Genomic DNA, 55,349 nt, shown 5'->3' with positions numbered 1-55,349 from the left:
CCCGGCGCGGGCCGCCCCCACCCAGGCCGCGACCACCGCGCCCCGGCTCGCCTCCGGTGCGTAGCCGGCGACGACATCCTGGACGGTCGGGATGGACATCCCTTCGCCGAACCCGTACAGCACCGCACCGGCGAAGACCAGTCCCAGGACGGGTGCGGCCCCGATGACCACGAAGCCGACCGTGAAGAGCATCGAGGCCACGAGGATCAGGGTCCGCCGCCCGAACCGTGCCCGCAGCCGGCCCAGCGAGAGCGCGGCCACGGTGGCCCCCGTCGCGGGAACCGCAAGCACGAAGCCCCGCCGGCCGGCGGCCAGCCCGAAGCGCTGCTCGAGGAGCAGCGGGAGCACGGTGAGGAACAGCCCGAAGACCAACACGAACAGGACGAAGCCGAACGAGACCGCGCCCAGCACAGCCGGCCGGCGCAACACCGCCAGCGCGTCGTGGACTTGGCGACGCATCGGGATCGTCACCGGGGTTGGACGCGGGGGGACGCCCCACCACACGGCCAGCGCGGTCACCAGCGCGAACCCGTACGGCGCGAACGACCATCGCCATCCGCCCGCCTCCGCCAGCAACCCACCCACGGCAGGGAAGATCGCCACCGACACCGTCAGCACTGCCGCGTTGTAACCGATCAACCGGGCCCGCTCGGTACCCTCCCAGTAGTCCCCCAGCAGCACCACGGCGAGGTTGATCAGCCCGGCCGATCCCACCCCTTGGACCAGCCGCAACCCGAGCAGAGCCCCGAACGACGGGGCGAACGCTGCGCCGACACCTCCCAGACCGAACACCACCAGGCAGGGCACGAGCACCTGTCGCCGCCCGAAGCGATCGGCCAGCAAGCCGATGGCGGGCGCGATGACGATGCCGGGCAAGGTGGCGGCCGCCACCAACGGTCCCGCTCCGGTCTCCGGGACCCCGAAGTCGTCGAGGATGTCCGGGAGGGGCGCGTTCACCAGCGTGTTGGCGAGGATGCCGGTCACGGTGATCGCGAACACCAACGCCAGCGCAGGTCGTTCACGCCGGCGGGCGGAGGGCCCGAGGAGCTTCACACCAGTGACCGTCTTCCCCGATCGGCGCCGGTGGGGGGGTGCTCCCCGGGCCCGCCGACCACCCTAGTCGGGGTGGTGATGAACAACAAGAAAAAGGAGGGAAAATGATTGATACTCATCGAAATCGTGAGGCGAAGCCGATCCGCAGCGCGGGACGGAAGCACTGCTCGACATACGAGTAGACCGAGCCCAGGATCCGATCGAGCTCCCCCTCGTCCACCGCGTGGATGGGGAGCTGGCCCACGAGGAACACCGCGTCCTCCTCACCGATGACGAACGCCATGCCGTTGAAGCCCGCGTTGCGACGCAGGAGGTGCTCGTAGAACCGGGCGTGGTTCTCCTCCGGCGCAGGCATGACGTAGGTCTCGTAGTGCAGGCTCCGCTGCCGCAGCGCGTACCGGACCGTGTAGACGTCCTTCTCCTCCCCGTGGATCCGCACGGACCAGCGACGATCGCCGACGAGTGGATCGACGTGCTTCTCGACGGCCACCACCACCGGGTTGCCGGCGAGTTGGTCCGCGAGCCATCGGTCGATGAGTCCCTCGACCCGGTCCCGCGCCTCCCGGGTCGCGATCTCGTCAGCCATGTGAACCTCCGACCCGTCGGGGCCGACCTCCCCCGGGCACCCGCGCCTCGTTCACGAGCAGGTCACGAGCGATCGGGCGGCGAGATCCGCGTAGAGACGGCGCAGCCGGGCAGCGGTCGTCGACCACGTGTACCGGCTGGCCCTCACGGCGGCCGACCTCGCCAACCCTTCGGCCAGCTCGTGGTCGGCGATGATCTCGCTCACGTACCCGGCGAAGGCCTCCGGGTCGCGCTCGTCGACGAGAAACCCGGTGCGGCCGTGCTGGACCAGCGTGGTGAGCCCGCCGACGCTGGCGGCCACGACCGGGGTGCCGCACGCGGCAGCCTCCAAGGCCACCAGCCCGAAGGACTCCGATCGGCTCGGTACGACGCACACGTCAGCGCTGCGGTAGTAGGTGGACAGCAGGTGATGGGGCTGTGGGGGCACGAACCGCACCCGGTCACCCAACCCGAGCTCGCTCACCAGTGCCCGCGCCCGGCGTTGCTCGGCCTCACCGTCTATCCCGCTCGGCCCGCCGACCACGACCAGCACCGCTCGGGGGTCGATCAGCGCCAGGCAGCGGATGGCGATGGTGAGCCCCTTGAGCGGTTGGATCCGGCCCACGAAGAGCAGCACTGGGTGGTCCCCCAGTCCGAGCGCCTGCCTCGCGCCGCGGCGATCACCCGGCGAGAAGAAGGCGTGGTCGACACCGGGTGGCACGATCTCCACCCGCTCCCGCGGCGCGCCGTACAGCTCGACGAGCTGTTCCAGCTCCGTCTCGCACGACGCGAGCAGTGCATCGGAGCAGGACACGACCTCGGTCTCGGCCTCGACACGCCTGGCCGGCTCCGGGTCGCCCGTCTCCGCCTTCACTCTGGCGAGCGTGTGGAAGGTCGAGACCAGTGGGAGCGAGAGCTCGTGCTTGAGCCGGTGGCCCGCCACCCCCGACAGCCAGTAGTTGGCGTGGATGGCGTCGGTGTCACCACCCCGGCGAAGGTGTCGCCCCACGGCCTCGGCGAACTCATCGGTCACCTCCGGAAGCTGTTCCTTGCTCAGGTCGTACGGTCCGGCCTCGACGTGGACCACCCGGAAACCCGCCTCCACCTCGATGGTCTCGGGGAGGTCGTGGCGCCAGCGACGCACGTAGACCGTCGAGTGGACGCCAGCTTGCGCCAGCGCGCCCACGAGCTCGCGGACGTAGACGTTCATGCCCCCGCTGTCGCCGATGCCGGGCTGTACGAGCGGGGAGGTGTGGAGGGAGAGGACAGCTAGGTTGCGCATGCGGATCAGCTGGCAACGCGGTCGCCGGGTTCGGATTCGGCCCGGAAGGTCTCGTAGATGTGGACGAGGGTCTTCTTCTGGGTCTCGGTCAGGCCCGGGTCACGGCGGATCTCCCCCACCACGTCGACCGAACCGTCGCGCTGATCGAGGATGCCGGCTCGCACGTAGAGGGTCTCCGCGGAGATCTCGAGGGCATGAGCGATCTGTTGCAGGATCTCAGCGGACGGCTTGCGAAGCCCGCGCTCGATCTGGCTGAGGTAGGGGTTCGACACCCCAGCGAGCTGCGAGAGCTTCCGCAGCGAGAGCTGGCCCACCCGGCGCTGCTCACGGATGAACGCACCGAGGTCGCTCCATCGCTGCTCCAGCTCGTTCACGTCCCCAAAGGTTAGGGCCGGGTCACTCCAGCAGCGACTCCACCGACGCCTCACCCGTCCGGTATCGGCGGGTCAGCTCCGCTTGCAGGGCGTCGATGCGTTCGTGGAAGGCTCGCCGGCGGTCGGACACCCGCCGCTCGATGTCGGCCAGCGCGCCCTCGAGGGCACGCAGCTCGTCGTCGGGCATCGAGGTCACCGCGGCGAGCCGGCCGTCGCCCAGCAGGGCGGCCAGCTCCGCTGCGAGCTGCGGATCGACGGTGGTGGGCTCCAAGGTTTGTGGCAACCGGCCGACGCCCTGCGCCCGGGTACCGTCCGCGAGCAGATCGGGCAGCTCCTTCACCAGCGCCGACAGGTCCGCGGGCTCAGGCTGGCCCGCATCACGCCGGGCGCGCTCGCGACTCACGATGTCGAGCGGTCCTTGCACCAGGCGCCGCAGGTAGGACAGGCCCGTCTCGACCTCGATGCACGCGGCCCGGCTGGCCCGGACCCGGTCTATCGGTTGGTGCTCGAGATCTGCGAGCACATCGGGGGCCAGCAGGTCCTCGGCATCGGGCGTCACGGCCAGAGCGTACCCCGGCCACCTCGACCAGGTCCCCGCCGGCGGGCTCCGACACCCGGACGTTCAGAGCAGGTACTGCCAGAGCATCCAGGCCCAGATCGGCGTCACGAGGAGGTAGGAATCGAGCCGGCGCAACGCGGGAACCCGGGCGTCGGCGGACGGCGCCAGCACCGGCGCGAGGAACCGCCCGAGTGGGGCGAGCACCGCGACGAACCCCCCGAAAACCCAAGCCGAGCCGCTCTCGAAAGGCGGCAGCTCGAAGACCGCCACCGTGAAGGTGAGCACCAAGACGGCGGCAATACCGGCGACCGGCCCCTCCACCGGGCTCGCGGCGCCGGTGCCGACGAGGTAGTCACCGGTCTCGAAGGCCGACACCAGCACCACCAGCGTGACGAGCGCCGCCGCGTCCGTACGGGCGAGGAACACCGCCGACGCGGCCGCCAGGGCGACGAAGAAGCCGCATCGCAGCGTGTACCCCGCGGCGGCGACCGGGTGCAAGCGGCGGCGGGGCTGCACGGCGGCGACAAGCGCGGCCGCCGCGGCGAACGCCAGCGCGGCCACGCCGGCCAGCCCGATGCCCAGCGTCGCCGCCACCGGCATCGCCAGCGCACCGGTGCCGGCCACCAGCCGGCTCGGCCGCCGACGGGTCCGTCGCCAGGCGGCGGCGGTCTGCAGCGCGGCGGCGAACGCCACGATCCCGAAGAGCAGGGCCACCGCGACCGAGCCCGCGACGGCGGCCGCCACCGCCAGCACGAACCAGAGGATCCCCATCCGCACCCGTGGGCCCTCGAGGTCGTAGCCACTGACCAGGCGGTCCACCCAGGCGAACGAGGCGAAGTCGTCCGCGGAGCCGGCCCCGGTCGGTCGTGCCGGTCGCATCACCTCACGCCGACCGCGCCACCGGACACGGGAGGCAGCACCGCGATCTCGTCGCCCTCGCCGACCGCGGCATCCCGAGTGATCGGCTCGCCGTTGCACCACACCCGGCAGCCCGCCAGGACCTCGGCGAACACGCGCCCGTACCGGGCTTCGGCCGCATCGAGCACCTCGCCGACGGTAGCCCCCGGAACGGTGTCGCGCGCCGTACCGGCTGCCTCTCTCGCCGAGGCGAACAGGCGGAGCGTCGCCATGGACCCGAAGCGTAGTGCCGGCTCGCTCCTCGCCCGCCCGCCCGGGTGCGGGCGGCCGAAACGTGGGCGGTCAGCCACTACGGTTGCCCGCCGTATGACCCGGATGCTGCTCGTCCGCCACGGCCAATCGGAATGGAACGCCCAAGGCCGGTGGCAGGGCCGGGCCGATCCCCCCCTGTCCGGGCTGGGACGCCGCCAGGCACGCCACGCCGCCGCTCGCCTGGGGCGCGTCGATGCCATCGTCGCCTCGCCACTACGGCGTGCATTCGACACGGCCGGCATCATGGCCGAGCAGCTCGGTGTGGGCCCGGTGATCCCTGACGCCGACCTGGTCGAGCGGGACGCGGGTGAGTGGTCCGGACTGACCCGAGCCGAGATCGAAGCCCGGTGGCCGGGCTGGATCGAGGCCGGTCGGCGCCCGAAGGGCTACGAGAACGACGATTCGGTGATCGAACGGGTGACGCGGGCGCTGGAGCGCATCGAGCGTCGGCACCGGGGGGCCGAGGTGGTGATCGTGTGCCACGGCGGGATCATCTACGCGCTCGAGGGCTACCACGGCGACCCTGCCGGACGGATCCCGAATCTCGGGGCCCGGTGGGTGACGCACCACGGTGGGCACCTCGAACTCGGTGACCGGCTGCTACTGGCCAGTGAGGACGAGCTCACCGTCCCGTCAGTGTTGTGACCAGCGGCGCTGCCCCACCGCGTCAGCCGTACCAGCCGGCCACGTCCGCGATCACCTGCACCGAGCCCCGGTTGTTGAACACGCTCACCTTGCCGGTGCCGAGCTTGGCGGTGACCGCGTTGGGAATGGTCCAGCCCGGCCTCCAGTTCGAGCTCGACACCGTCGGGCGGGGCTGGCCCTTCGGCCACACCGACAGGAACGAGCTGTCGGTGGTCTCGGTGACCGTCACGTTCATGAGGACCGCGGTGGCCAGCGACGGAACTGCGGCCGTCCCGCCGGTCACGGTCACGTCGCGCGTGGTCCCGGCGCTCCAAGGCGATGAATACGGCCCCACCTGTGAGGTCGGTCGCGAGTCCAGGATGCGGCCGGGGTCGACGGGGTAGAAGGTCCATCCTGTCCCCCGGCGGAAGTAGCCCACGACGTCGACGATCACGTGCACGCTGCCGCGGTTGTTGAACATGCTCACCATCCCGCCGGCACCCACCTTCACCGTCACCGCGTTCGGGACGGTCCAGCCCGCCTGCCAGTTCAGGCTCGACACCGTCGGGCGGGCCTGGCCCTTCGGCCACACCGACAGGAACGAGCTGTCGGAGGTCTCGGTGACCGTAACGTTCAATACCACCGCCTCGGCATCGCCCGGCACACCACCTATGCCGGCCACCTGCACGTCACGCGTCATCCCGGCGCCCCACGGCGAGGAGTAGGGCCCCACCTTGGAACCCGCACGGGAATCGAGGATCCGTGCCGGATCCAGCGGGGTGAACCCCGCACCACCGGTCGGGTCGTAGAAACCGACCACGTCGACGATCACGTGCACGCTGCCGCGGTTGTTGAACATGCTCACCATCCCGCCGACACCCACCTTCACCGTCACCGCGTTCGGGACGGTCCAGCCCGCCTGCCAGTTCAGGCTCGACACCGTCGGGCGGGCCTGGCCCTTCGGCCACACCGACAGGAACGAGCTGTCGGAGGTCTCGGTGACCGTAACGTTCAACACGACCGCGGTCGCGGTCGACGGGACACCACCCACACCCGTCACCTGCACGTCACGGGTGGTCCCCGCGCCCCACGGCGAGGAGTAGGGCCCCACCTTGGAACCCGCACGGGAATCGAGGATCCGGACGGGATCGAGCGAGGTGAACCGGGATGCACCCTCGGGAGCGAGACCGAGATCACGGATGTAGGTGGCCGTGTCGTCTCCCGTGGTGCCCCCGCGTAGCTTGCTCGAGTAGGACTCGAACGCGATGTACCGGCCGTCGGCGGAGATGCGGGGACCGTCGTCGTAGAACGGGTCCTCGGAATCGCCGTCCGTCTCACCGCCGTTCGCCAGCAGCGACGCCCGCTCGGTCGATGCGAACACCCGGTCCCGGACGAACACGTCGAGCGATTCGTTGTTGTCGTCGGGAACGATGTCGTCGGCATCGCTGGTGTAAGTGATGAACCGGCCGTTCGCTGAGATGGCGGGCAGATACGAGTCCCCGCCGGGGACGGTGTCGTCGGTGGTGACCGACACCAGCTCGGTGCGGCCGAGCTGCCGATCGCGCACGAACACGTCGTTGTTGACACCCACGTCTCGGGGATCGAGGTTGGTCGAGTCCGAGTCGAACACCACGAACCGACCGTCACCGGAGATCGCCGCGTTCTGCGCGTCGCCGTTGGCACTCACCCCGGCCGTGTTGACCGACACCAGGGTCGTGCTGCCCAGGAGGCGATCCCGGACGTAGATGCCGCTGGTGTTGAACGGCGAGTCACCACCCAGGTTGTTCGCCGTGGACTCGAAGGCCACGAGCCGGCCGTCCGCGGAGATCGACGGGTTGTCCGAAGGGCCGTCGCCTGGCACACCGCTCGGGGCCGCCGAGATGCGATCCAGCGAGCCGGTCTGACGATCGAGGACGTAGACCTGCTTGCGGGTCGTCCCGCCGGGCCAGAGGTTCGTTGCGTCGGAGGCGAAGGCCACGAACCGCCCGTCGGCTGACAGGCTGCCCACCAAGGAGTTGCCGTCGGCCTGCTCCCCGTTCGCCCCGACCGAGACCCGCTCGACCGTGCCGGTGGCGCGGGTGAACACGAACAAGTCCCAGCGGAGGTTGGTGTCACCGGCGACCAGGTTGGTGGCGTAGGAGCGGAACAGCACGACCCCTCCGTCGGCGCTGATCGACACCGGGATCGACGCGGCGTTCCCCGGTAGACCGCCCAGCCCGCGAGACACGTGCACGATGGGCGTGGCGGCCGATCCGAGGCCGGGCCCGCGCAGGTAGACCTGGGTCGGCACGCCGGGCACCCCGGCCAGCACGCTCGGCGAGGTGGAGGAGAACGCCAGGTACTGCCCGTCCCCCGAGAGCTGCCCGGCCCACCCGCTCACGATGGTCCCGCTGGTGTTGGCCGAGCCCCGCAGGGTGGTCGCGCCCGGGTTGAGCGCTCGCACCGGGCGAGCGATCACGGCCGGGAGCGCCGCGGCCAGCAGCGCGAGCAGGATCAGCGGGGCGGAGCAGCGGGCGGCTCGAGTCGTCATGGACGCAAGGTGAGGGCAGGTGTTCGGACGGCGGTCACCGTACCAGTGAGCGTCCTGGTGAACTGTTCAGGAAGCCGAGGCTCACGACCGCCATCTCATGAACAGTTCGGGGAGGGGACGGGGTCCGGGGGCGGGATCCGGGGGCGGCGGCCGGTGAGCAGCACATGGGGGTGCAGGTAGCCCCGGTCCAGACGTTCGACCTCTACCTCCAAGCCGGCCGCCCGCAGCACCTCACCGAGCTCGGTCGAGCTGGCGAAGTCGAGTGCTGACCCGGCGGTGATGCGCAGGACCTTCGTCGCCAGCACCTCCTGGAACGCCGCCAGCCGGTGCTTCCACCTCGGTCGGGTGTCGGTCTCCTTCACCAGCAGCAGCCCGCCGGGGGCCAGCGCCGCCGCGCACCGGCGCAGGAGCTCCGCCCTCGCCTCCGGACCGAGCAGGTAGAGCACGTCGGTGATGACGATTGCGTCCCACTCACCGGTCGGTAGCGAGCCGTCCGGCGAGACCGCGAAGACGGCCGACGTGGCCGGGGACGCAGCCGCCGCTCGGCGCGCCAGCTCGATCTTGTGCTCGTCGATGTCGACACCCGTGACCTCCCGGCCGGGGGCGCACGCTGCCAGGTAGAGGCTCACCAAGCCGTGACCACACCCCAGGTCGAGGATCCGGCCGGCCCGTGGCACCCGCCGCTCCAACTCGTCGATGGGGCAGGTGAGCCAGCGGACCTGCACGTGGAAGCGGTCGCCGGCAGGCGCATGGCGATAGCGGGCCAGCGTCGTTCGGGCGATGGTCGAGCGCGGCCGCTTCACGGTCCGATCACCTCACGGTCGGCTCGGGGTCGAGCTCGGCGAAGGTGCCCAGCCGGAAGCCGGCTTCGTCGATCGCGGTGCGCACGGTCCGCGAGCAGAGGGCCTCGAGCTCGTCACTCCACCGGTAGCCCCACCGGTACCGTCGCAGATCAGGGTCGCCCCGCTCGCCCGGATGGGTGGCGAGCTCGGCCGATTCGGCCCCACCGCTGGCCAGGCGGTCCACCGCGGCGACCATGCCACCGAGGTCGAGGGCCCCCGCCTCGTCGAGTCCCGTCGATGCCCGCGGGTAGAGCCATCCCCGCTCGTCGCAGCACGCCTCGAGGTCCCGAGCCAGGCGCCTCACCGTCCAGCCGATCACACCTCGAGCCGAGGAGCGGGTGACGCGCACCGCGCGCACCCCGAAGCGCTCACCCAGCTCGAAGAGCACGTCCCGAACGGCTGGCCAGAGGTGCACGTTCTGATGGGTGTCGAGGTGATCGACCGCTCGCCCCGCACCGAGGATGCGCTCGAGCTGGGCGGTGAACTCCCGGCGGATGTCCGCCGGGTCGACTCGCCGGGCCGCGAGCAGCGGGAGGAGCTGCCTCCACGACGGCCGCAGGCGACCCCGCGTGTCGACGAGCGTCGGGATCTCGCGGGCCTCCAGCAGCGGCGGATCCTCTCCCACCGCCGCGAGGTGTGCGCCCGTGCCGAGCTGAGGCGCGTCATCGAGCCACCGCACCGTCCGCTCGAAGGCCGGCCCGAGGGCCAGCACCGACGTCGAGGTGACAACCCCGTCCCGGTGCGATCGGAGGATGGCCCGGGACACGCCTTCGGTCAGCCCGAAATCGTCAGCGTTCACGATGAGCAACCGGCTCATGGTTCGGTCGACGGGCTGCGGTGCTCCAGCAGGCTGGCAGGGAGGGGTTCGAGGGATCTCAGGTCGCTGCGCAACTCCCACATCTCGCGCAGGATCTGGAGGATGACGGCGTTCGATGACAGCGTCGAGATGCCTCTGGTGCGGGGGAAGTAGTCGACCCCGAACTGGACGATGTGAAAACCGAGCCGGTGGGCGCGAGCGAGCAGTTCGACGTCGATGAAGGACCCTTCGCTCTTGAGCTCGATGTGATCGAACACCCGGCGACGGAGCAGCTTGAACGCGAAGTTCATGTCACGCAGGCGCAGCCCGAACGCCAGTTGCACCAGGTGGTTGTAGACGTAGGAGTACACGAGCCGGCGGGGGCCTTCTCCGGTGCGGTCGAACCGGTACGCGCTCACGATGTCGGCCTCGTAGATGCGCAACAGCCGGACCGCCTTCGTCGTCTCCGCCAGATCGAAAGGCAGATCGGCGTCGGTGTAGAGGACCAGCTCGCCGGTGGCGTTCGCGAAGCCGGTCTTCAGGGAGCCGCCGAGCTTGCGGTTCCGTTCGTGATGGATGACACGCAACTGCTCGTGCTCGGCCGCCAGCTTGTCCGCGATCACCGGGGTGTTGTCCGTGGACGCGTCGTCGATCACCAGGATGTCGAAGGTGCCGATCTCGCCGGTGGCGACGAGTCGATCGCCAGCGTCGAACGCTGCTGCCACGGCGCGCTCGATCGTGGCCTCCTCGTTCCACATCGGGAAGAAGATCGTCAGGCTCTCGAAGTGCGGTCGGCGCGCGGACGAGGCCATCTCAGGCAACGTAGTACCCGCGCGCATAGGCAGACGCCAACAACGTGAGCAGCATCGCGCTCACGATGAGCGTGGCCAGCCGCAGCCTCGGGCGAGGATCGAGGAGGGTGGCCAGCACGGCGAAGCACGGGAACGCCGCCAGCAGGTACCGGCCGACACCTTGGAAGTCCTTGGTGCCGGCGAGGGGCACCGCGAGCAGGGTGATCGCATAGACCCCGTACCCCCAACCGAGCCGCTTCCAGACGAGGACGGTGAGTGCCAGGAACCCGAGCAGCAAGGTGGCCTGCAGGATGAGCCCGAGGGTGTAGGCGGACTCGGTCCAGGGCGCGGGATGGTGGGTGGTGGAGCCGGTCACGGAGTCACTCAACCAGAACGGCAGGTGCTTGAGACGCTGGAAGAAGGTGACCTTGAACCACGTGCGAGGACCCGATCCCTGGTCCCAGCCTGCGGCGCGCTGGATCTTCACCCAGAGCAGCGGGTCGCCGAAGCGGCTCCACAGGTAGCCCGACCAGGCGACCAGTCCGGTGAGCGAGAGCAGCACCCCCGCGTCGGCCGGTCTCAAGCCCCGGACCTTCCGCCAACCCCCCCGCCGTTCGACGAGCACGGCGACCAGACCGAGCACGACCGCCAGGGCCACCGGTCGGGCCGCGGTGGCGACCGCTCCGGCGAGCCCGGCCAGGACCGGATGGTCCCGCTCCAGTAGCACGAACGCCGCCAGCACCGCCACCAGGAACAGCGCGTCGGCGTACACCGCGCCGAACAGGTACCACCCGTAGGGGAACAGCACGAGCAGGAGCACGGTGGTGCGCGCTGCGGAGGACCCGAGCCGCTCGAGGGTCCACCGGTAGAGCAGCACGGTCGCGACCAGGCCGCACACGAACGTGATCAGGACGCCGGCCAGGATCTCGTCGCCGAGCACCCATCCCACGGCCCGCATCGACAGCGGGTACGCGGGGAAGAACGCCACCGGTGACTGCTGATCGGGACCGAGCGAGTAGTAGCCGGTGCGAGCGATGAGGTCGTACCAGCCCCCGTCGAAGCGGAACCAACCCCCGAGTAGCCATGACCCCCTGAACGGCACAGGTGCCACCGGGTAGCCGGGATGACGCTCCAACCAGTGGTCGGAGACCCACACCACCAGCACCAGCCAGCAGGCGACGGCGAGGAAGGCGACGACCGGGTAACGAAGGCGTTGCCAGGTCCCGCTCTGACCCTCCATGCGGCCGCCCAGGCTACGGCTGCCGGTCAGGCCTGGAACGGACCCGCACTGGTCTCCGCGGGGGCGGCGGTCCTCGACGGCTGCCGGTCAGGCCTGGAACGGACCCTTGCCCATCTGCTCGCGCACGGTGACGACGGGCGGGTTGGTGAGCGTGCGCCGTTGCCAGTTGGCCCCGTCAACCACGAGCGTGTGACCGGAGATGAACCGTGCGTACGGCGAGGCGAGGAAGGTTGCGGCCCAGCCGAGCTCGCGCACCCGACCGACGCGCATCGCCGGCTGGCAGGCATCCTTCTCGCTGGTGCGGTCGAGGTTGCCCTTGATGTCCGCGGTCATGTCGTCATGGGGGAAGAGCCCGGGCACGAGGCCGTTGACCTGGATGCCGTAGGGACCCCACTCGACGGCGAGGGTCTCGACCATGTTCTTCACCCCTGCCTTCGCCGCGGCCGAGTGCGCGAAGCCCGGCCCGCCGGTCCACGCGTACGAGGCACCCACGTTGATGATCGATCCCGGGATCCCCTCCGCGAGATGGCGCCTCGCGAACTCGCGAGCGCAGAAGAACGTGCCGTTCAGGGTGATGTCGACGACCGTGCGCCAGGCGTTGGGGCTCATGTCCTCGGCCGGCACCGGGAAGTTCGCCGCGGCGTTGTTCACCAGCACGTGCGGCAGGCCCAGCACGCGCTCGATGTCGTCGAACGCCGCCGCGATCGCCTCGGGGTCACGGATGTCACAGGCCACGGCATGAACCGGACCGCCCAGCGCCGCGATGGCCTCGACCCCGGCATCGAGATGCTCGGGCTTGCGGCTGGCGATGGCGACGGCCGCGCCGAGCCGGGCGAACTCCGTGGCGATCGCCTTGCCCAGACCGGTACCACCACCCGTGACGAGCACGACGTGGCCGTCGAAGGTGCCAGGTGGCAGCGCCGAGGCACCCAGCGGCGGCGGTTCGGGTAGACCCATGTCGTCTCCTTGCGGTTCGGCGACCGGTGCGCGGCTCAGCCGCGGACGTAACGGGGCTCGCGACCTTCGGCCTTCGATGCCTTGAACTCGGCGAAGTCGGCGGAGGTCGCGATCACGGTCTGGGCGAGCAGCTCCTCTTCCATCGAGGCGAGCACCTCGGGGTCGGCGAGGTTGGCGATGACCCGGCGGGCCAGCTTGACCGTGAGAGGCGGAGCGGCCGCGATGGCGCCCGCCATCTCGCGCACCACCTCATCGAGGGTGTCGAGCGGGACGACACGGCTGACCACGCCGTGGTGGAGGGCCTCCTCCGCGGTCAGCACCCGCCCGGTGAACACCATGTCGCTCACCAGCCCGTGACCGGCCATCTGGTACAGGCGAGCCACCCCACCGGTGTCCGGTATCACGCCGTGGGTGACCTCCGGCAACCTGAAGCGACTACCTTCGGCCGCGACCCGGATGTCGCAGAGCAACGCCCGTTGGAACGATCCTCCGATCGTCCAACCCTTGCAGGCCACGATGACCGGCACATCGAGCGCGAGGACGGTCTGGATGCCGCGGTGACCCCGCTGCATGAGCTGGTGGTGGGTGAGCTGGGTGCGGTTCGTGCCGATCGCGCCCACGTCACGGCCTGACGAGAAGCTCTGACCCTCTCCGCGCCAGATCACCGCGCGCACCTCGGGGCGGTTCCTCACCTCCTCGAACGCGGCGAACAGCTGCACGTCCATCTCGTCGTCGAAGGCGTTGTGCTTGTCCGGGTTGTCGTTGGTGATCACGGCAACGTGGCCGTCGATCTCGAGGTGCACACGCCCACTCATCGGCCCTCCCGCGCGCTCGAAGGACGACTCACCCTAGCCAACGGGGGTTCGGCTGGTCAGGGTGCCGGGGGGCGCTGGTGGATCGACACCGCGTAGTCCCCGCCGTCGGCGAAGGGCTCCCGGTCCCAGGTCGCGTACCGCTCGACGAGCACCAGCCCGGCCGTGCCGCAGTACCGGTCGTGGTCGGCCAGGGTGTATCCCCGCCCGAGCTGGAAGCCAGCAACCATCTGGCCGCCGGTGCGGACGTGGCGGGCACAGCCTGCCACCAGCGCGGCTTCGGTTCCCGGAGGGGTGAACAGCGGCACGTTGCCGGCCAGCACGACCACGTCGAAGGCCCGGCCCAGGTCCAGCGACGCCAGATCCGCCAGGACCCACTCGATCTCCGGGGCTCGCTCCCGGGCGACGGCGAGCATCGACGGGTCGCGATCGGCACCCACCACCTCGATCCCCCGGCGGTGCAACTCGATCGCCACCCGGCCCGTACCGCACCCGGCGTCGAGCACGGTCCGCGGCCGGTACGAGGCGACGAGGTTCGCCTCGCCGTGGATGTCGACCCCCTGCGCCTGGAGCTGATCGAAGCGCTCCTGGTAGCGGGCACCGTCGAACCCGCGGCCGAGGGTCAGCGGGGATCGAGGCCCGCGGCTCGGCGATGCGGATCCCGGCTCGGCAGGCACGCCGAACACGATAGGTCCCGGTCCGGTCAGCCGGATCGGCGCATCCCGGCCCCCGCGTCGACAGGTTCCGGGAGCTCGTGGCGGGCGGTCTCCTCCCACACCGACCATTCCGGCTCGGCGAGTCGCAGGTCATCGGGCCACGCCTCGATCACGGTGGTAGCCCAGTCCGCCCACGCTGCCACCATGTCGACGAAGTCGACCATGAAGCGGCCCATCAGGGTGAGGACCGCGGCCCGCTCGGGGAACGGACCCTGACCCGCGAGGTAGCTGCGTGCCACCGCCACGTTCTCGGCGTTCCGCCGCTCGGCCCAGGCGCGGATGCTCCGGACGGCCGCCAGGGCGGTCTGCTTGCTGCCGTGATCCGCGAAGAAGACCTTGAGTCCCTGCTCGAACTCCATCACCGGGCCCTCGCCAGGCGTGCCGAGCCATCGCCGGAGCGCTCGACGCGGGCTACCGCCAGCCGTTCCTGGAAGCGGCGGGCATCGGCGCCGCCGACCGCGTCCTCGACGTGGGCTGCGGATCTGGGGAGACCACACTCGACGCCGCCCGCCTGGCTGAGGGTGAGGCAGCGCTCGGCGTGGACCTCTCCTCGGCGATGCTCGAGGTGGCTCGCACCGCTCGCGGGCAACGAGTGGACCCGGGAGCTCTCCGGTGCGCTCGCTGCGGGACGCGACATGCCTCCGCCGCCCCCGGATGCTCCCGGCCCCTTCGCGCTCTCCGATCCACAGCGAATGGAGGGCATCCTCGTCGCCGCCGGTTGCGAGGAGATCCGGCTCGACCCGGTCGAGGCGCCGATGTGGTTCGGCGACACCGCCGACGACGCGTGCGAGTTTGTGCTCGACGTCTCGGAGTGGATGCTCGAGGGGCTGGACGACGACGGCCGGTCCCGGGCGCTCGGCGCGCTCCGATCGAGCATCGAGGCCCACGCGGGATCGGCCGGGGTGCTCTACGCGTCAGCCGCCTGGCTGATCCGAGCTCGCAAGGGCTGAGCCCAAACGCCGCTCTGGGGCGTCCACACCGAACCTGCCGCCCCGGGGATCCGGCATACCGATCGCCACGGCGGCGGTTCTGCGCCTCATGGCTCGATCCCGACTCGGATCCCGTGCTCGCCCCGAGGGATATCTTGCTGTATGGGCCGCTAGCTCATCGGGTAGAGCAGGGGACTTTTAATCCCAAGGTGCTGGGTTCGAGACCCAGGCGGCCCACCGCCACGCTGCTGCTCGGGAAGATCACCCGGCGTGAAGGTGAACATCTCGTGACCGGGGCCCACGAATGGTCTAGTGCGTCCTGTCCGGGGGTGACCGGAACGGCCGGACCGAACGCCCATACCCACGAGGGGCTCTGCACGTTGAGACGGGCACTCCACCGTCCTGGCGTGCCGACGGGGACGTACACGTAGGTGGACAGCTCCGTGCCCGAGGTGCGGAGATCGATCGGTGAGAAGACCGGGCTGTTCAGCCGCAGGGTGTTCCAGCTCCGGGTCACGGAGCGGGTGCCCGCCAGCGCGCCAGCGCCTTCGTACTTCGTCGTCGTGTCGACGGATGCCTGGCTGTTCTCGCCGACCCAGCCTTGCAGGCCGCCGTTCCAGCCGTACCGGATGGGCGCCGTCGCTGCGTCCACCGTCGTCAACGGCAGGAGTCCGAGCAGCGTCGCCGTGACGACCAGCAAGGCGCCGAGCCCCAGGCGGTTTCGCTTCAGGCGCGTGGGACCGTCTGATCGGGAGAGGTTGAGGGGATTGACCACGTGACCTTCCTTTCGCATCGGGAGCGGTCACGGAGGGGCATCGGAAGATCTCGCGGTCGTTCCTGAGAGGGATTTCGACTACGCGACAAATTTCTCACCGGCCGCGTCGGACGAGCGCCCAAGATGGGTCGGCTCGGGCCACGAGTCGCGCGCACCGCCGCCGGGTCACGATCGCGGCTCCCCCTCCATATCCGTCCCCCCCTCCCTCTCCCCGAACTGTTCATGAAATAACGGCCTGAGACCGCGCTCCGATGAACAGTTCGATGGGCGACGGGTCGGGCTGCGCGCGGGTCAGCGGCCGGCGGCGCGAACCACGGTCACCGGGCAGGGGGCGTAGTGCACGACCTGCTGGCTGACCGAACCGAGGAGCGCACCCTTGAACCCGCCGTAGCCACGTGAGCCGACGACGATGAGATCGTCTGCGCCGGCCTGGTCGAGCAGCGCACGCACCGGGGTGCCCTCGACGACATGGGCCTCGACTCGGTCGGCTCCGTCCTCCCCGAGCTCCTCGACCAGCGTCTCGCGGAGTCGCTGCGCGACGGCCTGGCTCAGCTCCTCGATCTCCGTCGGGGCGTTGGTGGCCACGATCAGCGGCGAGAACTCCCACGCCCACACGGCGACGAGCGGTGCCCCCCAGCGCTCGGCCTCGGAGGCCGCCCACCGCAACGCGGCCCGGGAACCGTCCGATCCGTCGACACCCACGATGACCCGGTTCATCTCGCCTCCTCGATCACCCGACCGGACGCAGTCGGGGTCGGCCCTGCTCGTGCGCCTTCATCGCAGCGTCAGACCACCGTCGACGACCACCACCTGCCCGGTGAGGTATCGCGCCGCGGCCACGTCGAGCACCACCTGCGCCACGTCTTCGGGTTCTCCGGAACGACCGAGCGGCGCGCGCTCGGCCATGGCCTCGTGCAGCGGCCCCCACCCGGCCGTCCAAGGTGTGCGGATCAAGCCCGGCGCCACCGCGTTGACCCGCACCGCAGGGCCCACCACGTTCGCGACCAATGCGGTCAGGTGGTTGAGCGCGGCCTTCGATGCGGCGTAGGGGATCGAACTACCGGTTGGACGGACGCCGGCAACCGAGGTGATGTTGACCACCGCGCCGTCGCCCGACGACCGCAGCGCAGGCATGGCGAGCCTGGTCAGGTTCCACGTGCCCAGCACGTTCACGTCGAGGATCCGCCGGAACACCGCGTCGGTGACCGCATCGAGGTCGTGGTGCGGGATCACCTCGGTCACCCCAGCGTTGTTGACGAGCACGTCGAGGCGTCCGGCCTGCCGCACCACCGTGTCGACCAGCCTCTGGCAGTCGTCCTCACGGGAGATGTCGGCCTGGACGTAGAAGGCGCCGGGCAATGACGACGCGACGGCCTGCCCCGCTTCGGTCGATGACGACGAGTTCACCACCACCCTCGCGCCCTCGCCGGCGAACGCGCGGGCGCACGCCGCGCCGATGCCGCTGGAAGAGCCCGTCACGAGCACGACCTTGCCCGTGAACCGCTCCGTCGGGCCGGTGGAGCTCATGGCCCCAGCAACGTAGCGCGCCTCACCCGCCGACCCGCGAGGCCGGCCCCACCTCGCCAGTCGACGTGCTCGAACCCGTTCGGGCCGCCTCGAGCAGCGCCTCCCACTGCGAGGTCGACAGCTCGCCGCTGGCACGCCCGACCACCCTGCCGTCGGGCCCGATGACCACGAAGTACGGGAACGACGACAACCCGTAGGCGCTGGCGGCGGCCTGGTCCTGATCATCGAGCATGGTCGGTACGGGCCACGCCTCCCGCCGGAGCCAGGCACCCGGTGGGTAGTTGCCACGATCGGGGGCCACGGCCGTGCTCACCGCGAAGAGGTCGACGTCGGTCGGCATGCCGTTCGCCTCCAACCAATCGGTGAGGCGCGGGACCTCCTTCTGGCAGTGGGGGCACCAGTGCGCCAGGAACGCCACGATCTTGGGCCGGCCGTCGCCGGGATCGATGCGCACCGCCTCCCCGTCGAAGGACTCCCCCACGAGACCCGGCGCAGGCTGCCCGACCGCGGTATCCGGGGTGGCCTGCGAGAACGCTGGCAGCGCGGAACCGGTGACCTGCACCGGCCCAGTGCTCCGATCGCCACTCGGCACCACCGTCCCGCCCGACGGTGACGCGCCACCACCGGCCACGTCATCACCCGACGAGCGGGTGGCGAGCAGGGCGATGCCCGCGGCGAGCAGGACGACCAGCACCGCGCCGCCGATGATCCAGCCGGTGCGGGTTCGCGCCTCGGAGGCCGCCCGGGCCTGGCGGGCCCGTTCAGAGCGAGACGAGCTCGTGGTCGGTCGATTCGACAACGGAGACCTCCTGGGGCGCGGGCCGAGCCAGCACCATCATCGTGATCACGAACGAGAAACCGCACAGCGCCATGAACGGCAGCGACACGAAACCAAACTCCCACACATGACGGGTGGTGCAGGGAGCCTCGGCCGTGCAGAACGACGTGCCGCTGTCGGGTGGGAAGGCCTGGATCCAGCTGTGGTAGACGCTGAAACCGGCCCCGGTCACGGCGAGGGGCAGGGCGTACCAGCGCACCTCCCGGTCACGACGCACCGCGGCGACGATGAGAACGACCGCGAGGGAGTACATGAAGATGCGCTGATACCAACACAGGGTGCACGGCGTGAACCCGGCGACCTGCGAGTAGTAGAGGCTCCCCATGGTGGCCACCACCGCGACGAGCGCTGCGAGCGCCACCGACGCGGCACCTACGTCACGGCGCAACGCCGCCAGCACCGGTGAGGGAACGACCCGCTGGACCACACTCGCGATCAGCGTCGCCGCCACCCCGCCGAGGCAGCACAACGCGAGCACGGCGAAGAAGAACGAGGCCGTCGGCACACCCATGAGCGACCGCTAGTGTACGGGCGAAGCGAGGGCCGCTGGGATCACCAGCGGCCCCCGTACTCACTGGACTGGAGGCCTGGCGTGATGCTCGCGCCAGTCCGGACTCAGTGCTCGATGGTGACGTCGATCACCCTCGGGTGAGCGTCGAGGGCCCGGACCGCGCCGACGGCCCGCACGGAGGCCATCTCGGCCACCGCCGGCTCCACCGGCACGTTCGGGCGCAGCATGACCCGCAGGTCGTCGCCCACCCGGCGCACGTGCGCCTCGGCCATCGAGCCGTCCAACCCGTGGCGGCTCAGCACCTCCCGGAGCGAGCGGGTCGCGGCGTCGGCGTGGCGGCGCAGCGGAGCACTGGCCGCCTCGGTGACGGCCAGGTCCAGCTCGTCCGTGCCCTCGTGCACCACGGTGGCCCAGTCTGTGTACGGGGAGCGGGAGACGTCACCGGCAACAACGAGCGGAACGAACCTCCGGAGCGCGCAACGGACACCGTCCTCACCGGGAGCTGGCCCGTTACCAGGCTGGCCTCGGACTACCACCGCCACGTCGATGTGCTCCCGCTCGAGCGGGCAGGTCCCGGGCTCGGTCAGGCCTCGGCACGGGAAGGCGGGAGTCCCCGCCTCGTGGCACCGGGACACCTCATGTCCCGCCTCGGCCAACTCGGCGGCTGCATCCGCCGCGGCTCCCGGATCCCCTTCGAGAAGCAACACGCGCATCGGGCTACACCTCCTGGCCGCTACGGCGGACCCCCTGATCGGCGATACGACACCCGATGGTCGGGGGTCGGCGTGGCCCTGGCACAGGGCACGGCGTCCTGGCGCGATGGGACCTAAGTCCTTTCATCGCCCGACCGCCTGCCCTGCCCGACGGCTCCCCAGGCGAGTCAGACTGCCGGCACGGGTCTTCGGGCCCGATCCCCCCGAACCACCCTCCCGCAAGGAAGGACCACATGGCCCCCAACGACGACCGGAGCATGTTTTCGCTGTTCGCCTCGCTGCTCTCCGTGGCCGCGTTCCTGCTAGCCGCGATCGGCATCGTGGTGGTGGTCAACAAGGACGAAGGTGGTGCTGCCACCACGAAGGCCCCACCGGTATCGGTCACCATCTCCGAGTTCAAGATCGCGCCGGCCAGCATCTCGGTCGGCACCGGCGGGTCGCTGCTGGTCACCAACGGGGGGTCTCAGGTGCACAACCTCGAGATCGTGGGCGGCCCCAAGACCCGCGACCTCGCTCCTGGCGCCAGCCAGGAGCTCGACGTCTCGAGCCTCGCGCCCGGCACCTACGACGTGCTCTGCAACATCCCCGGTCACGCGGACGCCGGCATGAAGGGCACCCTCACCGTGTCGGCCGGGGCGGCTGCGGCCACCACGGACACCGCCGCCGCGGGTGGCCACAGCGGCCACAGCGCGGCGGACTGGGCGAAGCTCGACCAGCAGATGATCGACAGCGCGAACGGCTACGTGAACGCCATCCTGGAGTCGGCCGCTGCGGGCGGCGGGATGACCACCAACGGCGTGCCGGGCCTACGAGCCGTCCCGACCGAGGGTGTCGGCAACCAGAAGCTGGAGCCGGAGATCCTCCCGGACGGGACCAAGCGGTTCAATCTCACGGCGGCGATCACCCAGTGGCAGGTGGAGCCCGAGCGCACCGTCGAGGCCTGGACCTACAACGGGATGGTGCCCTCACCGTGGATCCGGGTCGAGCCGGGTGACCGGGTGCAGGTCGTCCTCAAGAACGACCTACCGGTGAACACCGACATCCACTTCCACGGGATCACCACGCCGTTCCCCTCCGATGGCGTGTCGCCCATCACCCAGCCACCGATCAAGCCGGGTGAGACCTACACCTACACCTTCACCGCACCGGACCGACCCGAGCTCGGGATGTACCACCCCCACAATCACGGCCAGGTGGCGGTGGTGAACGGGATGTTCGGCATGTTCCAAGTCGGTGACCTCCCGCTGCCACGGGGGCGGACGATCAACGGCGTCACCGTCCCGGCGAACCTCCAGGTCGCCCAGGAGATCCCGATGGTGCTGAACGACGCGGGCGTGATCGGCCTGACCTTGAACGGCAAGGGCTTCCCGGCCACCGATCCCATCGTGAGCAAGGTCGGCGACTGGCACCTCGTCCACTACCAGAACGAGGGTCTGCAGATCCACCCCATGCACCTGCACCACATGCCGCAGCTGGTGGTGGCGAAGGACGGCTTCCCCCTCGAGCAGCCCTACTGGGTCGACACCCTGAACGTGGCCCCGGGCGAGCGCTACAGCGTGCTGGTGCAGAGCCGCCCCGAGGACCTCAACGTCGAGTACCAGCCCGGACAGCCGGCCGCCGCCCAGTACGGCATCTGGGCCTACCACTGCCACATCCTCACCCATGCGGAGAGCGATGCCGGCCTCCACGGCATGGTGACCGCCTGGATCGTCACCCCCTGAGCGCTCTCAGATCCGGGGATGCTCGGGAAGCCCGACCTCAGACCGTGACCTCGGACGTCGTGTGGGTGGCCGCCACCGGAAGATGCGGCGGCCACCCACTCGTCCGGGCACCCTCGTCAGCCCCGGAAGGCCTCGGGTGGCATCGGCTGGCTCACTCGACGGCCGGTGATCTCACCGATGGGCACCCGCACCCAGTTCGACTTCTCGTGTGACGACCAGGGACGCAACGGGAGCTTCGCCAGCCGGTCACGCTCGGCGGCGTCGACCACCAGCTCAGACCGACCGGTGACAAGGACGCTCCAGCCGGTCTGGGTCCGCCCGTCGGTCTGGTCCACCTCGAAGGCCACGGCGGCGGAGCGGACCGCTGCATCGAACTTCGTGCCCTCGGCCGTGCGGAACACGACGTCCTCTCCATCCATCACGTAGTTCACCGGCAGGATCACGGGCTGCCCGGCGACCACGACGGCCACCCGGCCCACCTGCTGGCCGGCCAGCAGCTCCAGGCACGTCTTGCGATCGAGCACCTCGATCCCGGTCTTGCTATCGACCAGTCGCATCGCGACACCTCCTGCTCACCCCCGAGGTTCCCTCCTGCCCGGTGAGCACGTCCAGAGGAGAAGGTCGTTCGTCACCGGCTCCAGGCATCTCGCCACCGGCCCCCTCGCCCTGCGGTGGACCGCACCGGTGAGGCCCAAGGGCCTCCGATCCGCCAGGCCTTTTCGCCCTTGCCCCGTCGGCGGGGCCAGGGCACCCTGGGAGCGAGCAACCAGTCGCTGAGGGAAGGAGCCACGATGTCGCACGAACAGCCCTCGGATGAGTGGACCTTCCTGCGACCGGACGAGTTCGTCGATGACGACGCGGTCGAACGGGCCGATCAGGCTGCAGAACGCCAGCCCGAGGAACAAGCGATGCACGTGTCGCCGATCGACCGTCTCCCGGCCAACGATCCCGGGCGAGCAGACGTGGACACCGGCACCCCCTCCGGCGACGACGCTGACGAGCGCTCGATGGTGAGCTACTTCGACGACGAGGAGCCGGAGTGGGCGAGTGAGGACGAACGGCCGCCCACGGTCGAGCATGAACCCGATCTGGAGGAGATCCTGGAGAGCCAGCACTACACGTTCCCGCCCACCGAGCGCTGAACCGCTCGCCGTACCGTCCCGAACCGAGGAGGTTCTGCCCACGTGGAAGTCGAGGAGCTCGAGGTCCAGGTGACGACCCGAGGTGACGTGCCCGAGGCCGCCAAGCAGTATGCGGTCGAGAAGGTGACCCATCTCGCCCGTCTTACGAAGCGACCGATCCTGTTCGTGCAGGTGAAGCTCTCGCTCGAAGGCAACCCGTCACGGGAGCGGCCGGCGCTGGCAGAGGCGTCCTTCGACGTGAACGGTCGACACCTGCGGGCTCATGTGGCCGCGCACGACCTGACCGAGGCCGTCGATCTACTCACCGACCGCCTGCGCCGCCGGCTGGAGCGCAGCACCCACCGGATGGATCCGCAACACCGCCCACCGCCGGGAAACGGGCGCTGGCGGCACGGCGACCTGCCCACCCAACGCCCGGAGTACTTCGATCGGCCGGTCGATGAGCGGGAGATCGTCCGTCACAAGACCTTCGCCCTGGCCCCGATGACCTGCGAGGAGGCCGCCTTCGATCTCGACATGCTCGGTCACGACTTCTACCTCTTCACCGACATCGAGACCGGCGCCGACAGCGTGCTGTTCCATCCCGAAGGATCCGACCATCTCGAGCTGATGCAGGCCGCCGACGAGAACCGGGTACCGGAGTCGTGCTCAGCTCCAGTCGTCGCCAGCACGCAACGACCGGCCACGATGGCGGTCAGCGAGGCAGAGGAGCGGCTCGACGTCTCGAAGGAGCCGTTCGTGTTCTTCGTCAACGTCGAGACGGGGAGGGGGAACGTCATCTACCGCCGCTACGACGGCCACTACGGTCTGATCACCCCGGCATGAACATCGAGACGACCCCCAGGTGATCACCATGACGACCGAGACCACCGACGCCCCGGCCGGCGCGCCAGCACAAACCACCAAGCCGCGCGTCGTGGTGGGTGTCGACGGTTCCGAGGGATCCCGGGCCGCACTCGCCTTCGCCGCTCAGGAGGCTCGGCTGCGCGGTGCCCGGCTGGAGGTCGTCGTCGCCTGGCAGTACCCGGTCCTCACGACCATGCCGGCGTTCGGCGTGCTGCCGCCGGTCGACGAGATGGCCAGCGAGGCCCGCCAGGGCTTGGAGCAGCTCATCCGTGACGAGGGCCTGGCCGCGGACCCCGAGCTCGAGGTGGTCCCGGTGGTCGCACAAGGCCCGGCCGCAGCCGCATTGCTCGACGCTTCGAAGGACGCCGACCTGCTGGTGGTGGGCTCACGTGGCCACGGCGGGTTCACCGGGCTCTTGCTCGGTTCGGTCAGCCAGGCGTGCGTCACCCACGCGATCTGTCCGGTCGTGGTCGTGCCGAGGCCGCCGGGAGGGCCGGGCGACTGACGTCGCGACCGGCGCCCACCCGACGGCTCCGGCCACCGGCGGGACCTGCGATAGACAAGAGCGGTGGAGGTCATGGCCGAGCCCGAGCGGACCGCCGGGCTCACCACCGCCGACGTCGAGCAGCGCCGCGCCGAGGGGCTCACGAACGACGTTCCGGACCCCACGAGCCGCACCGTCGGCCAAATCATCCGGGCGAACGTTTTCACGCCCTTCAACTTCCTGCTCGGCAGCCTGCTCCTCGTGATCCTCGCGGTACGCGAGTACCGCGATGCTCTGTTCGGCATCGTCCTCGTCGCCAACGCTCTCATCGGCATCATCCAGGAGACCCGTTCCAAGCGGGCGCTCGACCGGCTCGCGCTGCTCAACCAGCCCCGGGTGACCGTGCTTCGCGACGGCGCCCCGGTGGAGGTCTCGACCCGCGAGCTGGTCCTCGACGACGTGATCGTGCTGAGTCTCGGCGACCAGATCACCGTGGACGGCACGGTCATCGACACCGCGGGCCTGGAGGTCGACGAGTCCCTGCTCACTGGCGAAGCGGACCCGGTGGACAAAGCACCCGGCGACCGCGTGCTCTCCGGCAGCTTCGTGGTCGCCGGTGGCGGCCGCATCAGGGCGACCGGCGTCGGATCCGACGCCTACGCCTTCCGGCTGAGCAGCGAAGCCCGCCGCTTCTCCCTCGTGCGCTCGGAGCTGCGCGAGGGCATCAACCGGATCATCTCCTTCGTCGGCTGGCTCATGGCGCCCACGGCGGTGTTGCTGGTGACCGCGCAGATCCGTGCCGACGAGGGCTTCATCTCCGCGGTGCAGGGCTCGGTCGCCGGTCTGGTGGCCATGGTGCCCGAGGGCCTCGTGTTGCTGACCAGCATCGCGTTCGCGGTCGGCGCCACCCGGCTGGCCCGCCAGCAGGTGCTGACCCAGGAACTGGCCGCCATCGAAGGGCTGGCACGGGTCGACGTCATCTGTCTCGACAAGACCGGCACCCTCACCGAAGGCGAGCTGGTGCTCGCCACCGTCGAGCACCTCGACGGTGGCGACCCCGACGCCGCAGCCGCCCTGGCAGCGCTCGCGGCAGCAGACGAGCACCCGAACCCCAGCCTGCTCGCGATCCGGTCGCAGTACGCCACCCCTCCCGGCTGGACGCTCAGCAGCTCGGTGCCGTTCTCCTCCGCCCGCAAGTGGAGCGCCGCGGACTTCGAGGGCCACGGCGGCTGGTTCCTCGGAGCCCCCGACATCCTGCTCACCAACGCCGCGCCGTCGGGTGACGCCTCCGAGCGGCTCCGCTCCTACACCGAGCGAGGACGCCGGGTGCTCATGCTCGCCCGCTCGCCCGCCGGCCTGCGCGGCGAGGAGCTCCCTGACGGGCTGGTGCCGGTGGCGCTCGTCGTGCTGGAAGAGAAGCTCCGGGACGCCGCGCCCGGCATGATCCGCTACTTCGAGGCCCAGCAGGTCACGGTGAAGGTGATCTCCGGGGACAACCCGGTCACCGTCGCCGCGGTCGCCCAGCGGGCGGGCGTGGCCGGCGCGGCTCACGCCTTCGACGCCCGCCAGCTCCCCGAGGACCCCACCGAGCTCGCTCGGGTGATGGAGGACCACGCGGTCTTCGGCCGGGTCACCCCGCAACAGAAGCGCTCGATGGTCCACGCGCTGCAGTCGACGGGGCACACCGTGGCGATGACCGGCGATGGTGTCAACGACACCCTGGCACTGAAGGACGCCGACATCGGTGTCGCGATGGGCACCGGCAGCCAGGCTGCTCGTGCCGTCGCCAGGTTCGTGCTGCTCGGCAACGACTTCGCCTTGTTCCCCTCGGTCGTGGCCGAGGGACGCCGGGTGATCGCCAACGTGGAGCGGGTGGCCAACCTCTTCCTCACCAAGACCTTCTACGCCATGCTGCTCGCGCTCGCGGTCGGCGTCGCGGGACTGCCGTTCCCGTTCATCCCCAGGCACTTCACGATCATCTCCAGCCTCACCATCGGCATCCCGGGTTTCTTCCTCGCGCTGGCACCGAATGCCCGGCGGGCCCGGCCGAACTTCCTCGCCCGAGTACTGCGCTTCGCCGCCCCCGCCGGGTTGGTCGCCGCGACCGCCACGCTCACCGCCTACCAGATCGCTCGCGAGGTCGAGGACCTCGACGTCGAGGTCGCTCGCACCGTCGCGGTCATCGTGCTGTTCATGGTGGCCATCTGGGTGCTCGCCATCCTGGCCAGGCCCTTCAACGGCTGGCGCGCCGCGCTGGTGGGATCGATGGCAGGAGCGTTCTTCCTCACCCTCGCGCTACCCCGGCTACGGGCCTACTTCGAGTTGCCGCTCCCGCCGGCCGATGCGTTGCTGGTCGCGGTCGCGGTGGGGGCAGCAGCCTGCGGGTTGCTGGAACTGGGCTGGCGACTGGCTGGCTGGGTCGATCGGAACACGTCCATCAACCTCGAGATGGCCGCTCGCTGACCCGCTCATCCAGCAGGCGCACCCGATCGCCGGTCAGCGCCGCGCGGATCCCTTGCGCTGCCGTTCCGCCAGGCGAGCCGCGTAGACCGCGGCTTCGGTCCGCCGCTGCATGCCCATCTTCGACAACAGGTTCGACACGTAGTTCTTGACCGTCTTCTCCGCGAGGTACATCCGATCGGCGATCTCGCGGTTGGTGAGTCCCTCGGCGAGCAGATCGAGGATGCGTCGCTCCTGGTCGGTCAGCGCCTCGACCCGCTCGTCACCCACGGAGCCGTTGCGCAGCCGGTCGAGCACCCTCGCCGTCACCGAGGGATCGAGCAACGACTGGCCCGAAGCCACCGCTCGCACAGCGTCGACGAGCTCAGAGGCGCGGATCTGCTTGAGGACGTAACCGGCCGCGCCGGCCATGATCGCGTCGAACAACGCCTCGTCGTCCGCGTAAGAGGTCAGCATCAGGCAGTGGAGCTGCGGCATCTTGGACCGCACCTCGCGGCAGACCTCCACCCCATCGCCGTCCGGCAGCCGCACGTCGAGCACGGCCACGTCCGGGTTCGTGGCGGGAATGCGCCGCAGTGCCTCCTCCGCGGTGCTCGCCTCGCCGATCACCTCCATGTCGCCGGCGCCTTCGAGCAGCTCTCGAAGCCCGCGGCGCACCACCTCGTGGTCATCGAGCAGGAACACCCGGATCGGCACCCCGACATTGTGCCCGATGCCGACTCCGATCGTGGGCGAGCTCCCGATCGGGGAGCGGGTCAGCCACTCCCGTCGGGACCCAGGTGGTGGCGCTCGAGCGCCCCTTCGCCGTACCACCCGCCGATGCGGCGGCCGGTGACCAGGTCGGTGCTGATCGCCACCCAGTGGTCGGTCTGCTCGTTCGCCCACGGCCGAAGGGGGAGCCGGCGGAGCCGCTCGAGGTCGTGTGGGTCGGTGACCAGCGACGACTGGCCCCGCACCAGGACCGACCAGCCCGTGTGGCTCACCGGATCGATCTGGTCGGTCTCGAACGCCACGATGGCCCCCAGGAGCGCGGCCCGCAGCTTGCCCCCCTCCGAGGTGCGGATGATGATGCGCTCGCGCTCGGCGTCGTATGCGAAGTTCACCGGCAGCACGACCGGCAACGCGTTGATCGACAGACCGACCCGACCCACCGGCACGGTGCGCAGCAGCCCGAGGCAGTGCCCGCGGTCGAGGATCTCCATGCCGTTTCGGTCTTCTTCCACCATCGACGATGGTGCGCGGCCCACCTCAGCATCGGGTAGGGCCGAACGTCCCGCACGGCAGGGCGGGTCCACCCGCGCGCTGCGCCCACTACGCTCAGGATGCATGTACCGGACGGTGGTGGTGCCTCTCGACGGATCCGAGCTCGCCGAGCGGGCCCTCCGCCCCGCATCCGCCGTCGCCCGGGCCGCGGGCGCCGAGCTGCAGCTGATGCGCGTCGTCGGAGCTGGCGGGACCGAGGAAGCCCATCGCTACCTCGAAGGGTGGGCGGCGCGTCTGGACGTGCCCTGCCGCCCGCCCTACGTGATCGAATCCGATTGGGTGGCGGAGTGCATCGCCAACGCGGCCGAGGAGCCCGGCGCGCTCATCTGCCTGACCAGCCACGGGAGCAGCGGGGTGCGCCGGGTCCTGCTCGGCTCGGTCGCCGAGGACGTCTTGCGTCTCGGCTCCGGACCGGTGCTGGTGGTGGGCCCGGAACTGGCCACGGGCAGCTCGACGCTCCGAGGCGGGCGCCTCCTGGTGTGCACGGACGGGTCCGCCTTCTCGGAGTCCATCCTGCCCGTCGCGGCGGAATGGGCGAGCCGCTTCGGGCTCGAACCCTGGGTGACCAGCGTGGTCGACCCGGACGCCGCGGCGAGAGCCGCTGGCCGCGAGCCCGTACCGGACACCGTCGACAGCGCCCACGTGGAGCGGCTGGCCCGGGGGCTGGGCGTGAACGGGACCGTCGGGGGGTGGGAGGTCCTCTACGACCGCGATCCAGCGGCGGCGATCGTCGACTTCGCAGCCCGGCTCCCTGCCGCGATCGTGGCCATGGCCACGCACGGCACGACGGGGCTGGCGCGGGTGGCGATCGGCAGCGTCGCCGCCGACGTGGTGCGCCACGCACCCTGCCCGGTGCTGGTCCTCCGCCCCGACGGCCTCCACGACGAGGGGCCGGCCGAGCCGCCCGCCAGCTGAGCGGGCTTCCCGGTCGGCTCCACGGTCATCCGCGAGGAACCCGTCCTTCCACGGCGTCGTCGCCGAACAGCGCCCGGGTCACGGGCTCGTAGTTCGGGCCGCGGCGGAGGTGGTGGCCGCCGTCCACGTTGATGGTGGCGCCGGTGATCCAACTCGACTCCGGCCCGAGCAGGAAGCGCACCAGCGCCGCCACGTCGTCGACGGTGCCGGTTCGGCGCACCGGCATCTGGTCGAGGTAGTCGCCTCGGATCTGCTCGTCGGCCATCACGAGTGACACCAGGTCGGTGTCGACCAAGCCCGGTTGCACCGAGTTCACCCGCACCCCGGCCACCCCGAGCTCGTCCGCGGCCACCCGAACCAGCATGTCGATGGCCGCCTTGCTGACGCAGTACGGGCCCATGAACCGGTGCGTGGCCACCCCCGCGATCGACGAGATGGCGACCATGGCACCCCCGCCACTGGCGCTGATGGCCGCGCCGGCGTGCTTGAAGGTGAGGAAGGTCCCGGTGGTGTTGGTGGCGAGGATGCTCTCCCACTCCTCGAGCGGGGTGACCAGGAGCGGCCCGAGCCCGCCCCGGCCGGCGGCGGCGACGGCCAGGTGGAGCGAACCGAGCGGCGCCGTGGCGGTCTCGACCGCGGCGCGCACCTGATCTTCGTCCGCGACGTCGCACACCACCCAGTGGACCGACCCCTCACCTGCCAACTCCTCCCGCAGCAGATCGGCGGCCTCGCGCAGCCTCGACTCGGTGCGACCGGCGATGGTGACCGTCGCGCCGTCACGCAGGAGGTACCGCGCGCACTGCAAGCCAATGCCGCTGCCTCCACCGGTCACCAGCGCTGCCTGCCCTGCCAACGTGCTCATCCGCACCGCCACCTCGACGCTCTCGAACCCGGCGAAACCTACGCTGTCCGCGTGGGCACCACCACTCCTCAGCGGCTCGCGCCGATGCGCGCCGTGCTGGTCGACGCCGTCCCGGATGACGATGACCAGTGGTCCTACGAGATCAAGTGGGACGGCATGCGCGCCATCGCCGTGGTCGAGCACGGCGAGCTCCGACTCCACACGGCGAACCTGCTCGACGCCACCGATCGGTTCCCGGAGCTACAGGACCTGGCCGCGGCCATCGCCCCCCACACGGCCGTCCTCGACGGCGAGATCGTGGCCCTGGACGGCCACGGGATCCCGGACTTCGGTCGGCTGCAACCACGCATACAGGCCCGCAGCCCCGCCTCGGTGCAGGAAGCCGCCGCCCGCCAGCCTGTGGTGTACGTGTTGTTCGACCTGCTGGCGCTCGACGGTCGGGACCTCACCTCCCTGCCGTACGAGCAGCGCCGATCCATCCTGCGCGACCTGATCGCCCCCGGCCCCGCCTGGCGGGTCACCGACGCGTGGACCGGTGGGGGCCGGGAGTTGCTCGAGGTCATGCGCGACCGCGGCCTGGAGGGGCTGATCGCCAAGCGGCTCGGCAGCCACTACGAACCGGGACGCCGCTCCAGCGCCTGGCGGAAGCTGAAGGTCCGCCAGCAGCAGGAGCTGGTGGTCGGCGGTTGGCTGCCCGGCAAGGGCGCGCGAGCGGCGAGCTTCGGAGCCCTGCTCGTCGGCTACGTCGATGGCCCGTCGCTGCGGTACGCGGGCCGCGTCGGCACCGGCTTCGACGACCGCGAGCTGCATGAGCTGCGGCGCCTGCTCGACGCCCGCTCGACCGACCGCTGCCCGTTCGATCCGCCACCGCCGGCGGCGGTGCGCAAGCTCGCCCGGTGGGCCGAGCCGACCCTCGTGGTGGAGGTCGCCTTCCGGGAATGGACCTCCGACGGGATCCTCCGCCAGCCGGTGTACCTCGGCCAGCGGATCGACAAGGACGCGAGCCAGGTGGTGCGCGAGCGTGCGTGAGCGGCACGGCGCGACCCGGTCCGGGGGCGGAGACGTGCGATGCTGGCATCGTGCGATCCCGCTTGGTGGGTGACGAGGTACGACTCGTCATCCCGGCCACGCCCGCCTACAGCCGGGTCGCACGCGTGGCTGTCTCGGGGATCGCGGCTCGCCTCGGCCTGCGGCTGGCGGAGATCGAGGACCTGCGGATCGCGGTCGACGAGACGCTGATCCTGCTCCTCCGTGCCGCCGGCACGGCGGACACCATCGCGCTCACCTTCCACATCCAAGCCGGCAGGCTCACCATCGACGCAGGGGCGAGCACCGCCCCGAGCGGTCACCGGCTCGACGACGCGGTGCGTTCGCGCTTCGAGCACCTCGTGGGACCGGTCGTCGACGAGTACCAGATCGGCGACCAGGGCGAGCGGGTGCGCCTGGTGAAGACGCTGCCCACCTGACCGGTCCACCACGATCCGGTCCTGTGCCGGTTCAGCGCCCGGTGTGACCGAACCCGCCGTCGCCCCGGTGGGAGCCATCGAGCTCCTCGACCACGTCGAGCACCACGTGCTCCACGGGCTGGATGACGAGCTGGGCGATGCGCTCGCCGCGCACCACCTCGAAGTCCGCCACCGCATCGGTGTTCACGAGCAGCACCTTCAACTCACCCCGGTAGCCGCTGTCGATCAGGCCGGGCGAGTTGAGGCACGTCACCCCGTGGTGGAGCGCGAGCCCGCTCCTGGGCTGGACGAAACCGGCGAACCCTTCCGGGATGGCGATGGCCACACCGCAGGGCACCAACGCCCGCCCGCCCCCGGCGGGGATCACCACGTCGTGCCGAGCCAGTAGGTCGAGACCGGCGTCGCCCGGCCGGGCGTAGGCGGGAAGTGGGAGATCAGGGTCGAGACGGAGCAGCGGGATGCGCAGCACGAGCGCAGGCTAGGCGCGACACGGAACGGGACGAGCACGCTCTCGGCCGGCCGCGTCTACCATGCGGCCGATGTCATTCGAGCCCGCAGCTGGCTCGCGAAGGCTGCGCGATCACATCGGGGTGCTCCGTCGCCGGGCGCTCGTCGTCGTCGCCATCACCCTCGTCGCCGCTCTCGCCGCGCTCGGGCTGTCGCTGACCCAACCTCGCCGCTACACGGCCACCGCACAGGTGCTGTTCCAACAGGACACGGCTACGGTGCAGGATCCGCGGCCCGACCAGATCGTCGACAGCAAGCGCCTCGACCCGGTACGGGTGATGCAGAACGAGGTCCGCCTGGCCTCGAGCGAACTGGTCCGAGAGCGGGCACAGGGCGCGCTCGGCCGACCGGTGAGCGGCTCGGTGACCAACGTCCGTGACTCGGACGTCCTCCTCTTCTCCGCTCGCGCCGCGACACCGGACGACGCGGCCACCGCGGCGAACGCCTGGGCCGATGCGTACACCGCGGTGCGAGCGGACCTGTCGGCCTCCCGGACCACCGCCAGCTCGTCGGCCATCGACGCACAGCTCGACGCCATCGACTCCCGGTTGGCGGGGATCGACCGGGAGCTCGACGCCGGACCCGGCGCCGAGCGGGCGGTGGCGCTGGACGCAGAGCGAGCCGCGCTGATCGACCAGCGCGCCGCGTGGGTCCGCCAGCAGCAGGTCTTGGCGGCCGACATCGCGCTGGCATCGACCAACGACGCGCGAGTCATCGACCGTGCCGATCCCCCACGACACCCTTCACAGCCGGCCACGCTGCGCAACCTGCTCCTGGCCGTGCTGGTGGGGCTCGTGCTCGGCTTGGGCACGGGGTACGCGGTCGATGAGCTCGACGACGCCATCCGGAACGTCGACGACCTGGCGCGGGCGTTGACCTTGCCCGTCATCGGCGCCGCGAGCACGCTGCCGACATCGGGCGACGTACGGGTCGTCCCCGCCGACGATCCCGCGCTGATCGAAGCCGGCGTCGCACCGCTGGCACCACCGGAAACGGGTACCGGTCGCGCTCAGGTCCTGGTGGTGCCCCGCGGGTCACGGGGGCGGCAGGTGCGGGAGCGGGCCACGGCCCTCGATCGGCTCGGGGTGCACCTCGTGGGCGCGGTGCTGGCCTTAGGCGAGGGGGACGCCTCGGCCGGCTCGACGCCGGACCTCGAGGGGTCCCGCCGCCTCGCCTCCCAGGCGACTGGCGGGCAGCTGCGCACATGACCGCCGTCCACGTCGTCGTGGACGCCCTGCCGGTCCACTTCGGCGGCGGAGCCACCTACCTCACGAACCAGCTCCGGGCCCTGCAGCGCGTGGCCCCGGACGTGCAGGTTCAGCTCCTCGCCGGGCGATGGAACGTGCCGCTGCTCCGCGAGAGCGGGCTGCCCTCCGCGCAGGTCGAGGTGATCCGCGTCCCCGACGGCGTCGGCCGTGGTGTCTGGGAACAGGTGGCCCTCCCCGGTCGAGCCACCCCGCCGGCAGTGCTGTACGCGCCGGGAGGCATCGTGCCGCTCCGTCCGTGCCGGGTCCCAGTGCTGGCGGCCCTCCAGAACCCGAACTTCTTCGGCCGTGGCCGGCAGGCCAACCACAACCGACGCTGGCACCGCCGGTGGCGGGTGGCGCTGCACCGGTGGTCAGCCCGCCACGCGGATCACCTCATCACGGTCTCCGAGTCGTTCCGCCGGGAGGTGCTCGACGATCTCCCCGAACTGGCGCCCCGCCTCAGCGTCATCCCGAGCGGCATCGCTCCACTCCCCAGCGAACACCTTCCCCCACCCACGTTCCCGCCCGGGGTCGACGATTTCGTCCTGTCGCTCGCCAACGACGCCCCACACAAGCAACTCGACCTGCTGTGCGAGGCCTGGGGTGAAGCGGTGGCCATCGCAGCCGACGTCCCGCCGCTCGTGCTCGCCGGCGCCATCCCGGCGGCGCGCCAGCAACACCAACGCTCGCTCGTCCCACCCCGGTCCCGCTCCTCCCTGCACCACCTCGGACCAGTGGTGCGGCGGGAGGAGGTGGCGTGGCTGCTCGGCCGGGCGCGGGCCCTGGTGTCGGCCTCGACGCTCGAGACGTTCGGGTTCACCCCGGCCGAGGCGGGGGAAGCCGGGTGCCCGGTGATCCTCTCCGACATCCCCGCACATCGCGAAGTCGCCGGCGAGCACGCGACCTACGTGCCCGCCGGCGACCGGACTGCTCTGCGGAACGCGCTGGCGGACCTGCCCGCGCCCGGCACCCGCCGGCCCTGGCGCTGGCCCGTGTCCTGGGACGACCACGCTCGCAGGCTCCATGAGGTCCTGCTGCGCCTGGCGAACCGCCCCCGGCACCGGACGAGCACATGACCGGCGCCGGCGTGCGTCCCGAACGGCGCGCCGGCTCGGCGGCGGCCGCAACGTCGCCGGCCTCTCGCCCCTCGTTCCGGCACGACTTCGCGTCCACCACGGCGACGAACCTGTTCATCAGCCTCGTCAACGTCGTGACCGGGGTCCTGGTGGCGCGCCTGCTCAACCCGGCCGGGCGGGGCGAGCTGGCGGCGATCCTCAACTGGCCCACGTTCCTCGGCATGCTCACGACCCTCGGGATGACCGAAGCACTCGTCTTCTATCCCGCTCGCCAGCGCACCCGCGCCGGCCGCTACCTCGGCACCGGCCTGGTGGTGTCGCTGTCGGCGAGTGCCGGATTCGTCGCCGTGGGCTGGGTTCTGATGCCGGTGCTGCTGGCAGCTCAGGACGCCTCCGTCGTGGCGGGGGCGCGCTGGTACCTGCTGCAGGTCCCCGTCGCCGCGGTGATCGGGCTCGTGATCGGGCCCCTCCGGGGCATCGGTGACGTGCGGGCGTGGAACGTGCTCCGTTCGGTGCCGACGCTGCTCTGGTTGGGCACGCTGGTGGTGTTCGCCACACGCGGTGGGGGTCGGCCCGAACCCGCGACGGTGGCCATCAGCTTCGTCGCGGCCCGAGCCGTGCTGGCCCCGGTCGCGGTGCTGTTCGTCCGGCGCCGACTACGCCAGCCCCTCCGGCCCGATCTGTCGCTCGCCCCCTCGCTGCTGCGCTTCGGCCTCCCAAGCGCGCTGGCCGCCCTCCCCACGACCTTGAACGTGCGGTTGGACCAGCTCCTGATCGCCGCCTTCCTCCCACCAGGGGACCTGGGGCTGTACGCGGTGGCGGTGTCGTGGAGCACGCTCTCCTCACCGGTGATGGCCGCGTTCGGCAACGTGTTGTTCCCGAGGGTGGCCGAGCACGACGACGACGAGGCCCGGGCCGCGCTCGCGGCGCGCGGGGTGCGCACCGCGATCATGCTGTCCGTGGTCCTCACCACCGTGGCCCTCCTGCTGACCCCGATCGGGCTGCCACTGCTGTTCGGGCATCGCTTCGACGTGGCGGTCCCGACCGCGCTGGTGCTGACCGTCGCCGGCGCGGCGTTCGGGGTCACCAGCGTCCAGCAGGAGGTACTCCGGGGCCTCGGCCGCCCCGCGGCGGTCCTGTGGTCCCAACTCGCCGGGCTGGCGGTCACCGTCGCCGGCCTCGCGGTGACGATGCCGACGGGTGGGCTGGCGTGGATCGCGATGGCCAGCGTCGCCGGGTACGGGAGCGCTGCGCTAGCGCTGCTCGTCAACCTGGTCCGGGCCACGGGACTCCCGGCCGGCGCGTTCGTCCTTCCTCGACCTGAGGACCTCCACGCCGTTCGCGCCGCGCTGCCTACGTCGATCCGGCGCCGGCCCGTCAGAGGACCGCTGCCCTGACGGCCCAGCTCCTCTACGTGCTCTCCACCGGCCGGAGTGGCTCGACGCTGCTCGAGATGCTCCTCGCCACCCATCCCGAGGTGGCGAGCCTGGGCGAGCTGCACCTCCTGCCGCACCTCCTGGACGATCCCGATGCCCGCTGCCAGTGCGGCGCAGCTCTCCGTGCCTGCCCGTTGTGGGGGCCGATCGTGGCTGCTCATCCCGACCGCGCGCCGATCGACACGCTCAGCTGGTTCCGGGAATCGAAGGACGCGGGCCGGGTCGTGCGCTGGCACTGGATTCCCGGCCTGATCACCGGTCGGGCGACGAGGCGCACTCGCGCCCGTGCACGGTCGTACCGGGTGATCACGCTCGAGGCCGCTCGGCGGGCCGGGGCGCGGTGTGGCGCGAGCGTCGTGGTGGACGCCTCGAAAGACCCCTACCGGCTGCACCTCCTGCGTGCGGGCGGTGTGGAGGTCCTGGTCGTGCATCTGGTGCGGGACCCCCGGGGTTTCGTCGCCTCGACGGTCGGCGGATCTGCGGCCAGCCGGGAACAGGCGGGAACCCGACCCCGTGCCTGGCGAGTCGCCCGGGTCGCGGCCCGGTGGTCGGTGCAGCAGATGCTCTTCGAGCGCGCCTCGGCTCGCGCGGAGCCGCCGCTGCTGGTTCGCTACGAGGACCTCGCCACGGACCCGGAAGGCCAGCTCGAGCGGCTCGCTCGCCTCGTCGGGATCGACCCGGCAGGTTTCGACCCGTCGGCGTTCCGCGCCACCCCCGGCCATGCCCTCGGTGGCAACCCGATGCGCCACCGCTCGGAGCCCATCGCGCTCGACGAGCGCTGGCGTTCCGAGCTGGACCGGCGGCACGCCAGACTGGTCTGGTGGATCTGCGCCCCGATGGCCCGTCGCTACGGCTACCAGCGGCGCGGATCACAACCCCGGCCGCGGTGAAGCCGGCCCGCCTCGCCGCCGACTTGCGCTCGCTCGGCTGGGGAACACCGATCCGGGCTGTCTACGAGCTGAGCAAGCGGGCTGGAGCTCACCGGGCACTGCTCGGGAGGATGGCCGCCACGGACACGTTGCGCCCGGTCCCCGCGCTGCGAGCCTGTTTTCCCCCGCCCGCGGAGGTGCCGGACGCGGCCCGCGAGCGCACCCTGGCCGAAGCGGTCGACATCGCCGCGGGCCGGTTCACCCTCTTCGGACGCCAGCTCGATCTCGGCGACCCGCCCGATTGGCACGCGGTCCTCGACGGACCCGGCTCGTGGCCTCGATCGTACTGGTGGACGATAGACATCCGCTCCCCGGCCCGGCGGGGCGACGTCAAGTGGACCTGGGAGCTGAACCGGCACCGCCACCTCGTGGTGCTGGCCCGGGCCGCGCACCTCGAGCCCCGCGAGCCCCGCTGGATGGCCGTCCTCGAACGCCACCTGGGGGCATGGGTCGTCGACAACCCCCTCGAGGTCGGCGTCCAATGGGCCTCCAACCTGGAGATCGCGCTGCGGGCCGTGGCGTGGGCACAAGTGCTCTCGCTCACCGGCGAGCGCCTGGCCCGCCCCCTGCGCGACGCCATGGGCCGGGTGCTCTGGCACGCCGGCAAGCACCTGGTCTTCGAGCTCCCGTACACGTTGAGCACCATGGCCAACAACCACTTGCTCGGCGATGCCCTCGGCTTACTCGTGATCGGGCGTTCTTTCGATCACCCGACGGCGGCCCGATGGGCCGCAGCAGGCGCCCGCCTGTTCGACCGGCAGGCCGGGCGTGAGGTCCGCGCCGACGGCTCGACGATCGACGAGGCGCTCTCGTACCACCGCTTCGTCCTGGAGATGCTCCTGGTGCGGGCGCTGCTGGATCGGGATCCGGCGACCCTCGAACGGGCCGCACGGGCGGCCCAGTACCTGGCCCGCCTGGGGGTGCTCGACGGGCCGGTGCCCCAGTACGGGGACTGGGACGAGGGCCGGCTGCTGGTCTCGTCCGCCCCGGACGCCACAACCGACCTGTCGGGTACCGCGCTCGGTGCGCTCGCCCTTGCCGGTGGTGGAGCTCCGCCCGACCAGCGAGATCGCTACGACGAGCTGGCCTGGTACCTGGCGGAGGGCGAACCGATCGAGCCCGAACCCGCGGTGGACGGGGGCGTGGTGGGGGGCGGCATCGCTCGGGCCGCCACCGGCCCGGTGCGGGTGTGGCTGCGCGTCGGCGAGCGCCGCTGGCACGGCCACGCGGACCTCTGCAGCACCGAGATCGCGGTCGGCGGTAGCTGGCTGGTGGGCGACCCCGGCACGGGCGCGTACAACGCCGACCCCGGGTTACGAGACGGGCTGCGCTGCTCCGCTGCGCACGCCGTGCTGCGAGTCCGCGGCATGGACCAGCTGGAGCCTCATCGGGTGTTCCGGTGGCGGCACCACGCCACCGGGGTGCTCGGTGAACCCGCGATCCTGGACGGGTTGACCATCCTGTGGGGCGCCCATGACGCCTACACGCGGGTCGATCCGCCGGTCGTCGTCGTGCGAGCCGTCCTGGTCGACACCGATCCACCGTGCGTCGCGGTCGCGGACTGGGTCCTCGGCGGGGGACCGGTGCGCTGGCAGCTCGACCTCCCGCTGGGGCCGGAGGTGGCCGCCGAGCTCGACGGCTGCCTGGTGCGTTGTCGACCCGGCGCCGCAGGCCAGTGGTCCCTGCACCTACCCGCCCACGCGGAGGCGGTCAGGGGCCACCGCGAGCCGTGGACGGGTTGGTGGAGCCGGACCTACGGCGAGCTCGAGGCGGCCACCTGGCTCATCGTGCGGGGTCGCTCGGCGGGCCCGGTGCTGTGGCAGGCGGTCCCCGGAGCCGGTTCCGCTCCTGGTCTCTGGCACGCCGACGACGGCCGCCTGGTGCGCCGGTGCGCGCCTCCTCAGCCGATGGGCCGCTGCCAGGTGTCGGTGGAGCAGACTGGGAGGGAGATCAGGCTGCGGGTCGATCGAGGGGAGAGCGAGTGGACGAACGCCGTGGTGCTGGGGAGAGCGTGAAAGGTCAGCCGGCGCGCCCCACCCGCCGACTCCTGGCGCTCAACCACTTCGCCAACCCGTACGACGCGCCGGGCGGCACTCGCCTGCTCGAGCTCACCGAGCGTCTCGAAGGTTGGGACACCACCATCGTGGCCGCGAACCGCAACCTGTTCACCCAGGGTCCCCAGCCCCCGGCGACCGACGCCTTCCGCACCGTGTGGACTCCCCCGTACGGGGCGAACGACGCCACCAGGGTCCTCAACTGGGCCGTCTTCGCCGTCGGGGCACTGGTCACCGGTCTGCGACTCCCGCGACCCGACGTGGTGTACGCCTCCTCGCCGCACCTGCTGACCGGGCTCGCCGGGTGGGCAATCGCCCGCATCCGCCGGGCCCCGTTCGTGCTGGAGATCCGCGACCTGTGGCCCCAGATCCTGGTGGACATGGGCCGGATCCGGGCCGGCTCCCTGACCCACCGCCTGGTGCGGGGCCTGGAGCAGTTCCTCTACCGGCGGGCGGACGCGATCGTGGTGCTCGCCCAGGGCGCGGCACAAGCCATCGCCGAGGACGGCGTGCCGCCGGGAAGGATCTGGTTCATCCCGAACGCCGCCGACCCCGCCGACTTCGAGCCCACCGCGCCTCGCGAGGAGCTCAGGCGCCGTTACGGATTCGACGGGGTGACCATTCTCTATGCTGGGGCTCACGGTCCCGCGAACGGCCTCGATTTCGTCCTCGATGCAGCAGCGGAGGTGGCCCGGGACCTGCCTCAGGTGCGATTCGTGCTCGTGGGGGACGGCCTGGCCAAGCCGGCGCTGATGACCCGGGCGGCCCGCCGGCGCCTCACGAACGTCGTGTTCCTGGAAGCGGTGCCCAAGAACGAGGTGCCCGATCTGCTGGCCGCGACCGATGCCGGCCTGCACGTGCTGGCGGACCTACCGCTGTTCCTCTACGGGGTCAGTCCCAACAAGTTGTTCGACTACATGGCAGCGGGCCTGCCGGTGCTGACGAACACCGCGGGTGAGGTCGGCGAGATCGTCAAGGGCAACGACGCCGGGATCGTGGTCGAGCCCGCGCAGCTCGCCTCCGGCGTACGCCAGCTCGTGGCCGCCGGCCCCGAGCGCCGCCGCCGGTGGGGCCGCAACGGGATGCGCTACACGGCCCAGGAGCGGAACCGCTCGCTCATGGCCGCCCGGCTGGGTGAGCTGCTCGACCAGCTCACCGGGTGAGCGGTAGCACCGCCTCCTGGTATGCCCGCACCAGCCGTTCGCCGTAGTGGTCCCAGGTGTTGGCCTCGGCAGCGCGCCGGGCATGGTGAGACATCGACTCCACGAGCGCACGATCCCGGCTCAGGGCGAGGAGCCGCTCGGCGAGGGCCTCGACGTCACCCACCGGGACGACGAACCCGTCTACGCCGTCGGTGACCGCTTCCCCCGCGCCCACCTGGTCGCTGATGACCACCGGTACGCCGCACGCCATCGCCTCGAGGACCACCATCCCGAACGCCTCCGACAAGGAGGGCAGCGCGAGCACCGACGCCCGGTGGTAGAGGACGGCCATCTCGTCCGCTCCCACCCCACCGAGTGCTTCGACCTCGATACCGAGACCGGCGAGCATGCCTCGCGAGGTGGAGTCGATCTCACCGGCCACCAGCAGACGGGTCCCTCGGGGAAGGGCCCGGACGGCCTCCAGCAGGTCGAGCAGGCCTTTGCGGAACGAGTCCCGCCCCACGAACAGCACGGTGAACTGCTCCGGTCGGTGGGTCGCGGGGTGGAACCGCTCCACGTCGCAACCCAGCGGGATCGCGATGACCCGGGCCGGATCGAAACCCTCGGCGAGGAAGCTGCGGCGGGTGTACTCGGAGTTGCACACCAGCACGTCGCTCAGCGAGAACTCACGCTCCATGCGTCCGATGATCCCTTCATCCGGTGGTTCGTAACGCACACCGCGATGTCTCAGGACCTCGGTGACCTGGCGGTGCATGGCGCGGGGGTGAGCGGCACGCACGTCGCACACGACGACCGCCCCTCGCCGACGGGCCCAGGCGGCAGTGCCGGCCATGATCCCGCTCAGACCGTGGACGATCCACGGCTCCGGTCGGTTCGGGCCTCGGAGATGGAGCCGCCCCGCACGGTCCCACAGCGCGGACCGCAACGCCAGCGCGGTCCCTCGGCCGGTGCGCATCGCCAGCCGCTGAGCGGTGAGGGCGACGGTCTGCGCGGCCCACATGCGGCGCATCGGAACCCCGTCGAGGCGAGGGTCGACGCGGGTCCGGTTGTAGTAGCCACCCAGCCCGCCGAGCCCCGACACCCGCGCCAACGGGGACGGATGGTGCGACATGGGGGCCGACACGAACCGGTGCAGCAGACCGGCGCGGTGCAAGGCCACCGCGGCGTGCACGTAGTAGGGAAGATGGGCCACGAGATCGACCGGCCGCTCGGCGCCTTGGTCGAGGGTCATCGTCCGGTGGAGAGGCCCGGCGCGACCGGCGCGGCAGTCCCCCGGATCGGTCGATGGTCCAGGCCTCCACGGCCCTGCCATCGCTGCAGCCCGCGGGCGACGAGGGCGATGCCCACCGCGTAGCCGGAGACGCCGGCCACGAGCCCGGCGAGATAGCCCCGCGAGAAGAGCTGGAGTAGCACCGGTACCGCGGCGGCGAACGCCACGAGCCTCGCCGGCGTCGAGGCGCTCACGAGACCCAGCCAGCAACGCTCGAGCACGAACCCGAACAGGGCGCACAGGATGGCTGCGCCAGCCCAACCGAAGTTCGCGTAGGCCTCCCCGTAGTAGGCGAACGACGCACCCAGCTCTTGGCGGAAGAAGGCGCGCTGCAGGTCCTTCACCTCGCCTTCGGGCTTGTCCGGCCACAACGCCCGCGGCACCGGCATCGTCACCAGCTCCGCGTAGCTGGAGCCGCCGAGGTAGGGATGGGTGGCGGGCACGGTGTCCACCAGGACCGCGGTCGTGGCGAACACCCCTCCACGGAGCTGTTTGGCGAGGAACGCGTCGGTGTCGATGGACTTCGAGCCGGCCTGCTCGCGCAGACCGCCCACGAGCACCGCCACCACGAAGAGCCCCATCGCGCCCAGCACCACGATGAGTCGGGGGTGACGGGTCCACGCCCCTCGGGTCGTGCGCCACCAGACCAGCGCCGCGGTCACCGCCGGGATCCCGAGCCACCAGCGGCCCCCGCCGCTGATGAGCATCACCGCCGAGATCCCCATCACCCACCAGGGCAACCACCGTGACCGGGCCGCCGACGAGGTCAGCCGGAGCGTCGCCACCACGATCGCCGCGCCGGCGAGGCCGAGCAAGACGCTGAAGTACTTCACCACCGGTCCTTGCGCGGTCTTGGCGAACTGGCCGTACTTCGCCTCGCCGACCAGCACCACCAGCGTCCGAGGATCGCCTCCCGCGGTCAGCACGTACAGCGCCATCCCTGCCACCGCTCCGAGGAGCAGGGCGATGGCCCACCGGTCGAGCAGCCAGGCGGGCAATGACAGGTCCATCCGCACCGGAGGACCGCCACCCCGCCATGCCCGGGCGAGGAAGACCCCGGCGAGCACCGCCACCTGCGCGAGCACCGAGAGCCGCAGCGCCCCGACGGTGCCCGCGGTGACGTCATAGGCGGCGATCATGGTCCGCCCTTCGCTGACGGCGATGGTCGCCGGCGCGAGCACCTCCAGGAGGAAGAACACCTGCAACCCGGCCAACGCAAGGGACGGCCAACGCGAGCCCAGGGCGAACACGGTGGCGATGCCCCACGCCATCCACAGGCACACCAGCCACCAGGTGGCGGGGGCCGCGCCGGCCGCGCCGGCGAGCGCGCCGAAGGCGCCCGCCAGGATGATCCCGGCTGCCGGCACCCACCGGATCGGGCGGTCGGCGTCAGTCGTGGCGAGGGCCATCAGGACGCGACGGTCCCCCGGCTGATCGCCGGGGGACCGTCCAGGATCACGTGGATGATGGGTGGTTCAGTTGCTCGCGGTGCATCCCGCCGACTGCGCCAGGAACGCACTGAGAATCGTGACCTGACCGGGGCTGACCGTCACCGGCGTGGCGTACAGTTGGCTGCCGGTGTTCGGGCCGCCTCGTACGTCCGCATTCCACTCGGAGCAGAAAGCGGGGCTACCACCGCCGGTGCCGATCACCCGGAACAGCACCTTGTAGCTACCCGGAGGCAAACCCTGCTGGGCGTTCGGGAAGGCCGGATCGGCGGTCCAGCGGAAGAAGCTGTAGTTGACCGCCGGGTTGTCACCGGCGAGGCCCTGACCGACGAGCACCTTGCCTCGGAAGGCCCCCGTGGCGGCGTCGTACACCCGGACCTCGGTCTGGCCGGCGGGGACCTTCGCCCCGTTCCTCGCCGCGCCGACGCCGCCTTGCAGGTAACCCGGGTTGGCGTTGCTCACCGGCTCGATGGCGTAGACGGTCGTGGCGTTGGGGATGCTGGCGGTGGCCCAGTCGCTGTCGACCTCGATGCGGGTGGCCGTGTTGGCCACGATCGTCTTGACCTGCCCCACGCCCCGTCCCGCGACGATGCGCAGCCGGTAACCGGCCCACATGTTGGTGGTCCACGCCTTCGTCGTGTCGTCCAGGTAGGCCCGCGGAGGCGACCCGAGGAGCCCGGTGTTGCCGCCGCCGGTGGCTTGTCCGGTACCCGGCGCCGCGTTGGTGGCATTGGCTTCGATGACGTACTGGTCACCAGCCGCCACCGCTGCGGTGAAGGCCGTCGAGACCGTGAGGGTCGTCGCCGTGGTGTTGTTGATGACCCGCGACTGGCCAGCGGCCGCGCCGGTGAGCATCCGCACCCGGTAGGTGTTCCACTGGCCTGACGACCAGCCCTTGCCGGCCTCCACCACCGTGGTGGTCGACCCGCTCGTCGCGATGCCGGTGCTCTTGGCGGGCACGAGGTTGGCATTGGCGGTGACGTCGGAGACCGTCGTCGCTCCACTCGCCACGGTCTCCGTCTTGGCGGTGCTGACGTTGAGCGCCCCACCGCTCCAGATCTCCGCGTAGGTGGTCGAGCCCTTGGCGAAGCTCAGCTTGTAGGTCCCCGGGTTGATATTGGCGAACTGGTAGAAGCCCGAGGCGTCGGTGGTGGTCTTGCGGCTGAACCACCCGGTCGGCGCGTCGTAGAGCCTGACCTCGATACCCGCGCCGACGTTGCCGCTCGGCAGCTTGTTCACCGTGCCCTGGAGGGTGCCCCGGCCGGCGCCGCCCCACAGCGTCTGGTTGGCGCCGGCGTACGGCACCGGGATGGCAGGCGAGTTCGCGGCCGAGATCAGCCCGTCACCCAACCAGCGGCTGGTGTAGCCGGCGTTGGAGAAGAAGACCTTGTAGGTCCCGGCCGGAACCGAGGTGAACGAGTAGTCGCCGTTGGCATCGGTGGTGGTGAACCCGTACAGCGTCAGGCTCATACCCGACACCTGGTACAGGTTGACGGTGGCCCCGCTGAGGTCCGCGCAGGCGGGCGTACAGCCGGTCACCCGACCGGAGATCGTGCCAGCCGTGGTGCCTTTCACCGTGATCACCATGTCGTCGAACGACGACTGACCATCAGCGTCGGTGCCGGTGAATCGCACGAACTGGGTGCAGTCCGTCGCCGAAGCCTCGGTCGAGAAGGTCGTGGTGAGCGCCGCCGGATTGGTGATCGTGACCACGGACGCCCCGCAGGTTCCACCCGCGATCTTCTGCCACAGGTAGGTGCGGCCCGCGACGTCCGATGGGGCGGGGCTGGTGAAGCTCCCCACCAGCTTCTGGGGATTCGCCGGCGCCGACAGCCCCGCGGACACGGTCAGGTCAGGCCCGGCACTCACCGTCGGCGGGACGTTCGCGACGCTGAAGCTGACGGTCGCGGTGTTCGGGCTCATGGCCTGGCCGGCCCCGTCACCCACCTCGATCAGGAAGCTGTAGCTACCTCCGTCCGGTGGGATGAAGGTCGCGGCACCGGTCTCGGGGTTCACTGAGATCTGCGAGATGGTCGGACCCGAGGTCTGCGTCCAGCGCCAGTTGTACTTCGGGGGCGGGTTGGTGCACGGCCCCGGCGACGCGCACAGCACCACATCAGGGTCGGTGGCCGACGGCGTCAGGGTCACCACCTGACCCTCGGTGACCCCCACCGGGGTGGGAGGGGCGATGGCCGTCGGCTGCTGGTTGCCGCTGGTGGGCGTCATCCTGGCGGTGAGCAGCAGCTTGCTCTGCCCGGGGGCCGAAGGCAGGCCGAAGGAGCTGTTGACCGAACCACAGAGTCCGCCGCCGGTGGTGGCGGGGACGACGAAGGTGTTGTCGACGACGGTGAGGAAACCGGTGCTCGAGTTGTAGGGAACACCACCCGGGTTCGAGGTCCGAGCCGACACGTTGATCCCGTTGATGGGGCAGGTGCCGAACGGGCCCACCAACGTCGCGTTCAGCGATACGTCGATCTGCGCGCCGCCGGTCGCGGGGTCGATCCAGCCCGACACCGAGGTGGCGGTGGTGGTGATCGAGACCGTCCCGCTCAGCGGCTGGTTGATGTAGGTGTAGATGGGCGCCAGCGTGAACGTGGCGGACGAGAGTGTGCCGTCGGCGAGGATGTTCGCCGCCAGGTTGGTGATGACCCGAGGCTGGACGCCCGACATGATCTCACTGTCGTCGGTGGCCGACTCACACTCGGGGTCCGACGCCCGGATCTGGTACTGGCTGGTGTTGTTCGGGGTCGTGGTCCAGTTCGGGCTCACGGTGAGGGTGTTGTTGGTGTTGCTGACCACCTTGCGGAACTGCCCCGAGCCCGTCCCGCCGGTGATGACCACGGTGTGGTCCACCCACTGGTTGGTGGTCCACGTCTTGCCGCTGTGGACGAGGGTGTTCGCCGTACCGCCGGTGGCCGTTCCGGACTCGCTCGCGGTGGCGTTGAAGTCGGGCATGGTGTCCTGGAACACCGGGGGCAGGTTCGGGTCGGTGAGGGACTGGTCGTCGTTCGTGCCGTTGTTGCACTCGTACGGCCGAGTCGGCGCCTGGAGTGCGCCACCCCGACCCGCGAGCGCCAGCTCGCCGGTCTGCGTGAACAGCGTCCAGTTCCCCGGGTTCTGCCACGTGCCCGCCGCCGACGCCTGCGGCGCGCCGGCCACGGACAACCCGAACAGGCTCGCCACCACGGCGAAGGCCGTCACCACCCGTCCGACGGTTGCGGCCCGAGTCCTGGCACCCATCGGTGTCCCCCTTCGATCGCGTGTCCCCGGGCCCGGGCGCGCCCGAACCCCCAACAGCTCGTGGGCGGTGCCGAAAAGGAGACCGCCGGCCTCATGTCTACCACCGCTCGTGACCGCGATCCATACAGCCCGCAGCAGGGCGGGCACTGATGGTGCTAGCAGAGGTCGTTCAGTCTGGTCCCGTCGACCCAAACCGTCTGGCAGAAGATCGACGCCTGGAAGCTGGCCCGGTCGATGATCGCGTCCCGCAGGTCGGCGCCCCGGAGATCCGTGCCCCGGACGCTGGCCAGCGTCAGGCTCGCCCCGGTCAAGTTCACGTCTGCCAGGGTGGCCCCGTCGAGCTTCGCCCCGGCCAGGTTCGCTCCGGAGAGGTTCGCCGAGGTGAGGTTCGCGCCCGAGAGGTCCGCGCCCCGCAGGTCGACGCCGGTGAGCACGGCGAAGGAGAGGTCGAGCCCCGCGAGCTGTGCCCCGGGCCAGATCACCAGGGGAGCTTCGATCTCCCGGCAGGAGCCGCCGGTCACGCAGCCCTCGAGCCGGGCGGCCGACAGCTCGCCGTCCTCCCCGACCCCGGTGGGCTTCGCCAGCGGCTCGACCGGGGGGAGCTCGGCCTCGACCGTGGTCACCGAGGAGAGGGGGAGGTCGCCGGCGGGCACCGTGCCGGTGACCCCGGGCATCGTCGTGGCCGTGGCCGGGTCCTCCCCCGAGCCGGCTGCGTCGTCACCGTCCCGGTCACCGCCACCCGACGAGCAACCGGCGGCGAGCAGCACCGCCACCACGACCACCGGGACCAACCGTCGCATCGGGCAGAGTCTCACCGGTCGAGCCGGCCGGTGCCAGGCACCCCGGTACGCTGCCCGGCGTGCTCGCGTGGATGGACCTGGAGATGACCGGCCTGAGCCCGGATCGCCACGTGATCGTCGAGATCGCCACCCTGATCACCGACGACGACCTGCACATCGTGGCCGAGGGGCCGGACCTGGTGATCCACCAGTCCGAAGCCGCGCTGGCCCACATGGGCGAGGTGGTGATCGAGATGCACACCCGCAGCGGCCTGCTCGACAGCATCCGGGCCTCGTCGGTCTCCCTCGAGGAGGCCGGCGCCCAGACCCTCGCCTTCCTGCGCGAGCACATCGCCGAGCCGCGCACGGTCCCACTGTGCGGCAACTCGATCGGCACCGATCGCCGCTTCCTGGCCCGGTACCTCCCCGAGATCGAGGAGTTCTTGCACTACCGCTCCGTCGACGTGTCGACCGTGAAGGAGCTCATCAAGCGGTGGAACCCCGCGTTGCTGGCGGGAGCGCCGAGGAAGGCCGAGAGCCACCGGGCTCTCGACGACATCCGTGAGAGCATCGAGGAGCTGCGCTACTACCGCGACACGTTCTTCCGGGTGGCGAGCCACCCGGAACCAACCACTGGCGCGGCCGACGCCCCCGATCCGGCGGGAGAGCCGTGACCAGCCGATCCACCAAGCAGGAGCAGCTCCCCGCGTCCGAGGAGATCGCCGAGGTCGCTCCCGGGATCCTGCGGCTACAGCTCCCCATCGACCTGCCGGGCTTGGGCCACGTCAACACCTATGCCCTCGAGGACGGCGACGGCTTCGCCCTGGTCGACCCCGGTCTGCCCGGTGAGGCGTCGTGGCGGGCGCTGCTCAACCGGCTCGACGCGGCCGGCATCCCTCTGGCGCGGGTGCACACGGTGATCGTCACCCACTCCCATCCCGATCACTTCGGCGGTGCCGGGTTGCTCGCGGCAGAGACCGGCGCCCGGGTCGTGACCTCGTCGCGGTTCCGCACCATCTTCGACGGGCGGCTCGACGGCGACGCCGAGCTCGAGGAGCGCCGGCCCGACGACGACGGAGCCGACCAGCCGGAAGGGCAAGACGAGGAACTCGACTTCCGCCGTCCCGCTCCCTGGGGCGGCACCATCGAAGGGCCGCCACCCGACAAGGTCGCGCTGTTCCGGCAGCGGTTGGCGAGCGGGTTGCCATTCTTCCGGGTGCCCGAGCCCACCCACCGCCTCGACGACGCCGACACCATCTCCCTCGCTCGGCGGGAGTGGGTGGCGCTCTACACGCCCGGGCACACCGACGACCACCTGTGCCTGTTCGACCCCGATGGAGGGGTGGTCCTCGCGGGCGACCACGTGCTGCCCACCATCACCCCGCACATCTCGGGACTGGTGGAGGGCGACTCGCTGGCCCGCTACGTCGACTCGCTGGACCGGGTGGCCGAGCTGGCAGGGGTGACGACGGTGCTGCCGGCGCACGGTCACCCCTTCGGCGACCTGCCGCGGCGGGTGGAGGAGATCAAGCGCCACCACGACGAACGGCTCGACCGGCTCCGGGAGATCAGCGCGGGGATCGGTTGGGCGACCGTCGAGGCGCTGTCACACGAGCTGTTCGCCCCCCGGAACTGGGGCTCGATGGCCGAGAGCGAGACCTACGCGCACCTCGAGCACCTGCGAGCGAGGGGCGCGGCGCTGGTGCGTGAGGAGGGTGGCCTGCTCCACTACCTGGTCACCGGCTGACCCGGCGAACGCGTGGTGATCGAGCGCCCCGCTCGATGATGAGGCGCTCTACCGCTCCACGCTCGCCGGGCAAGCAGGATCAGACCCCGAGGACGCCGTAGTGGAAGTGGTTGTCGCGCCCGGAGGTCTCCGGGTTGATGTGGACGTGCTTCACCTGGCGGTAGATGTCGTAGCCCTGGGTGCCCAGCTCGCGACCGATGCCGGACTGCTTGTACCCTCCGAAGGGCCGCTCGGGGGAGATCAAGTGGTAGTCGTTGATCCACACCGTGCCGGTACGCATCCGGGCCGCGACCGCCTCCGCCCGCTCGATGTTGCCGCTCTGCACCCCGCCGGCGAGCCCGTAGATCGAGTCGTTGGCGATGGCCACCGCCTCGTCGTCGGTGTCGAAGGGGATCACGCAGAGCACCGGGCCGAAGATCTCCTCCTGGGCGATCTTGGCCTTGTTGTCGACATCGGCGAAGATCGTCGGACGGTAGAACGCCCCCTTGTCGAGGTGGTCGGGCAGGTTGTCGGGGGCCCCGCCGCCGCACAGCGGCTCGCCCACCTCGTCGCGCCCGAGCTTCACGTAGCGCTCCACGGTCTCCACCTGGCCCCGTGACACCAGCGGGCCGATGTTGGTGGTCATCTCCATCTGGTCACCGACCACGATGTTGTTGGCCTTCTCCACCAGGAGGCTGATGAACTCGTCGTAGATACCTCGCTGGACGAGCGCCCGGGTGCCGGACTCGCAGACCTGACCGCCGTGGAAGAAGGTGCCCCACAGCACGCCGGCAGCCGCCAGGTCGAGATCGGCGTCGTCGAGCACGATGTTGGCCGACTTGCCACCGAGCTCGAGGGTCACCGCCTTCACGGTGCCCGACGCCAGCTGCATGATCCGGCGGCCGACCTCGGTGGAGCCGGTGAACGCAGTCTTGTCGACCAGCGGGTTCGAGGCCAGCTCCTCGCCGACCGTGCCACCGGGCCCGGCGAGGATGTTCACCACCCCGGGCGGCAGGTCGGCCTCGGCGATGATCTGGGCCAGCTTCAGCGCGGAGAGCGAGGTGAGGGAGGCGGGCTTGAGTACCGAGGTGTTCCCCGCGGCGAGTGCCGGGGCGATCTTCCAGGCAGCCATGATGAGCGGGAAGTTCCAGGGGATGATGCCGGTGCACACGCCGATCGGCTCGTAGCGGATGTAGTTCTGCGACACGGGGAACGGGGACCCCTCGAGGTCAACCCGGTCCGGGCGCTCCTCGGCCATGCGTGCGAACCACTCGAACGCCGAGACCGCGCCGGGTACGTCGGCCATCTGGGCCTTGAGGATGGTGCCGCCGCTGTCGAGGGCTTCGAGTTCGGCCAGCTCGGCCGAGTGCTGGTTGATGAGCTCGACGATGCGCCGGAGCTTGGCCGCCCGCTCGGCACCCGACATCTTCGGCCACGGCCCCTCGTCGAACGCCTTGCGGGCTGCTTCGATGGCCCGGATCGCATCGTCGCGCCCGGCCTTCGGGAGGTCGGCGAGCTTCTGGCCGGTGCCCGGGTTGTAGGTGGCGAACGTCTCACCCGACGCGGCGTCGGTGAACGCTCCGTCGATGAAGAGCTGGTAGTCGGCCATAGCCGATCCCCCTTGTGTCTCGCAGGCAGGTCGACCGTCTCGACCCTCGCCCGTCACTCGCTGGCTGGCTGGACGGTACTCGCGGGATCGGCGCATCGCACAGGCCTGACGGGCCGTCAGAGGTGTGCGCGGTACCGCTCAGCTGCTCTCCGGATGACCAGCCTCGATGCCGGCCACGTCGTGGATCCCGAGCAGGGCTTCACCGGGGTCGCCGAGCTCTACCGCCACCGGTTCCAGGAGGTAGCCGGTGTGGTCACCGAGGCCCCGGACCCGAGACAGGATCCGCCCGGCGAACCAGTTGGGGCACTCTTCGAGGATCGGCACGCCGCCGGGGCCCGGCGTCCAGGCGCAGCGGGCGAACTTGTCGACCTCGTCCCCGGTCTCACCGGCGAACAGGGCGGCCAGCGGTTGCGCGCCGCGAGCAACGGTGTGCACCGCCAGCAGGTCCGCGGACTCGGCGACCTGGTGGGTGCGGTTCAGCACCGACAGCAGCGCGAGGAAGCGTGGGGGACTGATGCTGCACTGCGCGGCGAAGCCGACGAGGCACCCGGCCCGCTCGCCTCGATCGCCGACGGTGGTGACGATGAAGACCGTCTGGTCGAGTCGCGCCGTGAACGACGGGAAGGCCCGCTGCGCTGCTGGCCCTTCGTGCAGCACCGACGGCTCGGCTCAGACCACCGACCACGGGCCCGTGAGGGTCTTGCCCTTCACCTTGCCCTCCGCGGCGAGCTTGAGGAGATGGGCATGCACCGAGTGGCGCGCCACCGGGTGCAGCTCTTCCGGCACGTCGGTGTAGATCTGCTTCACCAGCACGTCGATCTTCGCGGTCCCCGCGGCGGCGAGCGCGTCGTAGATCTGGCGCTCACGTTCCGAGCGGTGCGCGAGGTAGTAGTCGATCACCTCGTTCGGGTTCTCGATCAGGTGCCCGTGCCCGGGAGCGATGGAGCGCAGGCGGAGCTGGCGGGTGCGAGCCAGCGACTCCAGGTACGCGGCCATGTCGCCGTCCGGTGGGCGGATCACGACGGTCGAGCCCTGCATGATGTGGTCGCCCGAGAAGAGCATGCGCTCCTCTTCGAGCAGGAAGCACAGGTGGTTGGACGCGTGCCCGGGCGTGTGATGGGCGGTCAGGCGGAATTCGGTGGCGCTGATGCGGAACCCGTCGCCGATCCGGCGGTCGACCTTGAGCCCGTCCTTCGACTTGAAGGCCAGCACCTCGGCGCCGGTGCGCGCCTTCAGACCGGCCGCGCCCGGGGCGTGATCGGGATGGGTGTGGGTGCACAGAATCCACCGGATCCGGTCGCCACCGCAGCCGACGATCGCGTCGAGATGGCCCTCGTCGTCGGGGCCGGGGTCGATCACCGCGATCTCGTCGATGCCGACGAGATAGGTGTTGGTACCCGCTCCGGTCATCAGGCCGGCGTTGGGGGCGATGATCCGACGTACCAGTGGGCTGAGCGCTCGGGCCACGCCCGGCACGAGCGGGGGGGGCTCGGGGATCTCGGGCACCACGCCGGCGCTCACCGCCCGCCCTCCGTCACCGGCACGTGCTCGCGCCGCACGAGCAGCTTGTTCATCGGCACACCCTCCGGCAGGACGGCCGGCACGACGTCGTCGTAGCCGGGGTCGCCCGGCAACACGATGCGGTACCCCCCGCCACCCTCGTCTTCGACGATGCGGGGCTCGATGGCCGGGACCTCCTCGATGGCGGCCGCGGCCCCCAGCAGCTCGTCCGCGCTGGCGAACCGTTCGAGCGTCACCAGGCTGCGCATGGTCGGGTAGATGAGCTCGAACTCACCGGCTCGATGTCGCGCCAGCGCCTCCGACGGGCGGACCCAGAGGCTGGCGATGACCTCGTGGTCGTCGTGGAAGGGGACCTGACCGTCGGGGGCCCGGGCGACGAAGAAGCGGGTGTCGTAGCGGCGGGGTGCCCCTTCGGGCGTGATCCAGTGGCTGAAGTAGAAGATGCCGTCGACCGCCAGGCGCAGGCCCTCCTCCGCGCAGATGTCGACCAACCGGCGAGCGCCCCGGTCGACGTCGCGGCGGTGGGAGGCGAACCTGGCCCCGGCGCCAGGATCGTCGAGCCGCACGACCGCACCGTCCGGCCCGTACGCCAGCAGCACCCCTGCTTCCTCGAACGACTCGCGGATGGCGGCCACCCAGAAGGCGAGGCCACCGCGTTCCACGCCGAGCTGGGCGGACGCCTCGGCATCGGTGCGGCCGGCGCAGACCGCCTCCAGGTTCTCGTGCCGGTCGTGGTCGTCGACCGCGCCCCCGGGGAACACGTACGCCCCACCAACGAAGTCCGAGCGGAGGTTGCGTCGCAGCATGAAGACCTCGAGGCCTTCCGAGCCGTCGCGCACCAGCATGATCGTCGCCGCGGGGCGCAGCTCGACGGTGCCCATCAGGCGCCCAGCTCCCGCGACGGCCCGGGCGACGGCGACCGCCAGCCAGGCGGCGTGGCGTCGCGGACGTGCTCCACGTCGTACACGGCGGTAGCGACGAAGGCTCCTCCCGAGCCGCGGAACCCGGAGAACCGGGACGTCACCCGCAGTCGATCGCGGTACCGCCGCACGAGGAACGTGCGCAGAGCGGCGCGGCTCGGCGGCAGCAGCAGCAGGACGCCCGCCGCGTCGGTGACAAAGCCGGGGGTGAGCATCAGGGCCCCGGCGAGGAGCACGAGCAGCCCGTCGACGAGCTCGTTCGCCGGCACCTCACCCCGCTCGATCTGGCGGCGAGCCCGGCGCCACACGCCGAGGCCTTCGCGCTTCACCAGCCAGGCACCGGCGACGCTCACGGCGATCAGGAGCGCGAGGGTCGGGAGCACTCCCAAGGCCTGCCCCACCTGCAGGATGACCCACAGCTCGATGATCGGCACGATCAGGAAAAGCAGGAACAGCACGCCGATCATGGACGATCATCCTACCGGCGGGCCCCGGCGATGCCCTGGGCGGAAGAACCGGGCCCCGCCCGGCATGCCGCGCCGCTCGGGTGGCTACGGGCGCATCCTCGGGTGCTCGTCCCCCCGAACGAGCCCCCGAGGACGCGGCACCGGCGCGCTCAGCCTGCCCGCTCCGCGAGCAGCCGGCTGCGCTCCGCCTCGTTGAGCCCTCCCCAGATGCCGTGCGGCTCCCGGATGCTGAGCGCGTACTCGAGGCACTCCTTCTTGACCCCGCAAGTCAGGCAGATCTCCTTCGCCCGCGCTTCGCGCCGGAGCTTGTCCTCCTTGCGTTCGAACTGCGCAGGCGGGAAGAACACGGCTGCTTGCGGTCCCCTGCACGCCGCCTTCACCTGCCAGGAGTCTTCTGCACGCTGAGCGATCAACCTCGTTCCCCCCTTTCTCCGGGGACCCTAAACCTCCCATTTGCCTGAAACAAGGGTGAAGTTCAGTTCGTGTTTACAAGGATGATCGTCCGAGAAGTGCTGGTCAGCGGCCTGTTGGGGAGATGGTGCTGAGCGGCCCTGCTCATATCGCCGGTCTCCCAGAAGCTCACCGGAAGAAAGATGACATTGGCGTGATTCCCGCACATGGCAACCACGAGCACAGGCTGGGAACCAGACCCCTCTACCGGCTCAGCTCCCGCCCGCCCGGCGACCCCGGTCCCGGTAGTCCCGGGCCCCGCCCTCTTCGGGCTCCACCTCGAGCACCAGCCCCTCGATGCCGACCACCCGCACCCGGTCGAGCTCCTCGATCGGCGTGGCCCGGTTGGTGTAGGCCCGCCACAGAGCCTCACGGATCTGCACCACGCCATCGGGGGCGATGGGGGTGACGGCCCGGCCCATCTCGCCGATCATCCACTCCCGCCCGATGGTCGGGGTGGAGAACCGGGTGCGCACCATCGACGGCATGCCCGCAAGGAAGGCCAGCGCCACCCCGACGATCGCCACCACGAGGGTGACCCACGACAGCGACACCCCGTCGTAGAGGACCAGCGACCCGACCACGAAGCTGACCATCCCCACCCCGGTCCAAAAGCGCGGGACCCCGGTCTGCACGTCGACCGCGAAGGCGACCATCGAGAGGCACAGCAGCGCGATGCCGTACCAGGTGGAGGGCAGCACCGCGAGCCCGTAGCACGCGAGCACGAAGGAGCCGGCGCCGACCACACCCGCCACGCCCACCCCAGCGGTGAACAGCTCGAAGATCATCAGGGCCAGCCCGGCGGCGAAGAGCAGGTAGGCCACCGCCGGGCTGGCCACCGTGTGCATGAGCTGGTCGATGAGCGAGAGCTGCCCGAAGCGCACCTGGGTGACCGGCTCCCGGCGCACCTGGCCGTCCTCGGCTGTCACCTCCCGGGTCTCGACCCCCGGCAGGTTAACGATGAAGTCCCCGATGGTCGGCCCGTCCTGGGTGGTGAGGCCGAACTGGGCGGCCTCGGCGTCGTTCAGGGTGCGGTCACGGATCAGGTCGAGCCGGCGCTGGTCGAGGTCCGGGTTGTCGAGCGTGCCCGCATCCCCCACCCGGGTGCCTGGCGCCATGGCGATCTCGCTCGCCACCCCGAGGAGCTGCGCGGGCCGCCCGGTCATCTGCGATCCGCTCGGCCCGATCCACACGTCGACGGGCACCTGCGAGCCGGCGATCACGTCGATGAGCTCCTGGAAGCGCTCTTCGCTCACCACCGCGCCGTCGGTGTCGACCTGCAGGACCAGCGCCGTCGACCCCGCCTGATTCGCCTCGATGACCGAACGCTGCACGAAGTCGGTCAGCACCGGATCGAACAAGCCGTCAACCTTGACGACGTCGACCACCGTGGACGCCGCATCCGGCTGGGCGTGAGCGGGCGACACTCCGAGAAGCGCGACACCGAGGGCGACGAGGGTCGCCCCGAGCGTGGATAGTCTGCGCACCAGATGCATCCGGGTGGGTGCCTCCGAGGGGAAGAGCTTGGACCCTGCGCAGTTCTTCGCAGCAGCCCGCGTGCTCATCGTGGCCGGGAAGGGCGGTGTCGGCAAAACCACGGTCAGCGCCGCGCTCGCCCGGGCCGCGGCGCTCACGGGCCTCTCGACGCTGATCGTCGAGGTCGAGGGCAAGAGCGGGCTGGCGGCGCTGTTCGGCCAGCCGCCGTTCGACTACCAAGAGGTGACCCTCGCGGTGGGGGGTGGCCCCGATGCCGCGGGTGACGTGTGCGCCCGCACCCTGACCCCCGACGACGCGCTGGTCGAGTACCTGCAGGACCACGGCATGAGCCGCATCTCCCGCCGGCTCATCACCACCGGCGCGCTGGACGTGGTCGCCACCGCGGCGCCGGGCATCAAGGACATCCTCATACTCGGCAAGGTCAAGCAGCTCGAGCGGGAGGGGCGCTTCGACCTCATCGTGCTCGACGCGCCCGCCGCCGGCCACGCCATCACCTTCCTGCGCTCCGCGAGCGGCCTGCTGGACGCGGTGCGCGTGGGGCCCATCCACAGCCAGGCCCGAGACGTCATGGACATGCTCTCGGACGGGTCGCGCTGCCAGGTCGTGCTGGTCACGCTACCGGAGGAGACACCGGTGAACGAGCTGGTCGAGACGGCGTTCAGCCTGGAGGACGAGATCGGACTCCAGTTGGGGCCGGTGGTGGTCAACGGCCTGTACCCACCGATCGACGGCCTCGACGCCGACCCCGTGGGCGCGGCCCGCGAGGCCGGCGCGTTCCTCCACGCGGGGGAGGCGGAGGCGCTGGCGTCCGCAGCCGAGTTCCGCCGGCACCGTATGGCGTTGCAGCAGGAGCAGATCGACCGGCTAGCCGAACGGCTGCCGCTGCCGCAGATCCGGCTCCCCTATTCGTTCACCGCGGACCTCGGACCTGACGACGTGGAGCGCCTCGCCGGGGCGTTCCTCGCCGGTGTCGAGGAGCTCGCCACGCTGTGAGCGCCGCGCCGCTCCACCTCCGCGAGCAACCACGGGCGGATCTGCGCGCCCTGCTCACGGGCAACGAGATCGTGGTCTGCACCGGCAGTGGTGGCGTCGGCAAGACCACCACCGCGGCGGTCATGGCTCTCGAAGCCGCGCACCTCGGGCTGCGGGCCTGCGTGGTCACCATCGATCCGGCACGCCGGCTGGCGAACGCCATGGGGCTCGAGGGGCTGACGAACACGCCGACCCAGGTGAGCGGCCCTTGGCCCG

57 protein-coding genes, 1 tRNA gene and 1 pseudogene (2 of these 59 running past the window's edge) are annotated in these 55,349 nt (G+C 70.9%); 22 read left to right on the top strand and 37 right to left on the bottom strand.

The genetic code is table 11. The features are described 5' to 3' along the window. The 7 genes from HZF19_RS08420 to HZF19_RS08390 all read right to left on the bottom strand — a co-directional run. A protein-coding gene (locus tag HZF19_RS08420; protein ID WP_208028318.1) for an MFS transporter crosses the window boundary here: on the bottom strand, positions 1 to 1,053 show its 5' portion. The gene continues 174 nt to the left of window position 1, outside the view; only the first 1,053 of its 1,227 coding nucleotides appear in the window; it begins with the start codon at positions 1,051 to 1,053; the stop codon falls past the left edge of the window. A 115-nt stretch (positions 1,054 to 1,168) separates the two neighbouring features. Next, positions 1,169 to 1,639 carry a YbjN domain-containing protein gene (locus HZF19_RS08415; RefSeq protein ID WP_208028317.1) on the bottom strand — a complete coding sequence of 157 codons (471 nt, stop codon included), beginning with the start codon at positions 1,637 to 1,639 and terminating at the stop codon, positions 1,169 to 1,171. Positions 1,640 to 1,690: 51 nt separating this feature from the next. Beyond that, positions 1,691 to 2,899: a glycosyltransferase gene (locus HZF19_RS08410; protein ID WP_208028316.1), complete on the bottom strand. Its 1,209-nt coding sequence runs from the start codon at positions 2,897 to 2,899 to the stop codon at positions 1,691 to 1,693. Positions 2,900 to 2,904: 5 nt separating this feature from the next. Continuing rightward, entirely contained in the window at positions 2,905 to 3,264 is a 360-nt protein-coding gene (locus tag HZF19_RS08405; protein ID WP_235979696.1) for a helix-turn-helix domain-containing protein, read from the bottom strand. A gap of 31 nt (positions 3,265 to 3,295) precedes the next feature. Next, positions 3,296 to 3,832, bottom strand: coding sequence for an RsiG family protein (locus HZF19_RS08400; protein WP_208028314.1), 537 nt, complete (start codon positions 3,830 to 3,832; stop codon positions 3,296 to 3,298). A 63-nt stretch (positions 3,833 to 3,895) separates the two neighbouring features. After that, positions 3,896 to 4,711, bottom strand: coding sequence for a hypothetical protein (locus tag HZF19_RS08395; RefSeq protein ID WP_208028313.1), 816 nt, complete (start codon positions 4,709 to 4,711; stop codon positions 3,896 to 3,898). Further along, positions 4,711 to 4,962, bottom strand: a complete 252-nt coding sequence (locus HZF19_RS08390; RefSeq protein WP_208028312.1) for a MoaD/ThiS family protein — start codon at positions 4,960 to 4,962, stop codon at positions 4,711 to 4,713. The genes HZF19_RS08395 and HZF19_RS08390 overlap by 1 nt, the downstream gene beginning before the upstream one ends. 94 nt (positions 4,963 to 5,056) lie before the next feature. On the opposite strand from HZF19_RS08390, the gene HZF19_RS08385 reads away from it, so the two are divergent. Next, complete coding sequence (locus HZF19_RS08385) at positions 5,057 to 5,647, top strand: histidine phosphatase family protein (protein ID WP_208028311.1); 591 nt, start codon at positions 5,057 to 5,059, stop codon at positions 5,645 to 5,647. A gap of 22 nt (positions 5,648 to 5,669) precedes the next feature. On the opposite strand, the gene HZF19_RS08380 is transcribed toward HZF19_RS08385, so the two are convergent. The 9 genes from HZF19_RS08380 to HZF19_RS08340 form a co-directional block, all read right to left on the bottom strand. Continuing rightward, positions 5,670 to 8,156 (bottom strand): TolB family protein, encoded by a 2,487-nt coding sequence (locus HZF19_RS08380; RefSeq protein ID WP_208028310.1) that lies wholly within the window; start codon positions 8,154 to 8,156, stop codon positions 5,670 to 5,672. 95 nt (positions 8,157 to 8,251) lie between these two features. Next, the gene (locus tag HZF19_RS08375) at positions 8,252 to 8,959 is read right to left on the bottom strand and encodes a class I SAM-dependent methyltransferase (protein ID WP_208028309.1); all 708 of its coding nucleotides are present in this window, start codon (positions 8,957 to 8,959) and stop codon (positions 8,252 to 8,254) included. A gap of 7 nt (positions 8,960 to 8,966) precedes the next feature. Continuing rightward, positions 8,967 to 9,815 carry a carbohydrate deacetylase gene (locus HZF19_RS08370; RefSeq protein WP_208028308.1) on the bottom strand — a complete coding sequence of 283 codons (849 nt, stop codon included), beginning with the start codon at positions 9,813 to 9,815 and terminating at the stop codon, positions 8,967 to 8,969. Next, entirely contained in the window at positions 9,812 to 10,606 is a 795-nt protein-coding gene (locus HZF19_RS08365; protein ID WP_208028307.1) for a glycosyltransferase family 2 protein, read from the bottom strand. The genes HZF19_RS08370 and HZF19_RS08365 overlap by 4 nt, the downstream gene beginning before the upstream one ends. A 1-nt stretch (position 10,607) precedes the next feature. Then, complete coding sequence (locus HZF19_RS08360) at positions 10,608 to 11,825, bottom strand: putative hexosyltransferase (protein ID WP_208028306.1); 1,218 nt, start codon at positions 11,823 to 11,825, stop codon at positions 10,608 to 10,610. Between the two features lie 87 nt (positions 11,826 to 11,912). Further along, on the bottom strand, positions 11,913 to 12,782 hold the full coding sequence (locus HZF19_RS08355) for an SDR family oxidoreductase (RefSeq protein ID WP_208028305.1): 870 nt from the start codon (positions 12,780 to 12,782) through the stop codon (positions 11,913 to 11,915). Between the two features lie 35 nt (positions 12,783 to 12,817). Further along, positions 12,818 to 13,597, bottom strand: coding sequence for an enoyl-CoA hydratase/isomerase family protein (locus HZF19_RS08350; protein ID WP_208028304.1), 780 nt, complete (start codon positions 13,595 to 13,597; stop codon positions 12,818 to 12,820). A 56-nt stretch (positions 13,598 to 13,653) separates the two neighbouring features. Further along, positions 13,654 to 14,220 carry a class I SAM-dependent methyltransferase gene (locus tag HZF19_RS08345; RefSeq protein ID WP_372443447.1) on the bottom strand — a complete coding sequence of 189 codons (567 nt, stop codon included), beginning with the start codon at positions 14,218 to 14,220 and terminating at the stop codon, positions 13,654 to 13,656. A gap of 77 nt (positions 14,221 to 14,297) precedes the next feature. Next, positions 14,298 to 14,669, bottom strand: a complete 372-nt coding sequence (locus HZF19_RS08340) for a hypothetical protein (protein ID WP_208028302.1) — start codon at positions 14,667 to 14,669, stop codon at positions 14,298 to 14,300. A 110-nt stretch (positions 14,670 to 14,779) separates the two neighbouring features. Here HZF19_RS08340 and HZF19_RS17415 point away from each other — a divergent pair. The 3 genes and pseudogenes from HZF19_RS17415 to HZF19_RS08325 form a co-directional block, all read left to right on the top strand. After that, a pseudogene (locus HZF19_RS17415) lies at positions 14,780 to 14,845 on the top strand (hypothetical protein); the annotation flags it as partial. A 157-nt stretch (positions 14,846 to 15,002) separates the two neighbouring features. Further along, the gene (locus tag HZF19_RS08330; protein ID WP_208028301.1) at positions 15,003 to 15,260 is read left to right on the top strand and encodes a hypothetical protein; all 258 of its coding nucleotides are present in this window, start codon (positions 15,003 to 15,005) and stop codon (positions 15,258 to 15,260) included. 143 nt (positions 15,261 to 15,403) lie between these two features. After that, positions 15,404 to 15,476, top strand: a tRNA-Lys gene (locus HZF19_RS08325). Between the two features lie 829 nt (positions 15,477 to 16,305). Here the strand turns inward: HZF19_RS08325 and HZF19_RS08320 are convergent. The 5 genes from HZF19_RS08320 to HZF19_RS08300 all read right to left on the bottom strand — a co-directional run bounded on the left by HZF19_RS08320 (position 16,306) and on the right by HZF19_RS08300 (position 19,603). Further along, positions 16,306 to 16,731, bottom strand: a complete 426-nt coding sequence (locus HZF19_RS08320) for a universal stress protein (protein WP_208028300.1) — start codon at positions 16,729 to 16,731, stop codon at positions 16,306 to 16,308. Positions 16,732 to 16,788: 57 nt separating this feature from the next. After that, a complete protein-coding gene (locus tag HZF19_RS08315; protein ID WP_208028299.1) occupies positions 16,789 to 17,541 on the bottom strand; it encodes an SDR family NAD(P)-dependent oxidoreductase in 753 nt (250 codons plus the stop codon). Between the two features lie 22 nt (positions 17,542 to 17,563). Continuing rightward, positions 17,564 to 18,340: a TlpA family protein disulfide reductase gene (locus HZF19_RS08310; RefSeq protein ID WP_208028298.1), complete on the bottom strand. Its 777-nt coding sequence runs from the start codon at positions 18,338 to 18,340 to the stop codon at positions 17,564 to 17,566. After that, positions 18,303 to 18,890: a disulfide bond formation protein B gene (locus HZF19_RS08305; protein ID WP_208028297.1), complete on the bottom strand. Its 588-nt coding sequence runs from the start codon at positions 18,888 to 18,890 to the stop codon at positions 18,303 to 18,305. The genes HZF19_RS08310 and HZF19_RS08305 overlap by 38 nt, the downstream gene beginning before the upstream one ends. 104 nt (positions 18,891 to 18,994) lie before the next feature. After that, positions 18,995 to 19,603, bottom strand: coding sequence for a hypothetical protein (locus HZF19_RS08300; RefSeq protein WP_208028296.1), 609 nt, complete (start codon positions 19,601 to 19,603; stop codon positions 18,995 to 18,997). 233 nt (positions 19,604 to 19,836) lie between these two features. Between HZF19_RS08300 and HZF19_RS08295 the strand changes: the two genes are divergently transcribed. Next, positions 19,837 to 21,324 (top strand): multicopper oxidase domain-containing protein, encoded by a 1,488-nt coding sequence (locus tag HZF19_RS08295; protein WP_208028295.1) that lies wholly within the window; start codon positions 19,837 to 19,839, stop codon positions 21,322 to 21,324. Between the two features lie 116 nt (positions 21,325 to 21,440). Here the strand turns inward: HZF19_RS08295 and HZF19_RS08290 are convergent, their stop codons facing one another. Then, positions 21,441 to 21,881 (bottom strand): pyridoxamine 5'-phosphate oxidase family protein, encoded by a 441-nt coding sequence (locus HZF19_RS08290; protein WP_208028294.1) that lies wholly within the window; start codon positions 21,879 to 21,881, stop codon positions 21,441 to 21,443. A 234-nt stretch (positions 21,882 to 22,115) separates the two neighbouring features. On the opposite strand from HZF19_RS08290, the gene HZF19_RS08285 reads away from it, so the two are divergent. From HZF19_RS08285 to HZF19_RS08270, 4 genes are all read left to right on the top strand, one after another. Continuing rightward, positions 22,116 to 22,466, top strand: a complete 351-nt coding sequence (locus HZF19_RS08285) for a hypothetical protein (RefSeq protein ID WP_208028293.1) — start codon at positions 22,116 to 22,118, stop codon at positions 22,464 to 22,466. A gap of 42 nt (positions 22,467 to 22,508) precedes the next feature. Next, positions 22,509 to 23,291 (top strand): ribosome hibernation promotion factor, encoded by a 783-nt coding sequence (locus tag HZF19_RS17115; RefSeq protein ID WP_208028292.1) that lies wholly within the window; start codon positions 22,509 to 22,511, stop codon positions 23,289 to 23,291. Between the two features lie 28 nt (positions 23,292 to 23,319). Next, on the top strand, positions 23,320 to 23,817 hold the full coding sequence (locus HZF19_RS08275; protein WP_208028291.1) for a universal stress protein: 498 nt from the start codon (positions 23,320 to 23,322) through the stop codon (positions 23,815 to 23,817). A gap of 72 nt (positions 23,818 to 23,889) precedes the next feature. Further along, positions 23,890 to 26,259, top strand: coding sequence for an HAD-IC family P-type ATPase (locus HZF19_RS08270; protein WP_208028290.1), 2,370 nt, complete (start codon positions 23,890 to 23,892; stop codon positions 26,257 to 26,259). A 33-nt stretch (positions 26,260 to 26,292) separates the two neighbouring features. Here the strand turns inward: HZF19_RS08270 and HZF19_RS08265 are convergent, their stop codons facing one another. Next, positions 26,293 to 26,952 (bottom strand): response regulator, encoded by a 660-nt coding sequence (locus tag HZF19_RS08265; RefSeq protein WP_307781170.1) that lies wholly within the window; start codon positions 26,950 to 26,952, stop codon positions 26,293 to 26,295. 59 nt (positions 26,953 to 27,011) lie between these two features. Continuing rightward, positions 27,012 to 27,479 carry a pyridoxamine 5'-phosphate oxidase family protein gene (locus HZF19_RS08260; RefSeq protein ID WP_208028289.1) on the bottom strand — a complete coding sequence of 156 codons (468 nt, stop codon included), beginning with the start codon at positions 27,477 to 27,479 and terminating at the stop codon, positions 27,012 to 27,014. 103 nt (positions 27,480 to 27,582) lie between these two features. On the opposite strand from HZF19_RS08260, the gene HZF19_RS08255 reads away from it, so the two are divergent. Continuing rightward, positions 27,583 to 28,434 carry a universal stress protein gene (locus HZF19_RS08255; RefSeq protein ID WP_208028288.1) on the top strand — a complete coding sequence of 284 codons (852 nt, stop codon included), beginning with the start codon at positions 27,583 to 27,585 and terminating at the stop codon, positions 28,432 to 28,434. 25 nt (positions 28,435 to 28,459) lie between these two features. Here HZF19_RS08255 and HZF19_RS08250 read toward each other — a convergent pair whose 3' ends face one another. After that, positions 28,460 to 29,296: an SDR family oxidoreductase gene (locus HZF19_RS08250; protein ID WP_208028287.1), complete on the bottom strand. Its 837-nt coding sequence runs from the start codon at positions 29,294 to 29,296 to the stop codon at positions 28,460 to 28,462. A gap of 51 nt (positions 29,297 to 29,347) precedes the next feature. Here HZF19_RS08250 and ligD point away from each other — a divergent pair, with 51 nt between their 5' ends. Then, entirely contained in the window at positions 29,348 to 30,325 is a 978-nt protein-coding gene (ligD, locus tag HZF19_RS08245) for a non-homologous end-joining DNA ligase (RefSeq protein ID WP_208028286.1), read from the top strand. Between the two features lie 50 nt (positions 30,326 to 30,375). Beyond that, positions 30,376 to 30,762, top strand: coding sequence for an ATP-binding protein (locus tag HZF19_RS08240; protein ID WP_208028285.1), 387 nt, complete (start codon positions 30,376 to 30,378; stop codon positions 30,760 to 30,762). Between the two features lie 31 nt (positions 30,763 to 30,793). On the opposite strand, the gene dut is transcribed toward HZF19_RS08240, so the two are convergent. Then, positions 30,794 to 31,231: a dUTP diphosphatase gene (dut, locus tag HZF19_RS08235; protein ID WP_208028284.1), complete on the bottom strand. Its 438-nt coding sequence runs from the start codon at positions 31,229 to 31,231 to the stop codon at positions 30,794 to 30,796. A gap of 70 nt (positions 31,232 to 31,301) precedes the next feature. Here dut and HZF19_RS08230 point away from each other — a divergent pair, with 70 nt between their 5' ends. The 6 genes from HZF19_RS08230 to HZF19_RS08205 are packed head-to-tail and all read left to right on the top strand — an operon-like array spanning position 31,302 to position 39,174. Then, positions 31,302 to 32,477 (top strand): Wzz/FepE/Etk N-terminal domain-containing protein, encoded by a 1,176-nt coding sequence (locus HZF19_RS08230; protein ID WP_208028283.1) that lies wholly within the window; start codon positions 31,302 to 31,304, stop codon positions 32,475 to 32,477. Then, positions 32,474 to 33,592, top strand: coding sequence for a glycosyltransferase family 4 protein (locus HZF19_RS08225; protein ID WP_208028282.1), 1,119 nt, complete (start codon positions 32,474 to 32,476; stop codon positions 33,590 to 33,592). The genes HZF19_RS08230 and HZF19_RS08225 overlap by 4 nt, the downstream gene beginning before the upstream one ends. Further along, positions 33,589 to 34,989, top strand: a complete 1,401-nt coding sequence (locus HZF19_RS08220; RefSeq protein ID WP_208028281.1) for a lipopolysaccharide biosynthesis protein — start codon at positions 33,589 to 33,591, stop codon at positions 34,987 to 34,989. Before HZF19_RS08225 ends, HZF19_RS08220 begins: the two co-directional genes overlap by 4 nt. Before the next feature lie 56 nt (positions 34,990 to 35,045). Next, positions 35,046 to 35,918, top strand: coding sequence for a sulfotransferase (locus HZF19_RS08215; protein ID WP_235979662.1), 873 nt, complete (start codon positions 35,046 to 35,048; stop codon positions 35,916 to 35,918). Then, on the top strand, positions 35,849 to 37,972 hold the full coding sequence (locus HZF19_RS08210) for a heparinase II/III domain-containing protein (RefSeq protein ID WP_208028279.1): 2,124 nt from the start codon (positions 35,849 to 35,851) through the stop codon (positions 37,970 to 37,972). Before HZF19_RS08215 ends, HZF19_RS08210 begins: the two co-directional genes overlap by 70 nt. Continuing rightward, entirely contained in the window at positions 37,939 to 39,174 is a 1,236-nt protein-coding gene (locus tag HZF19_RS08205; protein ID WP_208028278.1) for a glycosyltransferase family 4 protein, read from the top strand. Before HZF19_RS08210 ends, HZF19_RS08205 begins: the two co-directional genes overlap by 34 nt. Here HZF19_RS08205 and HZF19_RS08200 read toward each other — a convergent pair. The 4 genes from HZF19_RS08200 to HZF19_RS08185 form a co-directional block, all read right to left on the bottom strand. Continuing rightward, positions 39,164 to 40,405 carry a glycosyltransferase family 4 protein gene (locus HZF19_RS08200; RefSeq protein WP_208028277.1) on the bottom strand — a complete coding sequence of 414 codons (1,242 nt, stop codon included), beginning with the start codon at positions 40,403 to 40,405 and terminating at the stop codon, positions 39,164 to 39,166. The two genes, HZF19_RS08205 and HZF19_RS08200, sit on opposite strands and share 11 nt — an antisense overlap. Next, entirely contained in the window at positions 40,402 to 41,853 is a 1,452-nt protein-coding gene (locus tag HZF19_RS08195; RefSeq protein ID WP_208028276.1) for an O-antigen polysaccharide polymerase Wzy, read from the bottom strand. The genes HZF19_RS08200 and HZF19_RS08195 overlap by 4 nt, the downstream gene beginning before the upstream one ends. Before the next feature lie 66 nt (positions 41,854 to 41,919). Continuing rightward, positions 41,920 to 45,132 carry a carboxypeptidase regulatory-like domain-containing protein gene (locus HZF19_RS08190; RefSeq protein WP_208028275.1) on the bottom strand — a complete coding sequence of 1,071 codons (3,213 nt, stop codon included), beginning with the start codon at positions 45,130 to 45,132 and terminating at the stop codon, positions 41,920 to 41,922. A 155-nt stretch (positions 45,133 to 45,287) separates the two neighbouring features. Then, the gene (locus HZF19_RS08185; RefSeq protein ID WP_208028274.1) at positions 45,288 to 45,932 is read right to left on the bottom strand and encodes a pentapeptide repeat-containing protein; all 645 of its coding nucleotides are present in this window, start codon (positions 45,930 to 45,932) and stop codon (positions 45,288 to 45,290) included. Between the two features lie 59 nt (positions 45,933 to 45,991). Here HZF19_RS08185 and orn point away from each other — a divergent pair, with 59 nt between their 5' ends. Beyond that, positions 45,992 to 46,585, top strand: coding sequence for an oligoribonuclease (orn, locus tag HZF19_RS08180; RefSeq protein ID WP_307781169.1), 594 nt, complete (start codon positions 45,992 to 45,994; stop codon positions 46,583 to 46,585). Next, positions 46,582 to 47,658: an MBL fold metallo-hydrolase gene (locus tag HZF19_RS08175; RefSeq protein ID WP_208028273.1), complete on the top strand. Its 1,077-nt coding sequence runs from the start codon at positions 46,582 to 46,584 to the stop codon at positions 47,656 to 47,658. Before orn ends, HZF19_RS08175 begins: the two co-directional genes overlap by 4 nt. A 79-nt stretch (positions 47,659 to 47,737) precedes the next feature. Here HZF19_RS08175 and HZF19_RS08170 read toward each other — a convergent pair whose 3' ends face one another. The 7 genes from HZF19_RS08170 to HZF19_RS08140 all read right to left on the bottom strand — a co-directional run bounded on the left by HZF19_RS08170 (position 47,738) and on the right by HZF19_RS08140 (position 54,100). Next, entirely contained in the window at positions 47,738 to 49,246 is a 1,509-nt protein-coding gene (locus HZF19_RS08170; RefSeq protein ID WP_208028272.1) for an aldehyde dehydrogenase family protein, read from the bottom strand. Positions 49,247 to 49,384: 138 nt separating this feature from the next. Beyond that, complete coding sequence (locus tag HZF19_RS08165) at positions 49,385 to 49,903, bottom strand: flavin reductase family protein (RefSeq protein WP_208028271.1); 519 nt, start codon at positions 49,901 to 49,903, stop codon at positions 49,385 to 49,387. Between the two features lie 12 nt (positions 49,904 to 49,915). After that, complete coding sequence (locus HZF19_RS08160) at positions 49,916 to 50,767, bottom strand: MBL fold metallo-hydrolase (RefSeq protein WP_208028270.1); 852 nt, start codon at positions 50,765 to 50,767, stop codon at positions 49,916 to 49,918. Beyond that, positions 50,764 to 51,648 carry an NUDIX hydrolase gene (locus HZF19_RS08155; protein ID WP_208028269.1) on the bottom strand — a complete coding sequence of 295 codons (885 nt, stop codon included), beginning with the start codon at positions 51,646 to 51,648 and terminating at the stop codon, positions 50,764 to 50,766. The genes HZF19_RS08160 and HZF19_RS08155 overlap by 4 nt, the downstream gene beginning before the upstream one ends. Continuing rightward, positions 51,648 to 52,154: an FxsA family protein gene (locus HZF19_RS08150; RefSeq protein WP_208028268.1), complete on the bottom strand. Its 507-nt coding sequence runs from the start codon at positions 52,152 to 52,154 to the stop codon at positions 51,648 to 51,650. The genes HZF19_RS08155 and HZF19_RS08150 overlap by 1 nt, the downstream gene beginning before the upstream one ends. 149 nt (positions 52,155 to 52,303) lie before the next feature. After that, the gene (locus HZF19_RS08145; RefSeq protein WP_307781168.1) at positions 52,304 to 52,534 is read right to left on the bottom strand and encodes a WhiB family transcriptional regulator; all 231 of its coding nucleotides are present in this window, start codon (positions 52,532 to 52,534) and stop codon (positions 52,304 to 52,306) included. A 282-nt stretch (positions 52,535 to 52,816) separates the two neighbouring features. Further along, positions 52,817 to 54,100: an NfeD family protein gene (locus HZF19_RS08140; RefSeq protein WP_208028266.1), complete on the bottom strand. Its 1,284-nt coding sequence runs from the start codon at positions 54,098 to 54,100 to the stop codon at positions 52,817 to 52,819. A gap of 4 nt (positions 54,101 to 54,104) precedes the next feature. Between HZF19_RS08140 and HZF19_RS08135 the strand changes: the two genes are divergently transcribed. Continuing rightward, positions 54,105 to 55,094 carry an ArsA family ATPase gene (locus HZF19_RS08135; protein WP_208028265.1) on the top strand — a complete coding sequence of 330 codons (990 nt, stop codon included), beginning with the start codon at positions 54,105 to 54,107 and terminating at the stop codon, positions 55,092 to 55,094. After that, positions 55,091 to 55,349, top strand: partial view of an ArsA family ATPase gene (locus HZF19_RS08130; protein WP_208028264.1) — the 5' end (the start) only. Its footprint extends 875 nt past the window's final position; only the first 259 of its 1,134 coding nucleotides appear in the window; it begins with the start codon at positions 55,091 to 55,093; its stop codon lies off the right edge, out of view. The genes HZF19_RS08135 and HZF19_RS08130 overlap by 4 nt, the downstream gene beginning before the upstream one ends.

Source organism: Rhabdothermincola sediminis (genome assembly GCF_014805525.1).
Lineage (GTDB): Bacteria > Actinomycetota > Acidimicrobiia > Acidimicrobiales > Acidimicrobilacustridaceae > Rhabdothermincola > Rhabdothermincola sediminis.
This window is presented reverse-complemented; position numbering and strand designations above follow the sequence as displayed.

Bases quoted from the DNA above. Each gene is read 5' to 3' on its own strand.
- HZF19_RS08415 (WP_208028317.1), bottom strand. From the start codon at position 1,639: ATGGCTGACGAGATCGCGACCCGGGAGGCGCGGGACCGGGTCGAGGGA.
- HZF19_RS08410 (WP_208028316.1), bottom strand. From the start codon at position 2,899: ATGCGCAACCTAGCTGTCCTCTCCCTCCACACCTCCCCGCTCGTACAG.
- HZF19_RS08395 (WP_208028313.1), bottom strand. From the start codon at position 4,711: ATGCGACCGGCACGACCGACCGGGGCCGGCTCCGCGGACGACTTCGCC.
- HZF19_RS08390 (WP_208028312.1), bottom strand. From the start codon at position 4,962: ATGGCGACGCTCCGCCTGTTCGCCTCGGCGAGAGAGGCAGCCGGTACG.
- HZF19_RS08385 (WP_208028311.1), top strand. From the start codon at position 5,057: ATGACCCGGATGCTGCTCGTCCGCCACGGCCAATCGGAATGGAACGCC.
- HZF19_RS08380 (WP_208028310.1), bottom strand. From the start codon at position 8,156: ATGACGACTCGAGCCGCCCGCTGCTCCGCCCCGCTGATCCTGCTCGCG.
- HZF19_RS08370 (WP_208028308.1), bottom strand. From the start codon at position 9,815: ATGAGCCGGTTGCTCATCGTGAACGCTGACGATTTCGGGCTGACCGAA.
- HZF19_RS08365 (WP_208028307.1), bottom strand. From the start codon at position 10,606: ATGGCCTCGTCCGCGCGCCGACCGCACTTCGAGAGCCTGACGATCTTC.
- HZF19_RS08360 (WP_208028306.1), bottom strand. From the start codon at position 11,825: ATGGAGGGTCAGAGCGGGACCTGGCAACGCCTTCGTTACCCGGTCGTC.
- HZF19_RS08355 (WP_208028305.1), bottom strand. From the start codon at position 12,782: ATGGGTCTACCCGAACCGCCGCCGCTGGGTGCCTCGGCGCTGCCACCT.
- HZF19_RS08350 (WP_208028304.1), bottom strand. From the start codon at position 13,597: ATGAGTGGGCGTGTGCACCTCGAGATCGACGGCCACGTTGCCGTGATC.
- HZF19_RS08340 (WP_208028302.1), bottom strand. From the start codon at position 14,669: ATGGAGTTCGAGCAGGGACTCAAGGTCTTCTTCGCGGATCACGGCAGC.
- HZF19_RS08330 (WP_208028301.1), top strand. From the start codon at position 15,003: ATGGAGGGCATCCTCGTCGCCGCCGGTTGCGAGGAGATCCGGCTCGAC.
- HZF19_RS08320 (WP_208028300.1), bottom strand. From the start codon at position 16,731: ATGAACCGGGTCATCGTGGGTGTCGACGGATCGGACGGTTCCCGGGCC.
- HZF19_RS08315 (WP_208028299.1), bottom strand. From the start codon at position 17,541: ATGAGCTCCACCGGCCCGACGGAGCGGTTCACGGGCAAGGTCGTGCTC.
- HZF19_RS08305 (WP_208028297.1), bottom strand. From the start codon at position 18,890: ATGGGTGTGCCGACGGCCTCGTTCTTCTTCGCCGTGCTCGCGTTGTGC.
- HZF19_RS08300 (WP_208028296.1), bottom strand. From the start codon at position 19,603: ATGCGCGTGTTGCTTCTCGAAGGGGATCCGGGAGCCGCGGCGGATGCA.
- HZF19_RS08295 (WP_208028295.1), top strand. From the start codon at position 19,837: ATGGCCCCCAACGACGACCGGAGCATGTTTTCGCTGTTCGCCTCGCTG.
- HZF19_RS08290 (WP_208028294.1), bottom strand. From the start codon at position 21,881: ATGCGACTGGTCGATAGCAAGACCGGGATCGAGGTGCTCGATCGCAAG.
- HZF19_RS08285 (WP_208028293.1), top strand. From the start codon at position 22,116: ATGTCGCACGAACAGCCCTCGGATGAGTGGACCTTCCTGCGACCGGAC.
- HZF19_RS08275 (WP_208028291.1), top strand. From the start codon at position 23,320: ATGACGACCGAGACCACCGACGCCCCGGCCGGCGCGCCAGCACAAACC.
- HZF19_RS08270 (WP_208028290.1), top strand. From the start codon at position 23,890: ATGGCCGAGCCCGAGCGGACCGCCGGGCTCACCACCGCCGACGTCGAG.
- HZF19_RS08255 (WP_208028288.1), top strand. From the start codon at position 27,583: ATGTACCGGACGGTGGTGGTGCCTCTCGACGGATCCGAGCTCGCCGAG.
- HZF19_RS08250 (WP_208028287.1), bottom strand. From the start codon at position 29,296: ATGAGCACGTTGGCAGGGCAGGCAGCGCTGGTGACCGGTGGAGGCAGC.
- HZF19_RS08230 (WP_208028283.1), top strand. From the start codon at position 31,302: ATGTCATTCGAGCCCGCAGCTGGCTCGCGAAGGCTGCGCGATCACATC.
- HZF19_RS08225 (WP_208028282.1), top strand. From the start codon at position 32,474: ATGACCGCCGTCCACGTCGTCGTGGACGCCCTGCCGGTCCACTTCGGC.
- HZF19_RS08220 (WP_208028281.1), top strand. From the start codon at position 33,589: ATGACCGGCGCCGGCGTGCGTCCCGAACGGCGCGCCGGCTCGGCGGCG.
- HZF19_RS08215 (WP_235979662.1), top strand. From the start codon at position 35,046: ATGCTCCTCGCCACCCATCCCGAGGTGGCGAGCCTGGGCGAGCTGCAC.
- HZF19_RS08200 (WP_208028277.1), bottom strand. From the start codon at position 40,405: ATGACCCTCGACCAAGGCGCCGAGCGGCCGGTCGATCTCGTGGCCCAT.
- HZF19_RS08195 (WP_208028276.1), bottom strand. From the start codon at position 41,853: ATGGCCCTCGCCACGACTGACGCCGACCGCCCGATCCGGTGGGTGCCG.
- HZF19_RS08190 (WP_208028275.1), bottom strand. From the start codon at position 45,132: ATGGGTGCCAGGACTCGGGCCGCAACCGTCGGACGGGTGGTGACGGCC.
- HZF19_RS08185 (WP_208028274.1), bottom strand. From the start codon at position 45,932: ATGCGACGGTTGGTCCCGGTGGTCGTGGTGGCGGTGCTGCTCGCCGCC.
- HZF19_RS08170 (WP_208028272.1), bottom strand. From the start codon at position 49,246: ATGGCCGACTACCAGCTCTTCATCGACGGAGCGTTCACCGACGCCGCG.
- HZF19_RS08155 (WP_208028269.1), bottom strand. From the start codon at position 51,648: ATGGGCACCGTCGAGCTGCGCCCCGCGGCGACGATCATGCTGGTGCGC.
- HZF19_RS08150 (WP_208028268.1), bottom strand. From the start codon at position 52,154: ATGATCGGCGTGCTGTTCCTGCTTTTCCTGATCGTGCCGATCATCGAG.
- HZF19_RS08140 (WP_208028266.1), bottom strand. From the start codon at position 54,100: ATGCATCTGGTGCGCAGACTATCCACGCTCGGGGCGACCCTCGTCGCC.